Genomic DNA, 57,088 nt, shown 5'->3' on the forward strand with positions numbered 1-57,088 from the left:
TTTCGATTACGATTCATAGAGGATCCTCCTTATGATGGTTTTTGGTTTAGCAACTGCATCATATCGGAGGATCTTTTTTATGTCCAGAGGGGCCAGACGAACCTGACAGGAATGCTCCGAGGCGAGACAGGACGAGCAGAAGATCCATTTCTTCCGAGCATTGGGAGGAAGAAATTAGCTGAGGCCGGCCCGCCCGGAAAGCGTCCTGTGGAGGCGAAAGCGGGAAAATGTCTACGCCTGTATAAAAAATACTTTATAAACAGCCTGCAGCCCTGAACAAATATTTTGTTCAGGGCTCCGCTTATTGGATCTGTATGTGCCGGTTTTTCTGATTTGCCCTGCAGTAATCTTTTTACGGGGACCGTCGGCACCCTCATCATTATAAAAGGATTACTGCTTTTTTCAATAAACTGTTATGACTTTCTTTCCTTTTATTCAGAAGGTAAAATGGAAAAGAGATTGTAAAAGGAGGTTTTTTCTTTGTTTAAAGAATTACAGCAGAAGTTATCTGAACATTATGAAGAAATGGTGGAAATACGCCGTTACCTGCATGAACGGCCTGAGATATCGTTTCATGAGGAGGATACACCTTCTTATATTGCAGAATACCACCGTAAGCTTGGACACGAAGTGAAAGAGGGAGTTGGTGAACGGGGGGTCACAGCAGTGTTGAAAGGCGGAAAGCCAGGGCCAGTCGTCGCTCTGCGCGCTGACTTTGACGCGCTGCCAATCAAAGAAGAAACCGGCCTTCCTTTTGCGTCCAAAGTGGATGGGGCTATGCATGCGTGCGGGCATGACGGTCATACAGCCGAGCTCCTTGTACTTGCAAAAGTACTTCACACTATGAAAGATGAGCTTGCAGGCACTGTGGTATTCATCCATCAGCATGCTGAAGAACTCGCACCCGGAGGAGCACAGGCAATGATAGCAGACGGATGCCTGGACGGTGTCGACGTGATTTATGGCACCCACTTATGGGCTACTACACCGCTTGGAAGAATGGAGTATACGGAAGGGCCGATTATGGCAGCTGCCGATAAATTTTCCATTAATGTGCGTGGTACAGGCGGTCACGGGGCCCAGCCGCACATGACGAAAGATTCTATTCTTATTGGTTCCCAGATTGTCCAGAGCCTTCAGCATATTGTAAGCCGTGCCGTGGATCCTATGGAATCAGCTGTAGTAAGTGTCGGCCATTTTGAATCAGTAAACGCCTACAACGTAATAGCAGATCAGGCAAAGATTGTCGGGACTGCCCGAAGCTTCGATGAAGGTGTACGGGATCTGCTCGCAGAAAAAATCGTTTCAATTGCGGAAGGAACGGCGTCCAGCTACGGTGCAGAAGCAGAAGCCATTTATGAACGCGGCTACCCTGCAGTTATCAACCATAAAGAGGAAGCCCGCACGGCAGCAAAGGTCGCAGAAGCGGCAGAAGGTATTGAAGAAGTCGTTTTATCCAAGCCTCAGATGGGCGGAGAAGACTTTGCCTACTACCTTCAGCATGTTAAAGGGGCATTTTTCTTTACAGGGGCGATGAATCCGGAATGGGAAACCGCCTATCCACATCACCATCCGAAATTTGATATCGACGAACGCGCTATGCTGCATGCAGCCAATATACTAGGCGGACTCGTACTGGAAACTTTTGACCAGAGATAAAATCATATAAAAAACACCAGGCCGCCTCAAATAATTTGAGGCGGCCTGAAAAGTAAAAACATCTTCCATTACGCAGAAGAATCCGGACATATTTTCTTCAAAAAGCAAGCTTCTATCCGGTACTGTTTCTCTTCGGAATACGGTAGTAAATAACATACACATATACAGCCGCAGAAGCTGCCAGAACTGTAATACCGTCCAGAACGTTTCCGGAAGCAAAAGTAAAAATCGCTACCTGCACAATACCAAGTATTTTCAGCCAGTATATAAGACCCTTCTCCTCTGTTTTTTCCGGCAGAGGATAAAGTTCCGGCATCTGACTCGTACGGAAATGGTAGCGGAGCGTTTCCATCTGAAGAACAGTCATATAGCTGAAGAGTGCTCCCATAAGCCACCGTCCCCAGCTGAGATCAACAGCAAGAATAAATATGACACCTAAAAAAGTCAGTCTCATATAGACGCCGAAATAATCGCCGGATCGAAGAAAAGCTCTTGCGAATAAGTACTTGTACACATTCCGGCGGCTGTACGAAACAAAACGGTATATAAACGAAAGCCACTTCCGTTCACGAATGCTTTCTTTTAAATGCGGTACATCAGTAAAATTGTTGGCAATCCGGTAAAATAAGCGCACTGTATTATTCTCTATTTCAATCAGACGCTGCCATTGAAGCGTTCCATTAATTTTTTTGAAGTACAAATAATATATACATGCTGCTCCCAATGCGGAAATCGCGGCTCCCAGAAGCAGCCCGGAAAATAAAAGGAACAGAATGCCTGCATTTACAAAAAAACGCAGCCATTTATGCATGCGGAAAGTCGTTTCATCACCGATGCGCTGTTCCTCAAACGAAGCAGCAAGGTTCCATCCTTTTAATAAAGACAGGAGGAGCAGTACGAGAAGAAGCGGACCTGCTGCCTGGCCGATACGGTCTGAATAAAGCGGGGCAAGCACGAGAAACAGCAGGGTGATCCACCCCGTTTCCATCAGCCAGCTGTAACGAAGCGACGACCGGAAGTAAGGCTTCATCCTTTCTTCCATCGGCAGTAAAAACACAAGATCCGCCTGTTTTACAAATGTCCTCACCCTCCCCCTGGCAGTCATCCACGCAAAAACGAGCGTGAAAAATAAAACAGCAGGGAAGTTTTCCGGCAGCCACTCCAAAAAACGTCCATAATAATAACTCCCAAACAGGAACAAAATATAAATGGCAAATAAAAAGCCGCTGTTCCCTATAAGACGCAGATACTTAACTGCTGTGGACCAGTATTCCTGTTTTCTTGTCTGCCATAATGTCATGACATTATTCATGAGTATCTTCCTCAGTAACAGCTACATAAATATCGTCTAAATCTGCCCCTGGCATATCAGCCTGCTCCTGCAGTTCCTGAAGGGTACCCTGCATCAGTACTCTGCCCTGATCCAGAAAAACGAAGCGGTCACAGTATTTTTCAGCAGTGGACAGAATATGCGTGGACATGAGAATACCGCACCCCTGATCGCGCATTTCCTGCATTCTTTCAAGGAAGGATTTAATCCCGACCGGGTCCAGGCCTACGAACGGCTCGTCTGCAATGTAAAGTTTAGGCTCAAGAAGAAATGCACTCATTATCATTACTTTCTGCCGCATACCTTTCGAAAAATGGTCAGGAAACCAGTTTTTCATCTTTGTCATCCGGAACTCTTTCAGCAGTTCCTCCGCTCTATTATGAAAATCATTTTCGGAGATACTGTAAGCCATCGCCGTCACTTCCAGATGCTCCCATAACGTGAGCTCTTCATAAAGAAGCGGGGTTTCCGGAATGTAGGCGAGCTGCCTCCGGTAGGCATCCGGGGACCCGTCAATCGTGTGCCCATCGACTTTTATAGTCCCCCGGTGCGGTTCCATCAGCCCTAAAATATGTTTAATAGTCGTACTTTTACCGGCCCCGTTCAACCCGATCAGACCGACTATTTCATGGCGGTTTACATTAAAAGAAATATCATGCAGCACCGGCCGCGTACGCTGGTAACCGCCGTCCACATGTTTAAGTTCCAATAATCGTTCCATAACAAGTGACTCCTCCATTCTTTATCTCTTCAAACTATATCGAAATCCTGCCTTGATGAAAAGCCTTCCTGTTTTGCTTCTCGCAGATCGTGAAAATATATGATAAGATAAATTTTATTACATGAATATTCCAACAAATTATCGAGGTGATGCAAATGACAGATCAGGACTGTATTTTCTGTAAAATTATTGCGGGAGACATCCCTTCCGCCAAGGTGTATGAAGATGAGCATGTATATGCATTTCTTGACATAAGCCAGGTAACAAAAGGACATACGCTGATTATCCCAAAGGATCACGTAAAAGACATTTTCGAGCTCCCGGAGGAAACAGCGGCTAATCTTTACCGGGCTGTACCAGGGGTGGCTAAAGCACTGAATAAAGCTTTTGAACCGAACGGCCTGAATGTCCTTAACAACAACAAGAAGCCTGCCGGTCAGTCTGTTTTTCATTATCACCTTCATCTCCTTCCGCGCTATGGAAAAGAAGACGGCTTCCAGCCTACATGGGCAGATAACAGCGGTGATTATTCGAGTGAAAAACTTTCTTCACTTTCGGAAGAGATTGCGCGCCACCTTTCTTCTTAGTTTTCAACAGTTTCAATAAAACTTCAAAGTACACTACTATGTCAGCTGCTGAAAACAGCAGCTGATTCTTCAGGAGGAGTCTACATATGAACAGAGCTTACAACTTTAATGCCGGACCGGGCCCGATTCCCTCGCCGGTGCTTGAAAAAGCACAAAAAGAAATGTTCAACTTTGAACAATCCGGAGCTGCCGTGATGGAATTAAGCCACCGCAGCAGCCTGTATGAACAAATTCATTTTCAGGCTTTACAGCAGCTCCGCGACATTTTATCCGTTCCGGATGAATTTGACATTTTATTTCTTCAGGGTGGTGCGACACTCCAATTTTCCATGACCGCTCAAAATTTCTTATCTCCTGATAAAAAGGCTTCCTTTGTACTCACAGGCTCATGGTCTGAAAAAGCATTAAAAGAAGCCTCTGCTTTCGGCTCAACAGAAGTCCATGCCTCCTCTGCCGATAACAACTACCGCTCTATCCCGGATGTTCATTTAAAAGGACTGGGGGACGACACGGCCTATGTTCATTTAACTGCGAATAATACAATTTTCGGTACTCAGTGGCCCGAGCTTCCTGACCGGGGCAGCCAGCCGGTTATCATTGACATGTCCAGTGATATACTAAGCCGGTCGGTTCCATGGGATAAAGTAGATCTTGCCTACGCCGGTGCCCAAAAAAATGCCGGGATGGCCGGTGTAACGCTTGTTTTCATACGAAAGTCGATGATAGAAACAGGAAACAGCAGCCTTCCCCCTTCCATTTCCTATAAACAGCACGCTGCGAAAGATTCACTTTATCACACTCCTCCTACAGGGGCTATATACATTACAAAGCTGGTGACCGACTGGATCCTCGATCTCGGCGGCCTCCCTGCAATAGAAAAAAGAGCCGAAGAAAAAGCCGGCATTCTGTACCGTACAATTGATCAGTCCAACGGGTTTTACAAAGGTCATGCGGATAAAAATGCCCGTTCACTTATGAATGTCACCTTCCGTCTTCCGGACGAAAAGCTCGAAAAAATGTTTCTTGAGGAAGCTTCAGAAAAAGGATTTATGGGACTGAACGGTCATCGCAGTGTCGGCGGCTGCCGGGCTTCCATATATAACGCAGTTCCCGTGGAACACGTGCAGGCGCTGCAGGAGCTTATGGATAATTTCCAGAGAAAACATGGCTGACTCTTTTATTACAATAATTTTTTAGTGATTTGTATCCGAATGCTCCTGCGCAGCATTCGGATTTTTAATGCTCGAAAACCTTTTTATAAAAGTGTTCTAATAAAACCGAAATAAATTTTCAGAAAATACAGAAATGATATTGAGTATTTTAAAAAAGCTGTGTTATTATATGTATATCATTTTATTAGTAAAATAATGGTTTCGTATGTATATCCGCATCAGCGACAGGAGGTTAAATTATGGAACAGGATCCAATGCAGTCAATGAAGCAGTCTATTATGTTCAGTCATAAACTGGCCCAACTCAGCAAAGCTCTCTGGAAATCCATTGAAAAAGACTGGCAGGCATGGATAAAGCCCTTTGATTTAAACATTAACGAACACCATATTTTATGGATTGCCTATCATCTTGAGGGAGCATCCATTTCCGACATAGCAAAATTCGGCGTAATGCACGTTTCTACCGCGTTCAACTTTTCAAAAAAACTGGAAGAGCGGGAGCTCCTGACTTTTTCAAAACGGGATAACGATAAAAGGAATACGTATGTCTACTTAACGGAAAAAGGAGAAAATCTTCTTCTGGAAACTTTCAAATGCTACAATCCTGATACATACAGCGTATACGCCGGGTCCCTCCCTATTAAAGAATTATATGGTAAATTTCCGGAATTTTCTGAGTTGATAAGTATTGTAAAACATGTTTACGGCCCCGACTTCATGAATATATTCGACAAATCGATGCAAAAGTTTGAAGAAGATTTCACCGAAACAGATGGCGAACTTATCCCTGCGCCTAAAAATCGCAATCCTGCCCCTCCTGTGATACCTGAGTAAACTTCCGGAATTCAGCCTTTAAAATTCAATGTTACGACAAGTTTATAAAAACCGTCCTTTAATAAACTATATGCATTTCAACAGTACTCCGGTCTTCCGGAGTTTTTTATTTGCCTCTTTGAACCTTTGTCCGAAGCTTTAACAGAAACAAACATGTAAAGTTTTCCAATCCTCCTGAATGTAAATTTTCTTTTCTCCCGTTGGACGCTCCATTCTCTGCTTCCTCCCTGGATAGCAGAAAGTCACAGTTTTTTGCGGAAGCTGCAGAAGACATAAAAGAGCTCCGGAGCGGTGAATGCTGGAACCACTCCGACCGGCGAAAGGCGGGTGGAAGCCGGATTACGATAACAAAAGCACTCCTTTTTTCAAGACAGCTTAAAATTGAGAGGAATGAAAAGCCGCTCAAATGGGCACTTCTTTATCTTTTAAAAATTCTTATTCAGAAAGATGTTGATTTTTTCGCTCAGGGGGAGTACATTATCAAGGTATTACTTGTTTATATTTGTAGCTGAAGGAGGTTTTCCCGATGAACTGCTTAAAGACTGTTTCAGTTGCGAAAGAAATCGGAAAAACACGTATGTGGTTTTTATCATCCTTGATGATGCTTGCATACTTTTTAATATTTTTTACGATGTTTCAAACGTTCGGTGCTCAGACACCGCTGGTTGACTATGGATTCTTTATTGTAATAGGCGGGCTTACGGCCGTACTGCCAGCACACCTGCTGCTCCACTGCATTCCTATCTGGGCTGCAGGCAGAAAAGCTAAGTTTGGATTCAGAAGAAATCAGTGGCCGTATTTTTATTATTCGTCCCAGCACCCTGTTTCCAGAAAGCTGAGTATCATTTCTACTGTTTCACCAGCGGGAGTTATTACACTTGGTGCTGTCGTTCTGGCAGCTGTATATCCCGCCCATACGCATTATATTGCTATATTATCCGCTGTTAACTTCGGATTGAGCACTTATGACTATTTTGCATTCCGTCAAATGCTTTCTGCTCCAAAGGAATCGTTGATTGAAGAAAACAAAACCGGCTTCCACATTATCCGTCCAATGGTGGAACCGGAAGTGGAAGTGGAAAAAGAAAGCCCCGCTTCTTAATCTTTTTACACGTTTTTTTAATGGAGGGTAAGTACACGGAAAATAGCTTCTGCTGAAGGCAGTATACAGCTGCCCAACCGACAGCGTAATTGTCCCCGTAACAGAACTTAAACAATAGTAATAAAACGGTCACGACACAGCGTCGTGACCGTTTTATTATTCAGCTGCAATTATTCTAAACTGTATATCGTTTTCTTCAAGATCCAGAGTTTCTGCCTCAATGATGTAGTCCTCTGTATGCATTTCCCTCATATCAAGGTAAAGGGATGATTCTTCCGGCACCACACTGATCCATTCCGGAAGTTCCAGCCGGTCTCCAATCAGATTAAAAATTTGTTCCGCCGGAAGTTCCACAAACCCTACCTGAAATCCGTCCTCCCTCAGCCAGACGTTCCCATCTTCAGCGACTTCCGGGTTAAATCGGACCTCAACAGGAATATCAAACCCGAAAGCAGATATTTCCGACTGAAAATATACAGCATCATCAATAATTAAATCAAAATCGTCCATATTTTCTTCCTCTTCCAGTTCACGCTGAAGCCAGGCGTTTGCATCCTCTCTCGTCGACGACACTAAAAACTCCGGCTGCTCCGGTGCTGTCCTCTCATGATCCGGCGGTACGAAAGATTCTTCCTCTGTACTATCCAGCGACTGATTTACCCAGAGCCATCCGCCTGCGATAACAACCAGAATTAATCCCAGGAGACCAAAAAATGCAGTTTTCCATACGTTCATTCCGACACCTCTCTGATTCAGCTTCCAGACAATGTTTCATTTTCTTTCCGCAGAATATTTGATACACTTAGTATATCTTTAATTATTCCCTGTTCACGTTTAAATATAACGCTCCATCTGACGAATTTGAACCCGGGCACCTAAATCAGGAGGTTTATTATGTATATACCATATATTTTATTTGCTATGTTTTATTTATTCATTATTAACACAATGACAAATAACCTTGTTGTTTCCAAAGAGATCCCGGAGGAAAAGCATCAGAAAATTTTCCGGACAGTAAATATACTGATTACGATTCTTATTACTACGTCATTCGTCCGTATATATTTAACTTAGAAACCTGCCCTCTGCGGCAGGTTTTTTTGCCTCAGCTGCCTGATAGTATCTCCACAGCAGGGGCATAGTTTTTCCTCCACTTTAACAGCACGTTCGGCTCCCCTCCCCGCTGTAGAGCTTACAGCCTTCAACACCAGTTTCGTCCTGAAACGGAGTTTTTTCACCCATCACCTTCACACTTTATCTTAAAAATAAGAACCGCGATCGTCCTGAAAAATAAGCTGTCTCGAAAATTAATAATTCAGCCGTCTTCATCAGAAAGTGGTAATAAATCTCACTGTAAAATTTAACAAGGAAAACCGGACGAACAGTATTACATATGCTACTATAAGAGTAATTAAAGGAAGAGGAGGAACCGGCTTATGAGATATATTTTACTTGTGGTTCTGCTCCTGACAGCGTGCTCCAACGACGGCTCCCTTCCATCGGATTATAATAACAGCTCAGAAACTGAACAGGAGGAAATGGCTGCTGTAACCAATGCCGGGTCTGTTTCCGCCGAAGAGCTGCATGAAGCTCTCCGGGAACGCCACGGTGCAGAAGTGTTGAGTCAGCTGATTAATCGTAAAATATTTGAAGCAGAAGCAGAAAATCTTGGCATTACTGAAGAAGATGTAGAAAAAGAAATGCTGTCCCTGCGTGACACCCTTGGCCTTCAGGAAACGGATGATTTTTATCCACTGGCAGAAATGCAGGGGGTTTCCAGTCAGGAACAGCTTGAAGAGCGTATTTTAAAGCGGCTCGTTCTGGAGGAGCTGACCGGAAATGAAAAAGGGGTTGAAGAGGCAGACTTAATGCAGGAGTACGAAAGTGGAGAAGCCGTACACGTACGTCATATTTTAGTCGAAAGCAGAGAAAAAGCACAGGACATCAGCTCCCGGCTCGAGGAAGAGGAATTTTCAAAACTGGCAGAAACATATTCACTCGATCCCGGATCCAGCGGTTCCGGAGGCGATCTCGGTTTAATCCGCCGCGGTACAAGGTCTCCGCCTTTTGAAGAAGCAGCATTCACTTTGAAGGAAAGTGAAATCAGCGAACCGGTCGAGAGCCCGTTTGGTTTTCATATTATTGAAGTCACCGGGAGGGAACCTTTTACCGTGCCTTTTGATGAAGTAAGTGAACAGCTTTATACCTCGTTGAATGAACGTCATATGTACCGGATGCAGCGGAAGGAAGAAGAGCTGATTGAGGAGGCGGAAATCTCCATACTGGATGAAGATTTTGTAGATCTTTTTGAGTAGAAGAAGAAGGCTGAAATAAATAAAGACGGCTTTATGCCGGGGGCTCTTCCCAGCTTAAACACAAATGGGATATCCAGACACTCCCAGCCGATCCAGTTTAAAGGTTTGTAATATTCAAAAAAGGGAAAACCTCCAGTACTATACTTAAAACGGAGGTTTTCACATGGCACCAGTGAAACTAAACGATATGAGCTTCGGAGAATTTCAAAATTTTTTAGTTAAGACCGTAATGGATAAAATGGACAGCTCATTCGATCAGAGCCCGCTAGTGTATTTCCCTATCGTCCATGACAGGGTCGAATCTTTTCTGCTTGTACACTGGGAAGAGGCGTGGGAAAACTGCAGCACGATGACGACTGAGGAGTGGGAAGCTTCTTCCTGTTACGAAGTTTTCAAACAGGAAGTACTCGATGAATTCACTTCTTCCTTAAATGAAAAGGACCTGTATGAACCCCATCACTGATCAGTGGGACACCCCCGCAATATACTAAAAGCTTCCTCTTTTTAGAGGAAGTTTTTTCAGAGTGTTGATTAAGTCTTGGTTTTAGAATAATTATTCTTCTGAATGTACAGCTTTCTCCTGCACTCCCCGGCGGAAGCTTGCCGTGGGGCTCGCCGTCAGCTATTTTCCAGCCCTGCGGCCATGGAAAAGGATCTTCCGACTTCGCTCTATCCCACCGGCGTCCCCGCCGGACGTTCCGGAGGAAAAAGCATCTCCTTTATGAAAGAAAGGACGGAATCAACACGTTTTTAGAAGAGAAACCTTCTTTTTATTTTCCTGCTGGAGCTGCAGCAGGCGACTCCGAGGCGAGATAGGACGAGCGGAAGATCCATTTCTTCCGAGCATTGGGAGGAAGAAATTAGCTGAAGCCGACCCGCCCGGAAAGCGTCCTGCGGAGGCGAAAGCAGGGAAATGCATAGGCATGTATAAAAAACACTTTATAAACAGCCTGTAAAAGCTTCCTCTTTTTTAAAGGAAGCTTTTTTATATGGTAAAAGTAGGTTTATAGAAAGAACGCTGGTCCATTGCAAAGATTCTTTCTGTGAATTCCCCTGGTGCGGCCCGCTCAAGTGCCCTGTCCATCATATTCATTTTCGCATCGATGTTGTCGATCATATGAAGTATCTCAGCCTCCCGCACCATTGGAGGCTTTGGACTGCCCCACTCTCCTTTGGAATGGTGGGATAAAATTAAATGCTGGAGTACAAGCACTTCCTCTCCTTCGATTCCCAGTTCTTTTGCGGCTTCATCCACTTCTGAAGACATCATGGAAATGTGTCCTATAAGCTTTCCTTCCAGAGTGTACTGGGTTGCCATCGGCCCGGAAAGTTCTCTTACTTTTGCCATATCATGAAGGATCACTCCTGCATACAGCAGGTCTTTGTCGAGTGTCGGATAAAGGTCGGAAATACTTCTTGAGAGCTCAAGCATAGAAAGAACATGGTACAGAAGGCCGGATACAAATTCATGATGATTTTTCGTTGCTGCCGGAGAAACGGAAAAATCCTGCTGATGTTTTTTAAACAAATGGCGGGTAATGCGCTGTAATTTTGCATTGCTCATTTCGAACAAATACTGATTTACTTTTTCAAGCATTTCTTCTCTTCCCAGTGGTGCTGAAGGAAGAAAATCTTCCGTCCGAGACTGCTCCAGTCCTCCAGCCGGACGAATTGTTTTCAGCCGGAGCTGTCTCATCCCGCGGAAATCCTGAACATCCCCCTGGATATGAACAATGGTACCGGAACTGTATTTTGTCTCGTCTTCCGGGGTCACTCCCCACATTTTAGCTTCGATCTCACCGGATTTATCAGATACATGAAGCGTTAAAAAAGGTTTTCCATTACTTGCTATTCCTTTTTTCGCATTTTTTATAAGTAAATACTGATCGACGGATTCACCGATCTGATGGTGATCAATTCCTTTTTTCATTATGGCAGCCGCTCCTTCCAGAAAAAACATTATCCACATTATAACACGAAACGCACGTTCGTTCTAAGGGAAAGGGCCGGGGTTAATGCCGGTTTCTACCCTTTTCCAGCGATAAGGGACCGGACCGACATTCGGCAGATAAAGGACCTGTGTATACTTGTATAACAGTATTGTATTTCAGCAGAACTATGAATAACGCTATGTTCTTTGATACCTGAAGAAAAAAGGTTTCTGCTTTTCATGAGGGCTGTTCTTTAGTCGGTAAAACCGTTGCCCACGTGACTTTCAAAAACAATGAGGAATGAAAATGTCCTTTTTAGTTATGTAACCTCCTATCGAGCCGGGAAGTGCTAAGACGGCTGGTCTTTACTTATCTGCTTTAGTTTCAGGACGCCATGAATAAAGGCAGAATAACGTATAAACGTTACCCTGCCCAGTGAGACGATGAAGTTTTTTGTTGTAATTAATTATGCTGCCGCTGCAAAGCGTGATGCGGAGTCGGAAGTCTCCCTTCCGTCAGCTTTCGTGGCTTTGGTATTTGGGCAGATGCATCGTGAAAGTTACACCGTCATCCTTATTCCAGACTGACGGATAACCGTTGTGCAGCTCACAGATCCGCTTTACTATAGCGAGCCCCAGTCCAAACTGGCCTTTATTACCTTTTCTGAACGGCGTAAACAGATGGTCGACTTCATCCAGTGGAATATTCTCCCCATTATTCCAGACGTGTATAAGAGTATGATTTTCATCTTCTTCTGCAGAAAGTATAATTTGACTGTCTGCATACCGCAGTGCATTCTCAACGAGGTTTTCAAGCAGGATGCGGAACTGTTCCCGGTCCCCCCTGAGCATCGTCTCGTCGCCCTGAACCGTTATAGAGACGTCTTCCCTCGTCAATCGGAAGCGCTGCTCCACGTGATACGCAATAGACCCGAATGGAAACTCTGTAATATCCATCGGTGTTTCTCTAAGGGAATCCAGCTTCGTGTAATACAGCATATCTTTTACACGCTTTTCCATCCGGTTTGACTCTTCAATAATTACGTCCATTGTTTCATCCAGATTTTCTCTCGGCGTTACGCCGTCTTTTACAGACTGTGCATAACTTTTTACAATCATGATTGGTGTTTTCAGCTCATGGGAAGCATGCTGCATAAATGTTTTTTGAGCTGAATCATAGCGGATCAGATTCTGCCTCATTTTCTCAAACTGGTTGGACAGCTTTTCGAAATCCTTATCTCCATGCCAGTGAAAAGGTTCCTTCCAGTTTCTTTCGGCAATCTGCTCAAAGTGATTACCAAGACTCGTCAGTGGCTGACGCAGGTAATGTTTGAGCCAGAAAGCAGGCACGAGACTCATCAGTCCGGCAAAAAGCATAATATAGCTCAGTCTGCCCCAGAGGCGGTCAACCATCTCGTCACGATACGTATCCCACATATAGGATACGTGATAGGCTTCTCCGCTTGTTGTATAAACTTTATACACTACATAGAAAAGTGTTGCCCCATTGTAGGTCAGTTCATATCTTCCACGCCGGGTCATCTGTTCCTGTGCCCGTTCCCCCATCTCCTGCAGAACCTCATTCGGCACAGGATCTCCTTCTATCGTCGCCAGCTGATTCATTAGAAAAAAATGAAAGACAGAGCGTTCTGCCTCCCTGCGCTCGATAAAGTCAAGCTCCGACTGAGGAGGCACTACGTGCTCACCCTGAGGATTCGCCCAGCGCATCTGTTCTTCTTCAATGATCCGATAGGTTTCTTCTGTCAAAGCGCTTTTCAATGAAATTGGATAAATTACACCGATAAGCAGTGCTACAAGCAGCAGGATGGAGATAAACGAAAACCAGATCCGCTGCGTGAGGTTCAGACGGATCATGATGAGAGAACCCGGTACCCATATCCGTAAAGTGTTTCAAGGTGAATGCGCGGAAGTTTTTTTCTGACTCTCCGGACCACGTCATCCACTGCCCGTTCCGAACCGAAATAATCTGTCCCCCAGACGTATTCTATGATAGTTTCCCTGGAAAGTGCGTCTCCAATATGGGAAGTCAGCAGAATCACAAGATCCATTTCTTTCGTTGTCAGTTCTATGTGTTCTCCGCCATCATGTACTGTCCGGGAGGTCGGATCTATCTTATAGCCGTTCAGCTCAATCTCGTCTTTTTCCTGCTCATCCGGAGGGTACACCCGATTAAGCATCTTTTTCGCGCGGATCACGAGCTCTTCAGGCAGAAACGGTTTGGCCAGGTAATCATCACTTCCAAGCTCCAGACCGAGCACTCTGTCCAGATCTTTATCCCGTGCTGAAATAAATATTACGGGAGTATCCGCTTCGGATTTAATTGACTTCAGCAGCTGATAGCCATCCATCCCCGGGAGCATAATATCAAGTATCCATAAATGCGGAGGTTCCGGAATATGTTCAGAAGCTTCTTTCCCATCGGTAAAGTGCTTTACTTCCCAGCCTTCTTTTTCCATGTAGGCTTTAATAACTTTTCCAAGATTTTCCTCATCCTCTACTAAGTTCACGACAAATTTTGTCATTAAGACCCTCTCCTTACCAGCTTGAAATGGAGCCCTCCGGAAGCTGCTGGACGGCTTCCTTCTGTCAGCTCGGTGGTACTGCCGGTCTCCACGGCCGGCAGTCGCTATTTTATATACATTTTAATACATGCATGCACATAATGAAAACAGAATGTGTAATTTACATGATATTGTAGAAGTGCCGTTCCTTTTTTATATCAGCTGCCTTTAAAATAAGCTATGTTAAAGTGGACTGTTGATGACTGGAGAAAAAGCTCTGTTTTTCATAAACACTGCTCTTTATTTTGTAAAACCGATGCCCGGGCAGAAGGACAGCCGCAGGCGACTTTCAAAAAACCGGAATGCTTTAACAAAGACATTTATGCAAAATCATTGCACCATAACAGGTGAAAACAGTCTTCTCTATCGTTCGTTTTACGTCTCCTGCTTTTTCCTTCAAAAGATGATAGAATGCGGTCGTTTTATCGGAAGCTGTAGTGGACATAGAGGGATTCCAGAGCGATGAAGGCCGAGCCGATGATCCGTTCAGAAGGATGGAATCAGCTGAGTCCGGCCCGCCCGGAAAGCCTCTCGCGGACGTTCATTTTTCCAGGCAGTCTTATAATAATACACAGACAGGAGAGATGTCCGGCCTGGTTTCTATCAGCAGGTATTCAAAACAATTCATAGTTTTAAAAGCGCCCTGCTATTATTGGCGGGAAAATGAATCTGATACACTCGTCAATTTCACTGAAGGAGCAGCGATGAAATCTTCCCACTCTCTGGCAATATGTTCATGGCACGTAAAAAATATAATCTGATGGTTTTCGTTAACTTGTTTCAGCGTTCTCCAGAGATTGCGTCTTCTCGGTTCATCCATATTCACGAGCACGTCATCCATAAAAACTGGAAGCGCCTGCTGGACCTGGATCAGAGAAAGTCTTACAGCACAGTACAGAAGTTCCCGCGTTCCCGTGCTGAGCTGGGCAGGGGTAAATAGGGCTCCGTCCCTTCTTTCTGCCAGAAGTTTTTTCTCTTCCAGCGGAATATGAATATGGGGATACTTTCCTTCCGTCATGTCTGAAAACATCCGGGAGGCTTTCTGAAGTACATCCGGCTGTTTTTCTTTTTCGTATATTGTACGGACTTTTTCGGCTATCATGTCCTCTGCTGCAAAAACTGCCCATTGAGCTGCAAGTTCTTTTAACGAATCTTTTTGTTTATTATAATTCTGCTGCAGTTCTGTATATGTTCCTTTTTCCTCCATCTCGCGGACCGACTGTTCAAGATGAAGTTTCTTTTCATACAGTTCCTCTTTCCGTCTTTTAACCTCCTCTGCTTCCCGGGTGAGAGCCGTCATTTTGTTTTCTCCGCTTTCCAGACCCTCCAGCAGTTTTTTCTGGCGGTGGGCATCCGGAACCACAGCGTTCATCTGGTGAATACAGCTCACTGCTTCTTCTTTCTGCCTCCGCTTCTCTTCTTCTTCCACCATAAGCCTCGAAAACTGATTATCATTTCTGCAGGAAACTGATTCAAGGAGTTTCTGATGATTTTTTTGCAGCTGAAATTTTTCAGCTTCTAATTGTTTCAGCTTTTCCTCGATATACTCCTGCTCTTCCTTTTTTTTCTTCACACCCTGCTCTTCTTTCTGATAATCATCCGCCGTTTGTTTTAAGGCCTGAACATGCATGTGTAATGGTTCTTCTACAGCGAGACCAGCCGCACTGGAAGCTTCACTCCGGAACTGCTTCAGCCATGTTTCTGCCTCTTTTTTCTTATTATAAAAACTTGTCATTCTTTCTGAAAGCTCCTGAAACTGATCGGCTGTTTCCAGAGCATGACGGCATACAGCAGTATCAAGGCCATAAGGAATTTCCGCTTCCTCACACCATCTATCTTTCTCTTTATGAAAACTTTCCCAGTACTCCTGCAGAGTATCCATCTCTCCGGGAGAAGAATCTGTTGTTTTTGACCGTGTAAGACTGTACATATAAAGGACAGCTCCAAATAGAACGAGAAATATACCGGCAGCCCATTCTCCCAGAATAATTGCTCCCAAGGCACCGGCAAAGGCCGCAGTGGAAAACCATTTTCCCGGGTAGTTTTTTTCTGCTTTTGGAAGTTCTTCAGAAAGTTTTTTTCCCCGGAGCTGTTTTTCCTCAATTTTCAGCATTCTTTCTTCTTCTGTCAGCTCCTCAAGCTTTTTCCGAAGGGGAGGAGTTACCACTATGCTTTCCAAATGTATATCCGGTGGAAACTGACTTTGGAGCTGCTCCTGTTTTTTTTCTGTCTTCCGTATTTCCTCCGATGCCTCTGCATTCTGCTGCTCATAAAGCTCTGCTTTACCGGAGGATTCAAGGAGATGGTGAAGTTCCATTTTTTCTTTTGCAGTGAAGGAAAAAGGACGGACTGTTTTTCGATCCGCCTTTAACACTGCCTGCTTTTTTTCAATATCATGGAGTTCCGCTTTATTGCCTTCGTATGTTTCTATCATTTTTTTTGATAAAGCAGGCTCATAAAATTCCGCCCCTTTAACTGCTTCGTAGGATTTCAATACCGGAAGCAGTAAATCCTTTAATTCCTCTTCTTTCAAGCCGATCTGTATCTTCTTTTCCTCAACTTCCAACTTCTCCAGCGACTGTTCTGCTGCCAGCAGATCTTCCTTTAAAACTTTGTATTGATCAAGCTTTTTTTTCCAGCCCTCAACTTCCCGTTTTGTTTCGTTCATTTCAATAACGAGTTTGTTGACAGCAGTCGTTCTGCCACGGGGCTTAAAAAGCTCTGCAGCTTTTTTCCGGGCAGTGCGCTGTGCAGAGAAAAGCCCGGTAATACCTGTAAGGGAAGTATCGAACAGCTGCTGATTTAATTCGGCCGGATCTGTTTCTTCCATTCGGCGCAGCTGATCAAGATCCATCCGGTACAAATGCCGGAACGTCGAACGGTCAATACCCTGGAGCAGTCCGGAAACAGCTGCCGGGCGGCCATTTTTTAATACAGTTGTTTCTCCACGCTTCGACCTGCTCTGTCTGCGTTCTATGTACCACTTATCCTCTCCGGAGTTTATAAGAAGCGACCCGCTGCACCCTTCTTGTCCGGCCGTCTGAAAACCGAAAAGGACCCCTTCAATAAATTCAAGAATAGTGGATTTCCCACTTTCATTATGGCCGAAGAAGAGCAGAGAGCCGTCCACCTCCCACTCTTTATTTTTCCACAGGCTGTAGGAATCAATTTTAATATAATTCAGTTTCATCTGTTTTCCTCCTCCTGCACAGCGAGAAGAAGATTTGTTTCTGCCTGATTTAATATATCTTCCAGCTCCTCTTTTTGAAAACCGTTTAAGTGACGGCGGATAGAAGGGTGTTCCAGCAGGGACCGCAGGTACTCTGTAAGCTCCGAGGAATCTTCTTTCAGTTCTGCAGTGATTTTCTGAATATCTTCTGCAAGCTCTGAATGGCTTTCCACAAGAGGCTGCTTCGTTTTTAATTTCATAGACTCCACTATCAGCTCGTCCTGATCGAATTCCTCCCTCAAAAGCCCGTGCAGTTCCTTTTTGTTTCTATGCATCCAGTAATGAAGGTTTCCTCTTCCCTGAAATTCCATCGAACAGAAAACTGCCGTTTCCGTCACCGGCAGAAGCCGGCCGGCCTGCAGAATAAGATCATTAAAAGTTTCGGCTCGTTCGATCGGTACTTCAGCTCTTGTCCATATGACTTTAGACGACTGTATAAAATCCAGATCTGTTTCCTCCCGGGACATCGTTACCAGGCAGGCTCCCTTTTCACCGGTTTCTTTTCTATGGCCGCCCTGTATGCATCCTGGATAAACAATAGCCGGGTTTCTGCTGAGCACCTGATGTTCATGAATGTGCCCGAGTGCCCAGTAGTCCATGCCGGTATTTTTCAGCTCCTGTACTGTAAAAGGAGCGTACGGTTCATGAGTTTCCTGGGAAGATTCCTGTCCGTGAAGAATCGCGATGTGCAGTCCTTCCTCATTTCTTTTATTAAACATAGGTATCGGAGAAGCAGTATAAGCTTTCTCCGGATAGCTGAAGCCATATAAAAAAACTTTTTCTTCCGCCAGTTCGTGGATTATCACGTCACCTTCCGGAGGAAAAATGTGAACATTTTCAGGCAGCTGAACTGCTTCTTCATTCGTGAACGGATCATGGTTCCCATGCACGGCATAAACGTGGATACCTGCTTTCTCAAGTTTTTCCATCTGTTTTTTGAAAAACCACTGCGCATGAATGGACCGCTCTTCGTGGTGATAAAGGTCACCACTTATTATCATAAAATCCACGCTGCGGTTTACCGCTTCCGAACAAATAGTTGAAAATGCAGCATAAGCAGCCCGTGCCAGCTTGTTTTCCAGCTCCCGGGAAATATTGTCCGGAGCCTGAATACCACGGTCAAGATGCAGATCCGCACAATGAATAAAAACGGCCATTTAATCACCTCGTCATATTTAAAATGAATGATTATTCATTTTGTGGTACTATTTAGGCAGGAAGGGAGGAAGTATGTATGAAAACTTATTTTTTAACAGCATACAGCCCGGGCGGAGAACATCTGATCAATGAATCTCTTCAGGCAGATACAGACGACGAAGCTGTAAAAGCTGCTGTCAAAAGGCTTGAAGAAGAAGAATTGACCGATGTGCCGAGCCGTCTTGTCCGCTCTTCCGGCGGTATGCTTCATTTTCACCCTTAACCTGTACACTGCCGGACTTTACTCTTCCGGCAGTGTATAAAAAGTTCCGCTGATTTTACTAAGCAAAACGTTCTCATCGTTATGAATAGTACATTCCACATACTGTACACCGCGTCCCTTTTTTAAAAAGTAGGCCGCCGCATGAAGACTTCCGCTTTTTTCCGTACGGAGAAACTGGGTTTTCAGTTCAAGGGAGACGGATGGTTTTTCGTTAAATGCAGCGCAGAGATGACCCATCGCTGTGTCCGCCATATAAGTAATAATTCCTCCATGAATAAATCCGACCGGATTATACATTAATTCTGAAACAGGAGCCTCCAGCCTTACTTCTTCTTTCTCTTCATCATATTCGAATGAAAAATCAAATAAAGAATACAAAAAAACTTCCGGAGTTCCGTCTTTATGAGCTTTAAGTGCTTCTACCGCTTTTTCTTCCCATTGTTCTGCCAAAGTAGCTTCACCTCTTTCTAATGCTTATTTTAACATGAATACAAAAAAGGACGGCATAAAAAAGAATCCCGCAGCTGCGGGATTCTCTTAAATTAACCTTCCTGGTTCTCTTCCGTGCCGTATAGAGATTCCAGTGGCTCTGTAATGATTTTGTTAAGATCGCCGACAAGCTGGCTCATCTTCTGCTCTTCTTCCATCAGCTTCATAATCTGCTCATGCTGCTGGACAACTTCAAACTGCTTCTGCGCCTGCTGGACTTCTTCTTCAGAAATCTGCTCGCCCTGCATCTGCTTCTGCTGAAGTTCCATCTGCATTTGACGGAAATTATCGAGCATTTTCTTAGCTACTTCATCATTGTTGATTTCTTCGTGAAGCTGCTTAAGTTTTGTAAACTCTTCGCTTTCCTGAAGTTCTTTCGCTAGTTCGTGTGCCTTATCGAATGGATTGGCCATAAATATAATCCTCCTTGGTTTCTTTGCCCGCCCTTGAGGGCGTTTTTTTGGCAACTCCGTTAGACTGTAACATAAATGAACTTATTATGCATCCCATTACCATATGAAAAGAAGAAAAACTCCTTGTATCAATCCGACGACCGCTCCAATCAGTGCTCCGAGCACAGCAATCATTTTCAATTCACGGTTTGCTATTATAAGAAGCATTTCCTCCAGCCGTGCCAGTGGGAAAGTATTGACTTCTCTTGTTACGAGGTCCCGTATCCCAATATGCTTCATAATAGATTTAATATACTTTGAAAGAATCATGGAGGCAGTGGAAAGAATTGATGGAATAACTTTACTGTTCAAAAATTCTTCATAGCGGCCGCTCCACGCAGACAGCGGCCGGCTCCATTCACCTACAACCGGGGCCCTTCCTACAAGGGCTGATGTCAGCAGAGATATCTGCTCATTCAGTTTATCTTCCGATAAAAAATAGTCCGGAGATCTTGCAGTCGTTTCCCTCCATTCCTTCAGCAACAGCTCCTCCATCAATTTTTTAGTATCTGCATCTTTCAGGAACCGGACAAGCTCCCTCGCAATCGTGTCCGAAAGAGAAAAACGATGAGTCAGTCTTCCAACGAAAGAAGAAAAATTCCCTTTGGACTGAAGATACTGTGTAAGCATCGTGTCAATTTTTTCCCTGCCTTCAATTGAATCGACGTATTCTGCTCCTTTCCAGGAGATCTGTTCTACAATTACAGGAATTCTTTCCTCAACAGCGGTGTTCCATGATGGCGGCAGCCATTCCCTGACCGGCCGGTGCTTATACTGTTCAAACAGTTCATAAACTTTTGCCGTAAGGCCTTTTTCTATATTAATACGAAGATCGTGCAGCTGATCTTTTCTTCCTATATGGTGCTCCACCCATTCGTCCAGTGTCCGCTCTTCCTCCATCATTTCACGTACTGCCTGCTGCAGCCGCTTTTCCACTTCTTCCACGAGAAAACCTTCCGCAAGCTTTTCTTTCATACCTTCCGGTGTCACGAGATGGTCCTCCACGAGCATCCCGAGGTTATCTGCTATTTCCCCGCGCCTTTTTGGAATGAGTCCCGGAGTAAAGGGGACTTGTTTTTTTCCTATATACCACGCCCTGTATGGACGGAAAAGCATGCGGATGGCTACAATATTAGTGCCCCCGCCGATCACTCCTCCTATGAGAATGACCAGAAGGAGCATGCCGAAATCACCCATTTTCATCCTCCTAGCTGACTAAACGTAATTTGTATTTTACCCTATCATGAATCTTTTTTCCAAAATGAGCCTGCTTTTATCCTTTACCCTTTCATGATACGATTAAGACGAATTTTTAAGGAGGAGATCATTTTGATTCAGCATTTTCAATGGAAAGAACGCCCTCCCTTCGGATGGACCTTTACTTTTTATTACAAGCAGGCACGTCATAAAGGAACGTACCAGAAAGATGGAAAGATTCACTGGCAGTTGCCGGAAACGATTCCTCCGGACGATAAATCCTTTCTGGAAACGGCAGTACATGACCTGATGCTTTACCATGTATACGAAGACCACTAGAAAGCGGGGATCAGCGGTCATGAACGATAAACAGCCTATTATACTAAAACATGGCACGACAGAAATTAAGCTTATGGAAGAAGAGCTTTCCTATGAAGAGCAGCTCCTTCTGCAGAAACTGCTTTCCCCTCCCTCCTCAGATGTGCCAGCGGGACATATGGACCGGCTTCTGCATGAACTTCTTCTTATGAACGGAAAAGTATCTCCTGAAGAATGGAGCAGATACCTCACATTCCCGGTGCGGGCTGTGTATATTTTTCTCCCCCATCCCCTGGAGGACCGGGAAGAATTTTCTGAAGCCGTTCAGGCTTTTTTTTCGGGAAGCACAAAGCTTTTCTGGAAAAATTCACGGGAAGGACTGTTTTTTCAAAGAATGGACGATATTTCAGATATGGATGAAGATGCTTCCATTATCGACACGCTCGCGGCAGATTTTTTTATTCGTCCGGCTTTTTACATCGGCTCCATTATCCACCATCCCGAACAGCTGAATGCGCAGATCGAATGGGAAAGCTCTCTGTTTCGGGAAGTTACAGCTTCACTTCCGGAAAAACATTTCTTCAAGGAACAGGAGCTGACTTTATATTATCTTCTAAATCATCTTTCAAAAGAAAGGCTTCATACTGTATCGCAGATTCTTACTTCTGTTAAGGACGATCCAGCTCTGCTGCAGTCGGTCCACTGCTTTCTCGAATGCGGGATGAACATATCCTCGGCAGCCAAGCAGATGTATATGCACCGTAATACGATGCAGTACCGGGTCGATAAGTTCATTGAAAAAACCGGCATTGATATCCGCCGCTTTCCGAATGCAACTGCTGTGTATATGCTCCTACTCGCAGATCCGTCTGCTCATAATGACTGATATCGGCAGAATGCACAAAAACTGCAGCAGCTTTTTGTGCATTCTGCCAATAGTATTGAAAACCCTTTCACGATAAACTGAAGTCAGATCAAATTCAGACATCACTGGAAGGAGTTATTACTTATGGCAGATATAGCTTTCAAAAACCTTTATAAAATTTATGATGGGGACGTTCAGGCTGTAACAGATTTTAACCTGGATATTTCCGATAAAGAATTTATTGTATTCGTTGGGCCTTCGGGCTGTGGTAAATCGACAACACTTCGAATGGTTGCAGGACTTGAGGACATTTCCAAAGGAGATCTTTACATCGGCGAAGACCGGGTTAATGAAGTTGCTCCTAAAGACCGGGATATCGCTATGGTTTTCCAGAACTACGCGCTTTATCCACATATGAACGTATATGAAAATATGGCTTTTGGCCTGAAGCTGCGTAAGTTTCCTAAACAGGAAATCGATGAAAGAGTTAAAAATGCCGCGAAAATTCTTGGACTGACAGAAATGCTCGACCGCAAACCTAAAGCTATGTCCGGTGGGCAGCGCCAGCGGGTCGCACTTGGACGTGCGATTGTCCGTAATCCAAAAGTTTTCCTTATGGATGAGCCGCTTTCCAACCTTGATGCAAAACTGCGTGTGCAGATGCGTGCAGAAATTATTAAACTGCATCACCGCCTCCAGACAACTACTATTTACGTTACACACGATCAGACGGAAGCTATGACTATGGCATCCCGTATCGTCGTTATGAAAGACGGCCTTGTGCAGCAGGTGGGCGCTCCAAAGGAAATTTATGATTATCCGGAAAACGTCTTTGTCGGAGGATTCATCGGTTCCCCTGCTATGAACTTCCTGCACGGCAAGCTGAACGGAGATACGTTTGAAATGAACGGTCATAAAGTAAAGGTTCCTGCAGGGAAATTAAAACTGCTGAAGGATTACGATCAGAAAGAATTAATTCTCGGTATCCGTCCGGAAGAAATTCATGATGAACCGCTCGTTCTTGAGGCTTCCGAAAATTCCCGTTTCACAGCTACTATTGATGTAGCAGAACTGATGGGTGCAGAAACTTTCCTCTACTCCAAAGTTGCCGACCAGTCGTTTATTGCACGGGTCGACTCCCGGACAGATGTTGAAAGCGGAACTGAAATAGAGCTTGCTTTTGACATGAATAAAGTCCATTTCTTTGACCCTGATTCTGAACAGCGTATCCGCTGATCCAACAATAGGCTGACCCAATGTGTTGTTGGGTCAGCCTATTCAGGCTGTTTATAAAGTATTTTTTATACAGGCGTAGACATTTCCCTGCTTTCGCCTCCGCAGGACGCTTCCGGGCGGGCCGGCTTCAGCTGATTTCTTCCTCCCAAACGGATCTTCCGCTCGTCCTATCTCTCCGCCGGAGTCGCCTGCTGCAGCTCCAGCAGGAAAATAAAAAAGAAGGTTTCTCTTCTAAACAAAACGTGTTGATTCCGCCCTTTCTTCCATTCAGGAGAGGTTTTTCCCTCCGGAACGTCCGGCGGGGCGCCGGTGGGAATAAGCGAAGTCGGAAGATCCTTTTCCATAGAATAATTATTCCCTTCAATGGATAAACTCCTTATCCTGCCCGCGGAAGCTGCCGGTCTCCTCCCAGGCAGACCGGAGGGAAGCAGAGTTTTTTCTTTTTGTCGTCAACCACTAGCTTTAACATTTCTTTTCAAATGAAGCTTCCTCTGCTACTATATTAGGAAACATACGTTTGCAGGAGGTAGTAATAAAATGAATTTTACAGCGATAGATTTCGAAACCGCTTCAAATGAGCAGGGCAGTGCGTGTGCCATTGGACTGGTACACGTAAAAGACAGCGAAATTGTGGATGAAGTATATTCTTTAATAAAACCCTTCACTCCTTATTTTGATCCGAAATGCGTCCGTGTGCACGGCCTGACGTGGGAAGATGTGCGCATGGCTCCTGACTTTTCAGTACTCTGGCCTCGTGTGGAACCGATGATTGAAGGAAATCTTCTTCTCGCCCACAATGCCGCTTTCGATGTCCGTGTTCTTCGTTCCGCTCTTGACGTCCACAGGATTCCATACCCAAACGCTTCCTATAACTGCACCGTTCAGATTGCCAAAAAAACCTGGCCGGAGTTTTATAACTATAAACTTTCGACGATTGCCCACGAGCTTGACATCACCTTTGAACATCACCATGCCCTGGAAGATGCCCGCGCAGCAGCTGAGATCATGCTCCGCGCTGAAGAAATTCACAACGCTTTTGATGAAGAAACTTTTCTCCAGCGGCTTTCAATGGCCAATGGGCTGCTTGCTCCGGGACACTGTGTTACGCCCGGTACCAATAAGAAAAAAAGAAACCCGGCACTGTCAGGCCGGATTTCAAAGTAGGAAAACTTCCCATAAGATATGAAAACAGTCAGGCTGTCCCGGTGTAACCTTCCGGGACAGCCTGAGCTGTATCTTATTCTTTTATAAGCTCCGGCTCTGTAGCTTCCTGAATTTCTTCAAAAGAAGATCCATCAAGAATTTCTTTTAAAACCAGACCTTTATCTGTCACGTCAAGCACTGCCCGATCTGTAATAATCCGGTCGACTACTCCCTTCCCTGTGAGCGGGAGACTGCACTCTTTTACAATTTTGGGGGTCCCGTTGCGGCTGACATGATCCATGATAATAATGACTTTTTTAGCACCATGTACGAGATCCATTGCTCCTCCCATACCTTTGATCATCTTTCCTGGAATCATCCAGTTTGCCAGATCTCCGTTTTCGGCAACCTCCATTCCCCCAAGAATGGCTACATCGATATGTTCTCCACGTATCATCGCAAAAGATTCTGCGCTGCTGAAATAAGCAGCTCCCTTTGCTGCAGTAACGGTTTCCTTACCTGCATTAATAAGATCAGGATCCAGTTCCTCTTCTGAAGGATACGGCCCGATACCGAGAAGCCCGTTTTCAGACTGCAGCATAACCTGCTTGTCTTCTGAAAGATAATTCGCCACCATAGTCGGCATCCCAATTCCGAGGTTTACGTAATCCCCGCTCTGTATTTCTTTTTCTGCCCGCCTTGCGATTGTTTCCCTCATCGCTTTTCGGTCTACTGCCATGCTGTTCCCTCCTTTATGCTTCCTTTACCGTCCGTCTTTCCACACGGTTTTCCTGTTCCGCTTCAATCATCCGATTTACGTATATACCCGGAGTGTGAATGTGGTGGGGATCAAGTGTGCCGGCTTCGACGAGATGCTCCACTTCTGCGATAGTTGTTCTGCCTGCCGCAGCTATCATAGGATTGAAATTCTGGGCGGTTTTTCGATAAATCAGGTTGCCGTAAGTGTCTCCGGTATGTGCACGTACAATACTTACGTCTCCAGTGATAGCCTGTTCCAGAACGTATTCCCTGCCGTCGAATTTACGCACTTCTTTTCCTTCGGCAATTTTAGTCCCGACGCCTGCCGGTGTGTAAAAAGCCGGTATTCCGGCTCCGCCTGCACGGAGGCGTTCTGCAAGTGTTCCCTGAGGAACAAGTTCCACTTCCAGTTCGCCGTTGATCACCTGTCTTTCAAATTCCTTGTTTTCTCCTACGTAGGATGCGTAAATTTTGTCTATCTGTTTTTTTTCGAGAAGCAGGCCGAGACCCCAGTCATCGACTCCACAGTTATTGGACACGATTGTTAAATGCTTCGTTCCTTTTCGTACAAGAGCCTGAATTACATTTTCGGGAATGCCGCAAAGTCCGAAGCCCCCTACTAATATAGTCGCTCCATCTTCGATACCTTCAATAATTTCATCCGGTGAGGAAAAGATCTGTTTCATAATGTGTTCCACCTCCGATTAAACTGGATATACCGCGTGTTTTCTTTTCGAGAATATAACTTCTTTGTTTTCATATAGATCGTACCGGTCGACAAGAGCAGTCCTCAGCCTGTCTGCCGGGATTACATCATCCACAATCATTTCAGAAGCCAGCCGGTAAATGTCGATGTTCTCCTGGTACTCTTTTCTTTTTTCAGCAATAAAAGCCGGACGGTCAGCTTCCGGAAGCTCTGCAATTTTGTTAGCATAAACAGCGTTTACAGCCGCTTCGGGTCCCATAACGGCAATCTGTGCCGACGGAAGCGCAATACAGCTGTCCGGTTCGAACGCAGGTCCGCCCATTGCATAAAGGCCGGCTCCATAAGCTTTACGAACAATGACAGAGATTTTTGGCACAGTGGCTGACGACATTGCGGCTACCATTTTTGCTCCGTGGCGGATGATACCGGCCCGTTCCACCTTTGTGCCGATCATAAAGCCGGGTACGTCGACAAGGAACAATATAGGAATTTCAAATGCGTCGCAGAGCGTAATAAAACGTGCCGCTTTATCTGCTGAATCATGGAAAAGCACTCCGCCTTTTTGTTTCGGCTGATTAGCAATAATTCCGATATTACGGCCGTCCAGCCGGGCAAATCCGGTAATCAGCTCTTTTGCAAAAAGTTCTTTTATTTCGAAAAAGGATTCCTTATCAACGATCCCTTCGATAAATTTAAGCATATCAAAAGGCATGTTCTGATTTTCCGGAATCAGGTTTTCCAGGTCCACTTCAAGCGGCGGCATGGATTCCTGCTTCCGGTGCGCTGCTTCAAAATGATCAGGCATATACGTAAAGTAAGCTCTTGCTTTTTCAAGCGCCTCCGTTTCATCTTTTACAAGTACATCCCCGCACCCTGATACGGAGCAGTGCATACGGGCTCCTCCCATTTCTTCCAGGCTTACTTTTTCTCCAATTACCATTTCCGCCATTCGTGGAGAACCGAGGTACATCGAAGCATTTCCTTCCACCATAAATACAACATCACAAAAAGACGGTATATAGGCTCCACCGGCCGCTGATGGTCCGAAAAGGAGACAGACCTGCGGTACCATTCCCGAAAGCTTCACCTGATTATGAAAAATACGTCCTGCTCCGCGCCTTCCAGGGAACATTTCCACCTGATCCGTAATTCTTGCACCGGCACTGTCAACCAGGTAAAACATTGGTGCCTTCAGCTTTGCTGCGGTTTCCTGAATCCGGACGATTTTTTCCACCGTTTTTGCTCCCCAGGAGCCTGCCTTAACAGTCGAATCGTTAGCCATAACGCATACAGTTCTCCCATGAACTTTTCCAATAGCTGTAATTACCCCGTCGGCTGGAAGACCTGTTGATTCTGCATTGGCAAATTTACCGTCTTCCGTCCATTCACCGTTATCGAATAAAAGACGGAGCCTTTCCCGGACAAACATTTTTCCTTTCTGGGCGTTAGCTTCGTGATATTTTTTAAGCCCGCCGTGCTCGATTTCCTGTATTCGTTCTTCCCATGATTTATCCAGTTTCATCAATTTCTGAGCACCTGCCTTTTATTTCCCGCGGAATACGGGTTTTCTTTTTTCTTTAAATGCCTTCAGACCTTCCATTCGATCTTCAGTATAAATCGTTTTTTCATACTGCTTCTGTTCAATTTCCAGCCCTTTTTCCAGTGAACACTGAAGCCCTTCATTTATGGCTGCTTTGGCAAATTTATTGGCAAGAGGAGCCCTGGCCCCTGCTGTCTCTGCGAGTATCCTGCTTTCGGATTCAAGTTCGGCAGCAGGAACCGCTTTAAGGAGAAGTCCTGACTCCACAGCTTCCTGCGCTGTATATTTTTTCCCGGTCAGAATCATTTCCTTGGCTTTCTGCTCACCGATCAGCCTCGGAAGTCTCTGCGTTCCTCCTGCTCCGGGAATAATTCCGAGCCCGGTTTCCGTCAGGGCAAACGCAGCTTTATCCTGACCGATCCTGAAATCGCAGGCGAGTGCCAGCTCCAGCCCGCCCCCAAGAGCTGCTCCGTTCAGTGAGGCTATAACCGGCTGCGGCATCTGATAGATGGTTTCTACAAAAGAACGTATTCCCTGCACTGCCCGCCAGACTTCCTCCGGTTTCATTTCAGCCCGTTCTTTTAAGTCTGCTCCTGCACAAAAAACTTTTTCCCCACTTCCAGTCAAAATGACAGAACGGATTTCAGGGTTTTTCTTCCACTCATTAAGTATTTCTGCCGCTTCTTCGACGAGTTGACGTGACAGAGCATTGGCAGCTTCCGGCCGGTCCAGAGTCAGTACTGCTGTTCCTTCGCTTATATCGGTGCGTATCATGCTCCATCCCCCTCCTCATCTGTCAGGCGCAGCTGATAACTCGGGAGGTCTGTGCCGATGTGCGGCGCAATAAACTGTGCAGCCTCCACTAATTTTTTCAAATCCACGCCTGTTTCGATACCGAGAGACTGCATCAAATACTGCACGTCTTCGGTGGCCACGTTCCCTGTAGCCCCCTGCGCATACGGACAGCCCCCCAGTCCACCGGCTGCTCCATCAAAAATTTGTATGTTTTCTTCCAGTCCCGCAACGATATTGGCAAGCGCAAGTCCTCTCGTATTGTGAAGATGGAGAGCCATCCTCCCGGTAGGAATAGTAACTTTCAGCTGCCTGACAATTTGTTTTACCTGTTTAGGGTTGGCAACACCGATCGTATCCCCGAGAGATAATTCGTCTATACCCATCTCGAGGAGTTCATGACTGATTTTTTCTATCTGGCTGACGGGGACCCGCCCTTCATATGGACACCCGAACACTGTAGACAAATATCCTCTTGCCGTTTTTCCCTGTTCTTTGGCTGTCCTGACTACTTCTTTTAAAACAGGAAGTGTTTCTTCTATAGATTTATTGACGTTTCGGCGATTATGCGTGTCGCTCGCTGAAATGAAAATCCCCACTTCGTCCACGTCCGCTCTTAACGCTCTTTCCAGTCCACGGGCATTCGGAACGAGCGCCGCGTAAGTGACTCCCTGCTTCCTTTTTAAGTAGCGGAAAACATCGTCTGCGTCCGCAAGCGCCGGAATCCATTTCGGTGAAACAAACGATGTGACTTCAATATATTTCAGCCCTGCATCCACCAGTTTATCGATCCATGCAATCTTTTTTTCAGTTGAAACAATGGAAGATTCATTTTGAAGGCCGTCCCGTGGACCAACCTCCTTAAGTATGACGTTACTCGGCATACTCACAGCGCCCCCTCCTTAATCTTCAAGCTTCACGATTACTTCTTCCTCATTCACGAAGCTTCCTTCCTCGACGAGAATTTCAGCAACTTTTCCTTCTGTCTCCGCCGCAATTGGAATTTCCATCTTCATTGATTCAAGAATGACTACTTCATCTCCCGGAGTTACCTGATCTCCTACCTTCACATTAATTTTCCATACATTTCCTGCCATCGTCGTCATGATCTTTGCCATTGTAGTTCCTCCTTATTGAGTCTGCATTAAAAAGTGCGTTGTTACTTCTCCCTTTTGAAAACGCTGGTCTTTTAATATGTCGATCAGCATAGGGATGTTTGTTTTAATACCTTCTACTTCTGCCCGTTCAAGTACGTCTGCCAGCTTTGTGATTACGCTGTGGCGGTCTTCACCACTGCAGATAATTTTTCCAATCATCGGATCATAGTAGGGTGTCACTGTATCCCCTTCATCGAAGCCGACATCGTAACGGATTCCTTCTTCCTCCGGAAATTTCCACTTTGTAATTTTCCCCGGAGATGGGAAAAAAGTCTTCGGGTCCTCTGCATAAATACGTACCTCAAGTGAGTAGGCTGCCCTGTCTTTTTTTAATGGAAGCTCTTCAAGCCGTTCCCCCATGGCAATACGAATCTGCCATTCCACAAGATCTATTCCTGAAGTTTCTTCCGTAACCGGGTGCTCTACCTGAAGACGTGTATTCATCTCGAGAAAATAAACGCTTTCATCTTTATCCACAAGAAATTCAACGGTTCCTGCATTTGTGTAGTTAAGTGCTCCTGCTGCTGTTTCAGCGGCAGTGCGGAGTACTTTTTCTCCTTCTGCTGAGAAGTTTGGCGGTGGTGCTTCCTCAATTACTTTCTGGTGACGTCTCTGTATTGAACAGTCCCGCGTGCCGATTACATTGATACCGCCGGAATAATCTCCTGCCACCTGAGCTTCAATATGCCTTGCCCCTTCCACGTACTTTTCGAGAAATAAGGAGGCAGAACCAAAAAATGTTTCTGCTTTTTTAATAACGGAAGCTACGGCTTTATGGAGCTCTTCTTCATTCTCCACTTTCTGCATTCCGATTCCGCCGCCTCCCGCTGCAGCTTTCACCATAAGAGGATACCCAATTGATCTTCCTGCTTTTACTGCTTCGGTTTCATCAGCTGTAGCTAATACTGCTCCGGGTACGACGGGAACACCGGCTTTTTCCATTACCTGGCGGGCTTCTATCTTATCCCCCATTTTCTCGATAATATTTTCTTCGGGACCGATAAAGATAATTCCTTCTTCTTTCACTTTAGCAGCAAATTCTGCATTTTCAGAAAGGAGGCCGTAACCCGGATGAATGGCATCCACGCCGTAATCTTTCGCCGCCTGCAGCACATTGTCCATGTTTAAATAACTTTCTTTAACCCTGGAACCCCCGATAAAAACAGCCTCGTCTGCCATACGAACGTGCATGCTTTTTTCATCAGCTTCGGAGTATACAGCAGTACTTGTAATACCCATTTTTCTGCACGTGCGGATGATTCGGCAGGCAATTTCCCCACGGTTTGCGATTAACAGTTTTTTAATCATAGTATCCGCTCCTTTACTGTCTCGGACAGCCGATTTCTCTTGCAATAACAAGACGCTGAATTTCCGATGTACCTTCCCCGATTTCCATGAGCTTGGCATCCCTTAAATAACGTTCGATTTTATACTCTCTCATGTAGCCGTATCCGCCGTGAATCTGAAGGGACTGATTACAGGCTCTTGTTGCTGCTTCAGAGGCAAAAAGCTTAGCCATAGCTGCTTCTTTTTTAAACGGTTTTTTATTATCTTTCAGCCAGGCAGCTTTAGCTATCATGTTTCTTGCCAGTTCCAGCTCCATGGCAACATCCGCCAGCTTAAACTGTATAGCCTGGAAACTGCCGATATGCTGGCCAAACTGTTTTCTTTCATTACTGTACTTTAGCGCATCTTCATATGCTGCACGTCCGATACCGAGCGCAAGCGAGGCTATCGATATTCTTCCTCCATCCAGTGTGTAAAGAAACTGGTTGAATCCCTTTTCCGGATCTCCAAGAATATTTTCTTCCGGAACTTCCACGTCTTCCAGAACCAGCTCCGTCGTGTTGGATCCTTTAACGCCCATCTTCTCGTATTCTGCGCGGATCGTCAGTCCCTTTGCATCAGTCGGAACAATAAATGCAGATATTTTCTTTTTACCTCTGTCATCTTCACCGGTTACAGCTGTGACCGTTACCGTGCGTGCGTAGGAAGCATTCGTAATCCAGCACTTCTCCCCATTGATAACGTAGCGGTCTCCCCGCTTCTCTGCTTTCGTTCTTGTACCGCCGGCGTCAGACCCGGCATTAGGCTCTGTCAGCCCGAAAGAAGCAAGACTCTCCCCTGAAGCAAGCGGGACGAGATGTTCCTGACGCTGTTCTTCCGTGCCAAAGTGATAAATAGGAGAGGATCCAAGAGAAACAGCTGCCGCGTAGCTCAATCCGGTACTTCCGCATACTCTGCCTATCTCCTCCACCGCAAGAATATAGGAGAGCGTGTCTCCTCCGGAACCTCCGTATTCTTCCGGAAAAGGAATCCCCATAAGTCCAAGCTCTCCCATTTTCTTGAAAACTTCTTCCGGAAACCGCTCCTCTTTGTCAATATCGTCCGCCTTAGGTGCAATTTCTTTTTCAGCAAAATCACGCACCATCTCCTGGATCATACGCTGTTCTTTTGTTAATGAAAAATCCATTATACATCTTCTCCTCTCTTTTATGTAAGGGCTTACAAAACAAAGCAAGAAAAACGGCGGACTGACTGAGCAATCGTTCAGTTTACCGCTGTTAACATGATTATAAAAGAAACTTCTGGTAATGTAAATAAAGTTTTCCATTACCAGAAGATAAGTATGTCTATCAGTCCTGCTGCTATGAGGATGATTCCGGCAGCCTTCTGCACTATTTCCCCGGCTTTTCTGCTTTTTTTAACGGCACTGCCCCCCAGTTCCAAATACCAGATGACAAAAATAACAAAGAGAAGCGGCAGAGAAGTTCCGACGGCAAAAACTGACGGCATGATAAACCCGGACCCTGCACTGACAGCAGCCGGCATCAGAAGAACGAAGAATAAAAGAAACATGGTCGGACAAAAACCGAGCGAAAAACTGAATCCGAGCAGAAAAGCACCCCAGGCCCCCTTTTTTTCCGGAAGCCGTTTTCTCCAGAAAGGCACAAAAAATTTCAGGGAAAACAATCCGAGAAGATACAAGCCTATAAAGATAAGGAGCGGCCCAAGCAGCAATCTGAACGGCTCAAAAAAAATAGGCAGCTGCCGCTGGAATTCCCGCCCGAGCAGTACGACAAGAAGTCCAAGGGCGGAAAAAGCTGTAACTTTGCCAGTTATAAAAAAGAAAACTTCTTTCCAGGCAGCTTTTTTATTCAAAGAACTTGATCCATACAGCGTCATCGCGCTTACATTCCCAGACAGCTGACAAGGAGCAAGTGCCCCGACAGCTCCGAGAAGAAACGCAAACAAAAGAGGAAGTGACTCCATTTGATTTGCCGCATTCATAATAGGTTCTCTAATTACCTGCATCCAGGCGTCCACAGTTTCAAACATTGTATAACCTTCTTTTTGATTTTTGATTTTTCCATGCTACACTGATTTAATATCTGCCTTTTGCAGTGACCAGTGGCATTTCTGAAAGTACACAGGATTTTTCACACCGCATTAAGCGAGCTCTGCTTCTTATGAAGAAGCCAGGCTGTAGACAAAGTATTTTTGCGTATATAGATATACGCTGCCCTGCTTACGCCTTCCGGGACGATTTCCGGGCGGGCTGGGCAAGTGAAAGAGCTCATCCAAAGACTGAAATAACTATTCTGCACCGATCATTTAATCAACAAACCTGCTTCTTATAAAGGAACAAGTATGCTTTATTTACCATCCGGCTCCGTTTAATCTGCCGTTATAATATCATCTTACAGGAGGATTCTAAAAATGAAAATCACGATGTTTGGAGCTACAGGAAGAACGGGAAGCAGAGCTGCTGCTTGTTTACTGCAGGAAGGATACGAGATAACCGCTCTCGTACGCACTCCTGAAAAACTTCCCCCGTCACTAGCGGAACATCCCCACTTCCATGTGGTACAGGGAGAAGTCCGGAGTGAAAATGATCTCGCCAAGGTATTTGATGAACATACCTCCCTCGTTTACAGCGCACTCTCGACCGATAAATCAGATACATTAAGTGCAGCTGTTCCTCTTATTATCCATCAGATGAAGCATTATAATATCAGGCGCATTGTTACGATTGGAACGGCTGGAATTCTCCGGGCACGCTCGAACCCTGACATTTTTCGTTTTCAATCCGGAGAATCCAAAAGAAAAATGACCAGGGCAGCGGAAGAGCATGCATCAGTTTTTAAATCCCTGAAGGATTCCGGGCTCGATTGGACAATATTTTGTCCCACTTACCTGCCTGAAGGGGACGCCTCAGATAATATTCTTTGGGAAGTAGATTTTCTTCCTTCCGGAGGATCCCGCATTTCCACTGGAAGTACCGCTTTATTTACGTGCCGCCATCTGTGGGAAAAACAGTTTTTCGGGAAGAGAGTCGGACTCGCAGAATCCGATTGATAAAAATGCCAATACAACATGGTGGTGGCTCCACTTGTGCTATTCTGGCTGTTTCTATGCCCCTTTTGAGACAGCCTCTTTTTTATGAAAAAAAGTCCTTTATGGTAGGGGCAGGGTGTTTTTTTTATGTGATTTTTTTATCCTATGACGAACGTTCTTACATGAGGGAATTTTATGTATAACTTAGATTTTCACACCACTAACCTTTATTATTTAAAGCAGTTACATAATAATCACATCATTGAGGTGCCGTAGATGAATCGTTTTAACGCTTTTTTAATGAGAAAATTTTATTTAATTGTTTTATTGTTATTAACTATTCAGTCTTACCTAGGGTTCAACTTACTGTTTACTGGAATAAGCTATGTGAGAACAAAACAAAACTATGCCTTATCGGACGAGGTTGCCGCCCCAGCCTTTCCTTTTCCCAGCCTCATTCCCTTCTTGTTTTTAACAGCGTGCCTCTTTTATCTATTATTGATTCGCCGCTCCATGGATATTAAAGAGGGAAGGTACAAATTGTAGATTATACTACAAAGGTTAATTCTTATTATGTTATACATGAAAACCTTCCTTATTGAAGCCGTTTTTTCGATAGGCTCTGTTAAAGCTCCGGGATCTTAACCAAACTTGGTGAAAACGAGCTTTATATTCTAATACACCTAAATTAAAACAGCAGACTTTATCTATTAAAGCCCGTTTTATCGGCATTTTCAACATTTGTGCCTGCAGCTCTTTTTACCTGCTGCGCACGCGGCCTCCTTGACGGCCGGGAGGATCTTCCCGCTTTCTTTTATGTAGGAGTGCCCCCCTTATCTTGGACACTCCTACATAAAAGGAGGGGTTCTTATGGCAGTTGGACAGTTTACGTAACGGGAAAAAATAGCTGAAGGCCAGCCCCACCGCAAGTTTCCACCGGTAAGAGGAGGAGCTTATACCCTGACTGGAATAAATATTCTGAAAAGATAACTTTATAAACGGGCTCTTTTGCTTCCACCTACAAATATCCAAGCTCTCTCCCTTTTTTTATCCAGTCTTTGTTTGACTTTAAATGTAATTTTTTCGAAATGTTTCTCCGGTGGTTTTCTACTGTTTTCGATTTGATACCGAGAAAACGCGCAGAATCCCTGACAGAATAACCTTCCAGTTTCAGCTGAAAGACCTCTGTTTCCCGTGAAGACAATCCCCCGGCCATTTCCAGCTCTTCCTGAACTGCAGATCTTCGGATTCTTTCACCTTTCATAATTCTTGTCAGTGCACGCATCCAGCTGTCGATATCCATTGACTCCTGAACAACCGACACCCTCTGCTTCATTTCGTTAACGGAGCTTTCGGCAATAAATACTATATGGAGCTCTGGCTCTCCTTCCTGAACAATAGAAGAAAAGTTTAAGGCTCCCGGTATTGCTTCATGAATAAACAAGTAATCAAACGGATATTTTCTAAGAGCTTTTAATACCTCTTCCTTTGATTCAGCTGTTACAATATACTCAACTTCGTGAACATCTTTAATAAGCTGAATTAAACCGTATCTCATTAATGCGTGATTGACTCCTATTAAAACTCTCATTAACTGTCACGCCTCCGTTCACAGTTTTTTAAAACGTTGTTCATATTTTGCTCACAAATTCACAATGTTTGGGGGTTTACCCCTATCAACCTGCTTAATTATATTTATTATTATAAACTTACTGCTGTTTATCAGCCAGAACTTTAATTTTTACAGAGGGGGAGACACCATGATATTTGATAATGATCCGGTCCTCTTGAGCAGAATATTAACTTACCTGACACTCGGTTTTCACGCCATTTTCGCTACTATCGGCGTAGGAATCCCTTTAATGATTGCGATCGCTGAGTGGATGGGAATTAAGCGCAATGACCCTCATTATACGTTAATGGCAAGACGATGGGCACGAGGTTTTGTTGTCAGCGTGGCTGTAGGGGTAGTTACCGGAACGGCAATAGGACTGCAGCTCAGTCTGTTATGGCCGAACTTCATGCAGGCTGCCGGACATACGATCGGCCTGCCTATGTTCATGGAAGTATTCGCGTTCTTCTTCGAAGCTATATTCCTCGGTATTTACCTGTACACCTGGGACCGCTTCAAAACTAAAATGCGTCACTTCCTGCTGCTTATTCCTGTAGTTATCGGAGCGACCGCCAGTGCTTTCTTCATTACGACAGTTAACGCCTTCATGAATGTTCCACAGGGATTTGAGGTTGTGCAGGGCGTCATTACAAATGTTAATCCGCTGGAGGCGATGTTCAATCCGGCTACACCGACAAAAATTTCGCACGTTATTATCATTTGTTATCTGACTTCTGCCTTTATTCTCGGAATGATTGCTGCTGTTAAAATACTGCAGGGTAATAAATCTGTTTACCACAAAAAAGCACTGCACCTTACAATGGTTTCTGCTGCTGTATTTGCGGTAGCCACAGCTCTCATCGGTGACCTTTCCGGAAAGTATCTTCACGAATACCAGCCGGAAAAGCTTGCTGCTGCAGAGTGGCATTTTGAAACGGAAGAAGAAGCTCCGCTCATTCTCGGGGGTGTACTGACAGAGGATAACGAAGTAAAGTATGCACTGGAAATCCCTTACGCATTAAGCATTCTTGCAGGATTTTCACCGGATACGGAAGTTACCGGGCTGAACGATTTTGATGAAGACGTTCTGCCGCCGTTATTTGTCCACTATTTCTTTGATCTGATGGTCTTTATCGGTATGTATCTGGCATTTGTCAGCGTACTGTTTGCTGTAATAAACTGGAGCGGACGCTGGAATGCATTTAATAAACCACTGCTTATCATGATCGCAGCCGGAGGTCCTCTTTCCCTCATCGCGATGGAATCCGGCTGGATATTCACCGAGGTAGGAAGACAGCCATGGATATTGAACGGTTTCATGCGTACATCCGAAGCTGCCACTACATCCGATCATGTCGGCTTAATGCTTATCCTGTTTGCTATTCTTTACACCGTACTCGGCGTTACCTTTGTTTTTGTACTCCGTAAAATGTTTAAGCGGAACCCGGTCGAACGGGAAATGCGTAAAAGAGGAATTACAAATTATGAAGTATAATTTCAAAACGTGGTGGAGAGTTGAGGTGGAAAGATGACTTACGAAGTAGTCGGGATTACTGTACTGTGGCTGTTTTTGTACGGCTATTTAATTGTAGCATCGGTTGATTTTGGTGCCGGATTTTTCAGCTACTACTCTAAAAAAACGAAAAAAGATCATATTATTCATGGCGTCATTCAGCGTTACCTTTCCCCCGTCTGGGAGGTTACGAACGTATTCCTCGTATTTTTCTTTATAGGAATCGTCGGCTTCTTTCCGGATACAGCCTATTATTACGGGACAGCGCTGCTCATTCCGGGCAGCGTGGCTATTATCCTTCTTGCGATCCGGGGTTCGTATTACGCATTTGCTACCTACGGAGCAGAGGAAAGTGATTTTTTCAGCTTTTTATACGGGGCTACAGGGCTGCTGATCCCCGCTTCCCTTACAACGGTTCTCACCATTTCAGAAGGTGGATATATTACTGTTGAGAACGGCAGTGTCCAGCTTTTATATGGAGAGCTTTTCGGAAGCCTTTATTCCTGGGGTGTAGTCGTTCTGGCGATCGTCAGTGTGCTCTTTATTTCCGCGGCTTTTCTGACGTATTATGCTTCACGGGCAAAAGACTTTAACGCACTGGAACTGCTCCGCAAGTATGCTCTATTCTGGTCTTTCCCTTCAATAATTATGGGAATAGTTGTTTTCTTTCTGCTTGGCCAGAGGAACGAAGAACATTTTATGGGGATGGTGGATCTCTGGTGGATGTTTGCCATTTCGTTCATCGCATTTCTCGGCGCTGTATATTTAATATGGAAACGAAAAATGTACGGAACCGCCTTTATATTAGTTATGGTTCAGTATTTCGCTGCCTTTTTTGCCTATGGTGCTTCCCATCTGCCGTATCTTCTGTATCCTTATCTGACTATTTATGATGGATTCACGAATGAAACTATGGCAATTTCGCTTATTGCGGCGTTTGTCGGAGGGTTTTTGCTGCTGATTCCTTCCCTCTATCTGCTTATGCGCCTCTTTCTCTTTGACGCAGACTATGTGGAAGGAAAAAAATAACTGAGGAGGTGCATACGATGGATATGCAGGACTTTTTAATATTTGTTGCCCCTGTACTTGTTCTTGTGCTTAGTGTAGTCATCGTTTTTGTATGGGGAGCTGTTGGTAAAACACCTGCTTTTCTACAGCAGGCAGAAGAAGTAGCTCCTTCAGAAGATGACAACGGTGGTAAGGAAGACCGAATCACAAAAAACAGATAATATTACTTTAATGAAAAGCCTTCATGACTAAATGTTCATGAAGGCTTTTCCAGTTTCTGCACATTTTTTTATAAAGAAGGTTGTTTGTTTTCGCTTCTGTGGGAGCCTTTCCCTGCAGCAATCGTCCCTGCGGCTTCAACACGATAATAAAGAAGTTTCCCGTTCTAATAAACAGGCTTATCCTGTCGTTTCCTTCATACAAAAGAGGTTCTTTCCCCTGCTAGGCTGTCGGGCAAGCAGTATTTGACAAATGCCGGGGGCTGTAATACGTTTGAAGTGTATTAGTATACGTCATACACTGAAGGAGACACATATGCTTTTTCGAATTGATCCAAGAAGCAGTACTCCCTTATATGAACAAATTATTTATCAGGTCAAAAATATGTGTTCTGCAGGTATCCTGCAGCCGGGTGAAAAACTTCCCTCCATCAGAGAACTGTCATCACAGATGGTAGTCAATCCGAATACAGTAAGCAAAGCCTACCAGGAGATGGAAAAAATAGGCCTTCTTTTGACGATACAGGGAAAAGGAACATTCGTATCAACTTCTCCCCCTCCTTTTGCACCTCCTGAGAAGCAGAAAAAACTGCAGGATGAACTGAAACAGCTGATTGTGGACTGTCACTTTGCGGGAGTGAGCCGGGAGCGGTTTTTGGAATGGACCGAACAGTCGTACAGGGAAATGAGGGATACGCAGCAATGAGGGTTCAGCATATTTCCAAGCATATACACCATAAGCCGATTCTTGTCGATATTGACTTCTCGGTTGAACCCGGAAGTATTATAGGTATTGTAGGCAGGAACGGTTCTGGAAAAACGACGCTTCTCCGTTCACTCGCCGGTATACTGACCCCTACGAGAGGCAGTGTTTATATCGACGGGCTCGATATCTTTAAACACCCGGAAATTAAAAAACAGATTATTTTTGTTCCTGACTCGACAGAAGCTTTAAAAAATTACAGTACAAAAGAACTTATTTACTTATACAAAAATATTTATCCTGAGTTCGACACATCCTACCTTTTTTCATTAATGAAACGATTTAAGCTTTCACAGATTTCCAAAATAGGTAATTATTCTAAAGGACAAAAAGCTCTATTTACACTTATTACAGCTTTTGCTACAGGAGCTTCCTATATTTTACTGGATGAACCAACGGACGGACTGGACGTTATCGTCAAAAAGCAGGTACTTCAGCTTCTTGTCGAGGAAGTATCCGACCGCAGACTGGCTGTCCTTATCTCCTCTCACCGGCTTGATGAGCTGGAGTTTATGGTAAACGAAGTAATATTTATAAAAAAAGGAAAAGTGGACAGCCATTACGAACTCGACACGATGAAAAATCAATACAAAAAAATCCAGCTTGCTTTTGCAGGAAAAATGCCTGAAACTCTGGAAAACGAACTGGAAGTACTCGATAAAACAGGGAAAGTTTATACTGTTCTTATCCCGCGTGGCAGCAGGCCCCTTGAAGAAAAAATATCAGACAGCAGGCCGCTTTTTTACGAAGAGCTCCCCATGTCCCTGGAGGATTATTTTGTAGCAAAGCTTGGAGGTCCGGATGATGTTTAACAAAGCACTCTGGTTTCAAAATTACAAACAGTCAAAATTTCTTATCTGGATTCTGCTTGCTCTTTTTGTAGTTCAAATGCCGCTTCAGGCTATTTTATCTGTTGAATCCTGGCAGGAAAGGGCAGAAAGAACAACTTATTCGGAAGAGTATGTTTACGAAGTACAGGCATGGGATGTTATGCAGATCTTTTCGCAGGGAATGTTCACGATTTTCCTTGCGGCTGCCATAGTAATATTCGCTTCTCTTCTTATCGGCCTTGAGCGGAATACCCGCCGCAGTGACTTTACTTTTTCATTGCCTTACAGCAGGAGTTCTCTCTTTCTTGCGAAGTGGGCTCTCGGGACAGCTGCAATAAGTATATTCTTTATTATGAATTTTCTTCCTGCCTATCTTATTATTTACCAGTCCGAGTTCCGGGAAGCATTATCTCTTGTTTCTTCGATCGAAATTTTTTGGGCGCCTCTTCTCGGCTATATCTTTTTCTTCTCCTTTTCTCTGCTTGTCGGGTCTATTACTGGAGAGATGGTGTCGCAGATTGTTCTGACTTTTATTTTTGGCTTCCTTCCGATAATTATATTTACCCTTATCCAGGAGTTCATGCAGGTTCATGACTTCTTTTTGTTTCATATCGGGAGCCATCCGCAGTGGATAGAATACGCGACGCCCTTTTTTTATGCGGCAGGATCAATAGGCAGCCTTCCGGGTATTATATCTGCTGTGTTATTTACAGCTGTCTGCCTATGGAGCGGCACCGTTCTTTACACGAAAAACAACCTTGAATACAATGGTGAATTTCTTATGTTCAAAAAAATGAATCCTGTCCTTGTTGTTATTCTCACGGTGCTGATTTCTTTTTTTGGCGGAATGATCGTTTCCTCTCTAGCACCGTGGGGGGCTGCTGCTCTTCGTATTCTTTCTTACTGGATAGGCTTTACAACGTTTATGCTTTTTGCTCTGCTCATTATCCGGCGCCTGATTAAAATGAATATTATCTTCTCTGGAAGAGCTGTTTAAAACCGCTGTGGTCTGTACCGGCGGTTTTTTTCTGTCCTCATGTATTCGGATTACTCTTTCTTTATTCAGGGAAAGAAAAAAAGGATACTACTTCCATGAAAGGAGGAATTAAAACGGTTGCAAAACCTGTATATACAACTTATAATGAACTTTATAAGTTGTATATACAACCTGTCACTTTTCTTATAATGAAAACGGTTTAGGAGGGTACTGCAATGGCGAAATATGAAAAGCAGGTGCATGAGATACTGGAAGCACTGGGCGGCGAAGATAACATTGAAAAAGCCACTCACTGTGTTACCCGGCTCCGTCTTGCACTGAAGGATGAAGATCTGGTTGATACCGATAAACTTGAAGCAGTAGACATTGTTAAAGGATCTTTTTCTGCTAACAATCAATTCCAGGTCATTATAGGCCAGGGTACAGTGGATCAGGTCTACCGGGACATGATGGAGCTTACAAATATCGGTGAAGCATCCAAAGACGATGTTAAAGATGCATCTTCTAAAAAAATGAACCCGCTCCAGCGGGCTGTTAAGCTGCTTGCAGACATATTCATACCGATCCTTCCAGCGATAGTAACTGCTGGTCTGCTCCTCGGCCTGAACAACGTTCTCGCAGGTCCGGGTATTTTTGATGAAGAACTTTCACTTGTAGAAATGTACCCTCAGTGGGCCGGACTTGCCGATATGATAGAAATTATCGCAAGCGCCGCATTTGCCTTTCTGCCTGCATTAATCGGCTGGTCGGCCGTCCGGCGTTTTGGCGGAAGCGATCTGCTCGGTATTGTCCTTGGACTTATTCTTGTTCATCCTGATTTACTTAACGCGTGGGCCTATGCTGATGCTCAGGAAGCAGGCGAAGTGCCTGTATGGAATTTATTTGGTTTTGACGTGGAAGCAATCGGTTATCAGGGCCAGGTCCTTCCAGTCCTTTTTGCTTCTTTTGTGCTTGCCAAGCTGGAACTCTGGCTCCGTGAACGAATTCCGGACGCCATTCAGCTTCTGGTCGTTGCCCCAGTAGCACTTCTTGTAACAGGTCTTCTTACGTTTGTTATTATTGGCCCAATCACTTTCGCACTCGGTAACGGTATTACGGGTGTATTCACTTGGCTTTTCGATGTCCTTCCTGCACTTGGCGGCTTTGTTTACGGACTTCTCTACGCTCCACTTGTTGTTACTGGTATGCACCACGCCTTCCTTGCAGTTGACCTGCAGCTCACAGGTACAGGCGATGGAACGTTTTTATGGCCGATTCTTGCACTTTCCAACATCGCCCAGGGCTCAGCTGCGCTTGCAATGATGTTTGTCAGCCGTAATGACAACATTAAAGGGCTGTCAGGTACTTCTGCTTTATCTGCCTACCTCGGGGTAACGGAGCCTGCCATGTTCGGTGTTAATATCCGGTTTAAGTTTCCGTTTATCTGCGCCATTATAGGTGCCTCTATCGCAGGGATGTTTATCGCTATAAACGGGGTTCTTGCTGAATCCATCGGTGTCGGAGGAATTCCAGGGATATTATCCATTATTCCTCAATACTGGCTTGCCTTCTTTATCGGTATGCTTATTGCATTGATCGTACCATTCGTACTGACGCTGATATATGGAAAAACACTTGCTAAAAGGTCAATAATTAAAGAGGAACAATAATCACTTTTCGATACCAGAGAAAAAGCCGGTGCAGCACGCACCGGCTTTTTTTACTTGTTGATCGGTTTTTTTGATGAAATAATGATTCTATTGGCTGTTCGTTGTAAAAGGATCCATCTTCTTCATTGTTAAGGGAAACCTTGCCCTGCAGACTTCTACACGAAAAAGTACTTTTTCTCAGGAAATTACCCAAATCAAATTCTTTCTGTATAAATCAGTTCGTATTAGGGTAAAGAGTAAAAGGATAATCTGGCCGTCAGGAGGGATGGGATGAAAAATAATTCTTTTTACCGTATAGCAGTTATCGTTTACATGTTTGTTAAATTTGTTATCCAGCTTTACATCTTTAACAAACGCCATCCTGCATGGGACACGCAGACAGAAGAAAGCTGGGAAAGACTCGTACAGAAACAGGCCGGGGAATATAGAGAAAAAGCACTTAAACTTGAAGGCCTGATGATTAAAGTCGGTCAGTTTTTAAGTACCCGGGCAGATATTATGCCTGATGTTTTCATAAAAGAACTTTCCGATCTGATCGATAAGGTCCCTTCTCTCGATCCGAAAATATCCATGGGAATACTAGAAGAGGAGTGGGGAGAGCCGGTAAGCAGCAGACTCTCAGAGATCAGCAGCACTCCCGCAGCCTCCGCCTCCATTGGAGAAGTTTATAAAGGAAAGCTTCACAACGGTCAGGAAGTCGCCGTTAAAATACAGCGGGCTAAAATTGACCGCATTTTCAAAACAGATTTTAAAGCCTTGCGCATCGTTCTCTGGATCACAAAAACTTTCACTAAATTCGGCCGTGAAATTGATACGTCCGCTCTGTATAAAGAAGTTGTCCAAGTTATCGGAGATGAACTTGACTATTACAAAGAGATCAGAAATGCGCAGAACTTTCAGAGACGCTTTTCAGGCAGCGATTCTTACTATATCCCCCAATTCTACGAAGAGCACTCCACGAGGAGAGTTCTTGTTATGGAATGGGCGGAAGGAAGAAAAGTAACAGACCTTACCTTTCTACGGGAAAATGGTATCAGCAGAACAGCAACTGCTGAAAAACTATTTCAGTTTTTTGTGGATCAGCTTCTGGACCAGGGACGGTTCCATGCAGATCCACATCAGGGGAACATTCTTATTACAAAGGAAGGATTAATCGTCATTCTCGATTTTGGAATGGTCGGCTACATTACGAGGGAAGATTCCGCAAGCATCCGACGGATGATTCAGGGATTCGTCCTCGACGACTATCAGCTTGTCATTGATGAGCTTCAGCAGCTCGGCTTTCTGCTTCCCCACGCGAATAAATCAAAGCTTGAGTCTGTTCTCAGGAATTATGTTAATATGTATTTATCTTCTGATATTTCTGAACTCGATCAGGAAATTGTAGAACAAATTTTCGCTGATATGCAAAAAATCGTACGGGAGCAGCCTATTCAGCTTCCGGCAGAATTCGCATTTCTCGGGAGAGCAGCTTCCATTGGTCTCGGGGTATTAACTATTATTGACCCGGACATTGATTTTATCGAGCTTGGCAGGCCGGTAGTTTCAGAATGGCTGGAAGAAGCAGATGAGAAAAAAGGAAGTCTTCAGGCCGCTCTGCTGAAAGATTCCCTGAAACCTGCCCTCTCCATTCCCCGTAACTTTAATGAATGGCTGGAGGCTCCAAATTACCAGCGGCGTTCAGAGGAACGGAAACAGTTCCGCCAGTTCAGCCACCAGCGGTTTTTATGGCTGTATGCGGGTTTTGGAATGACCGTGTTCAGTTCTCTTCCGTTTCTTTTTATCGGAATCTGGATCGAACATATGATTCTTTTGTATTCTGCAGCTTCATTTGCAGGAGTCAGTATCATATCCGCTTTCACTGTTATTTACCGGCATAAAAGATGGGTAGCAAAATTCAAGGAAAATTCTTAACCTATGGAGGGATAAGCATGAATAACCTTATTAAATCCGGATTTCTTCTCGGGCTCGGAGCTGCAGTTTCAAGTAAGGAGAGAGTGGATAAGTATTTGGATGAACTGATGGCTAAAGGAAAGGTCACTCCTGCCGAAGCAGATGAACTTTATGAAAATCTGATCAAAAAAGGAGAAGAAACCGAAGAAGACTGGAACCGTCGTACGAGGGAACGGGTGCGGGAGTTTCTTGAAGGATTAAATGTCGTTTCACTGGAAGATCATGAAGCAGTAAAGTCCCGTGTAGTAGAGCTTGAAGAGCGGGTCAAAGCTTTGGAATCACTTCACAGCAGCGGATCTGACCGGACAGAATAAGTCCAGTATATCCCCCTCTGAATATATTCATTGTTAAATAGCAGGGATACTCGACCTGCCCTGAACAAAAAACACTTATTAAACTATCTTATAAGCAGTTAAACCAGCCGCCCTGTATCGGGACGGCTGGTTCTTTTAATATCGGCACTTTTTCTTTAGAGAAAGCCGGATCAGCTTTATTTGAAATCAAACTCCAGCGATCTCCCTATCCGGACAAAACCAAGTTTTTGATAAACATTTTTAGAAGCCTCGTTTTCGATATCTGTATTTACACTGCAGAATTCAAAACCTTCATCAAGCAGCCTTCCTGCCATAGCTCCGACACAGGCTGTAGCAAACCCCTGATTTTCATATTCCTCCGGAGTATATACGTAATTAACGACTACGCCGTTCGTCAGCTCCCGTGTTCTTTTAGCCATCGAAACCGGCACGTGATCTTCATCTCTCCATAAATATACTTCGTTTCGGCGGATCTGATCCAGTACCGTCTCCTCCAGTTTTTTCACGTCCTCTTCCCTGAGAGAACCCATCACGAAGTCTTCCGTCCATGCCATAACAAGGGCTGTATCATCTTCACTTGCATACGTCAGCTTTCCCGGGGGCTGTTCAAACTCATCAACTCTTTCCAGTTTGTATATAAACTGCTCTTTTACCAGAACAGCTTCTTTACCGGAAATTTCTGTCCACGCTTTTGCAAATGCCTCTGCTGCACTTTCACAACCTACAACGCCTGGGACTGTTTTGGATAGGAAGAAAAGCCATTCTGCTGCTTCCCTCATGGCCTCCGTCTTCCCACACACAATCATTTTTCTTGGCGGCGTCTGAATTAAAACAGCACACGGCTTATTATCTTTTCTCGCTTCAGCAATAAAAGCTGTAGACTGTTTCTTTTCTTTTTCTTCCCGGTGAAGCTGTTTCAGAACTCCCAGAGGAAGGTTATTCTCTACTTCTCTTTCCTCCAGATAAGAACCTATTTCAAGAAGGAGGTCGCCTGCCCGTTCATATTGTGTAAATTCCAACGCATTTCTCCCCTTTCTTAATTTCTCCTGTTTTATCTGTCAGCGTTAACTGAGAGTCCGGTTTTCTTCAGAGCCTGCGGCAGAGAATTAACTACTGTCATATGGTCAAATGAAATTCCCAGGTTAACGAGCGTCTGAGCCAGCTCCGGCCGCAGCCCGGAAAATATAACCTGTACCCCTATGAGCTGCAGAGCATCATTCAGCTGAAAAAGATTCTGTGCAACATACGTGTCGATTAAATGCACACCCGAAAGATCCAGAATAAGGGCGGACAATTTTAACTCCTGTCCTTTCAGGAGCGCCTGGTTTAAAAGCTCCTGCGACCTTTTTGAATCGATATGACCAATAATAGGAAGGATCGCTACTTCTTTTGTCAGCGGCACGACCGGAACTGATAAATTCAAAATTTCATCCTTGGCCTCCTGAATTTTTCGTTCGTTACGTTCGACGTACGATTGAGTGAAGGAATAGATAGCTTTATCAATCAGAGGATTTATAGTGTCAGCTACCTCGTAGTACTGATCGAAGGTGTGGCTGCCTTCTGCAAATTCTTCCCGAATGTATTTGTACACCACTTTACGAAGTATAGGCACTACTAAAATCGCCCTTTCCGGTGAAAGTTCCAGCCCTGAAGCCTCCTTGCCGAATTCTCTTCCCCAATTATGTACTTCCTGCAGTCTGGCAGCAGAACCTCCCTCGATAAAACCTTCAGCAAACATCGTAACGAGCTCTGCTATATGCCCATTCATTTTTTCTTTCGAGAGTTTTGTATATTCTATATTATATTTTTCTTTATACATCCCTGCGATTTCTTCTGCTATTTCCAGCTTGAGAGATTTTAATTTTTCACCAATATACTTCATACTATTAGGCATACTCACTGTCCTCTCCCCTTTGTAACATTCTATACTTCTTAATATATTACAATACAGGCCTGTTTTAAATCATTTTATTGAAGTTCAGAAGCTCAGGCATAATAAATAACACTCTGCATAACTTCTAAACACAGCCCAAATCCTTATGATTTTTAATCAAGGCTGCCTAGAAAATAAGGCAGATAAGTAAGGACCGGCCATTTCCGGCCGGCCTTTACCGCCTAGGAGCCCCCCATGTTCACTACAGCTCACAGAAAAAGGACAAAGCATAAAAAGGCTGTTCTTTCTGGTTGGATAAGAGGCTGACTCACTGAAAAAGAACCTTTTTATTTCTTTTATAATGGTGTCTCTGCTAAAGTTCCTGGCTGTTTTGGAAAGTCGCTGCGGCTCTTTACAGCTTTACAGACGCCGATAGAAAGCGAAGTTTTTCTCCAGGCGTCAGCAAACTTCAACATAGCTTCAATCAAAAAACAGGCGCTGCCTCTAAGCGATAACTATCGACTTTCAGAAGCAGCGCCGTGAAAAACCTTCAGCTGTTATTTAATAAGTATCTTTTTTTAAAATGGGAGCCAAAGATCAGCTCCCTGTAGTATAATTTATAGTTTTAGAAGATCTTCCCGATCCTGATCCGTTGTAATAATAGGCTCCCCTTTCTGAATAACCAGAGTATGTTCGTACTGAGAAGAGATCGAACCGTCCTTTGTTCTTGCTGTCCAGCCGTTACTGTCCATCTTGGACTGCCATTGTCCGGTGTTGATCATCGGCTCTATTGTAATTACCATCCCTTCCTTGAGGCGGGCTCCTTTGCCGGAAGTTCCATAATGAGGAATATTTGGTTCTTCATGAATCGTTGGACCGATCCCGTGGCCTGCAAAATCCCGGACGATCCCGTATCCGTAAGGTTCAATATAATCCTGGATAGCTGCCCCTATATCTCCAATTCTGCTTCCATGACGGGCCTTTTCAATTCCTTTGTAAAGAGCTTCCTTTGTGACACGATTTAACTGTTTGATTTCCTCGGAAACTTCCCCTACTTCGTAAGTCCAGGCTGAATCTGCCAGCCCGCCGTTTAAGTCTACAACGAAATCCACTGTTACAAGGTCCCCTTCTTCGAGTTTATCTCTTCTCGGGAACCCATGGCATATTTCATCATTAATCGAAGCACATGTAGCAAATTCGTACCCTTGATACCCTTTCTGGGCCGGAACCGCCCTGTGCTTCTTCAATGTTTTTTCAACAAAATCGTCTATTTCTTTTGTAGTAATGCCCGGCTCTATCATCTCCGCTATTTTCTTATGAATACTTGCTACGAGCCTGCCTGCTTCTTTCATGAGCTCGATCTCTCTCTTGGATTTTCTTTGAATCATTTACTGCACATCCTTTTTTGTATATAGCTTTTTCTAAAAAGCTTATTAATAAACATAAATTCCGCTTTCTATCATACCAACTGACGGGCCCTCCCTCAACTTTTTAATATCCTCACCTGCTTCTTTACAATTTGATAATGACCGGCACAATTAATTTATATAAAATACTGCCTGTGCTTACAGATACACAAATGTTAAACTTACTTTGAAGATCACCCGGAAGCTTTTAAAGTATTTACTCACTCATAACAAAGTGCAGCTTTTTGACAGGCGGTGCAGTCACCTTTCAGAACGAAGGGAATTCACTACCTGGTATAAACCTCCGTCCCGAAACCGCCGGAAATACAGCTGATAATGAAAGTGTTCTGCTGATAAGTTTTATAAAATGGACGAGGAATTAACCGATTTGCGTACTGAACATTTCAAGAAACAATTTACATAAACATACGATAAGGAAACTGCTAATGATTTATTTCAAAAAATTCACAACTGACGACATTCCCCAACTGATCAAATGGATTAACGCCGGGAGTGAGGAGGATATGTTCCTCTGGTCAGGCATAACTTTTACCTTCCCAATAGATGAAAAGCAGCTCCTGCATTATGCCGGGGAATCAGATGCTGAAATTTACAGTATATGGTCATCCGATCATAAGCCGTGCGGCCATGCTGCTCTTCGAAAAATAGATACTTACCACCGTTCAGCACGGATAGGTAAACTTTTTATCGCTCCTGAATATCGCGGCCTCGGAATAACGCCTATAATATTACAAAAACTTTTATACCATTCTTTTTCTGTAATGAATTTGAATCGCGTAGGTCTTGGAGTATTTGCGGATAACGAACGTGCCCTATCCATCTATAGGCGATTCGGCTTTCATATTGATGGAAGACTCCGGGATTACCGGCGGATAAACGACCGTTACATTGATTTAATTGAAATGTCTGTTCTCTACAGAGAGTTTACAAACAGATGTCGAAGTGTGTAAGAATCTCTTGTTTATGACAAACAGATTTCAAGCTGTGACAATATGATATCAGTATATTAAATAACATGAAATCCACTTGTACCTTTGTTGTGTGGCTGATAGTATTAGCCTCGTTGAGCAAAACGCAACAATCGTATAGGAGGGTTTTTAAACCATGAAAAAATATTCTTTCAAGTCTCTAGGCATTTCCACAGTAGCAGCAGGCGCAATTCTTTTTGCAGGCGGTAACGCAGCGAGTGCTGACGAGAGTGCCGAGCTTGGTGAACAACTACTATTTGAAGGTAAAGACCATTCACATGTTGCAGAACTAAATGAACTGCTCGCCGAGCAGGATTATCTAGATACAGATGTTGAGTCCACTTATACTTCTGAAACAACAGAAGCCGTGCGATCTTTCCAGGAAGATAACAACCTACTTGTAGACGGCCTTGCAGGCATCCAGACAATCGGTGCTGCTTCTGAGCTTTCTAAAGGTGATACAGGTTACCTCGTAGAAGAACTTCAGGAAAAGCTTGCTTCTCTTGGTTATTATGATTACAAAGTTGATGGTATTTTTGGTCCTATTACAGAAGACGCAGTTGCTTCTTTCCAGGATGAGTACGATATCGAGGCTGACAGCGGAGTTGCCGGACCTCAAATGTACGCCCAGCTTTACTATTCTGCTGAAGTTGCAGAAAACGGTTCTTCTGAAGGTGTAGAAGCTCCGGAAAATGTTGAAGAACCTGTAGAAGAAGAGACAGCTTCTGAAGATTCAGAAGAAGCTGCAGAAGAAGAAACAGCTGCTGAAGAAGAAACAGTTTCTGAAGAGGAAGAAGCTGCAGAACAGGCTGCCGCTGAAGAAGAAGCTGCTGCTGAAGCGGCTGCCGCTGAGGAAGAAGCTGAGCAGGCTGCTGCTGAAGAAGAAGCTGCCGCTGAAGCCGCTGCCGAGGAAGAAGCTGCCGAGCAGGCTGCCGCTGAAGAAGCTGCTGCTGCTGAAGAAGCCGCCGCTGAGGAAGAAGCTGAACAGGCTGCTGCTGAAGAAGAAGCTGCTGCCGAAGAGGCTGTTGAGGAAGAAGAAGACGTTCAGTCTACTTCCAGCGAGCCGGAAGGCGAAACTCTTAACGTAGAAGCTACTGCCTACACAGCTTTCTGTAATGGCTGCTCCGGTGTAACTGCTACAGGTATTGATCTTCGAAGCAATCCTAACCAGAAAGTTATCGCAGTAGACCCTAACGTCATTCCACTAGGTTCCACTGTACATGTTGAAGGATACGGTACAGCTGTAGCTGGTGACACAGGTGGCGCAATTAAAGGCAACAAGATTGACCTCTTTATGCCTGAAAGAAGCGATGCTGTAAACTTCGGACGACAGAACCTTGAAGTTACAATCGTAGACACTCCTTAATAGTTATAACTTTTAAAAAGACCGGCTCATTTTGAGCCGGTCTTTTTTGTGTACGGCACCCTGCTTTCGCCTTTCGGAACGCTTTCCGCCCGGTCCGGATTCAGCTAATTCCTTTTGTCTCCTCCGTTTCCCGCCTTGGCCTTTATCGCCCTGAAGTCATCCATCGGCTGAAGTAAGATGATTAAAAATTTCTTTCCAGCCCACCTCTTCCCTGCTGTACATACTGCTGCTTTTCCCACATTCAAGTTTGTGCTATAAAGAAAGAGAAAGGAGTGATTGGATGACAAAGTATTACCAGGAGACACTGGATTTTCAAAACACCGAGGAAATTAAAGCCGGGTACGAAAAACTTCTCGGTGAAAACATTTCCTCTGTTACACAGCTGGAGGACTGGCTTACAAGGGTCTCCCGTTTTCAAGAGGAAATAGAAGAAGGTTTGTCAGGTCACTACATTGATTTTCAATGCCTGAGTAACTCTCCGGAAATGAAAAAACAATTTGAATATGATCAGAAATATATTGAACCTCTTCGAAAAAAATATACAGCTCTGCTGGATGAAAAACTGTTAGCCTCTGCTTTTCTGAAGAAACTCCCGCAGGAATTTTACCATCAGCTTCTGAAACGCAAAAGAAATTCCCAGGAATTATTCCGTGAAGAAAATATTCAGCTTGAAATTGAGGAAGACCGGCTCACATCCGACTATTTCGAAATAACCGGAAATATGACCGTAGACTGGGAAGGAGAAGAAAAATCTTTAAGTGAACTTTCCCCCTTATTCGAAAGTACGGATCGTGAAATGAGAAAGAAAGCAATGACACTCTCTCAAGAAGCTTTTAAAGAAAAAGAATCAAACCTCCAGCAGATTATGACAGAGCTTATCCATATCCGGCATAAAAAAGCACTTAACGCCGGATTAACAGACTACAGGGATTATATGTTTAAAGAGTACGAGCGATTCGATTATACACCGGAAGACTGTCACCGGCTTGCTCAAGCTGTAAAAAAGCATATTACTCCCTTAAAAACTGCTTCGCAGAGGCGTCATCAAAAAGAGCTGCACCTTCATGAATATCGTCCATGGGATGCACGCGGTACAGGTCCTGACGAAATTCCCCTGAAACCATTTACAAATCCGGAAACACTCGTCGATAAAGCTGCACGTATATTCGGGCACCTCGACCCGCATTTTTCCAGTCTTCTTCGCACGATGGATAATAAAGAAATGCTTGATTTAACTGCCCGGAAAGGAAAAGCACCGGGGGGGTTCTGCACCCCTCTTCCTGTGACCGGTTATTCTTTTATATTTATGAATGCTGCCGGTACCCATGATGATGTTGTGACGATACTTCACGAAATGGGACATTGTATTCACAATGATTTGTCTAAACATTTCCATCTTGCAGACTACAAAGAAACACCGATGGAATCTGCCGAACTTGCCAGCATGTCCATGGAACTGCTTACAATGGATTACTGGGGTTATTATTATGAAGACAGCAGAGAGCTCCGCCAGGCAAAACGAAACCACTTCCGCGATATTTTGTCTTTTCTTCCTATGGGAGTAATCATTGATCAATTTCAACACTGGATGTATGAAAATCCTGCCCATACTGAAGAAGAACGCCTTAAAAAGTTCAGGGAGCTGCAGGAGGAATTTGATGCCCGGCATATTGAATGGGAAGGTTTTGAGCACTGGAGAGAGCGGTCCTGGATGCGTATTCTTCACATATTTGAAGTTCCATTTTACTTTATCGAATACGTCATTGCTCAGCTGGGAGCTCTGCAGATTTATAAAAACTACCGGGAAAACCCGGATAAAACGCTCACGAATTACAAAAAAGCCTTAAAAGCCGGTTCTTCCAAGTCATTACCTGAAATATATCAGGAAGCAGGTATTTCCTTCGATTTTTCCGAAAATGTCATTAAAGAGCTCGCAGACTTTCTTAAAACAGAGCTTGAAACGCTGGAAATTGACTAATCCAGGAATCGATTTGTTTCCCCTTATTAATAAAGCGAATCCAGTATTTTATCACGATGGCGTATTTATAAGTATAGAAACTGCCCCGGATCGATTAAGACGATCCGGGGCAGCTTCCAGTTAATCATATTTTTCGGCTTCCCGCGCAAGAATTCTTTTTTCCAGCTCCTTAAAAGCTTTAATAAATTCAGACGGATCTTCCTTAATCGTATAGGAGAATACCCCTCTGCTTGTATGGAGATAAAGAAGGGCTTCTCCATGTCTGATTTCCCTGTAGGAAATATCGAAAATCTGCTCCGCCGGAAATTCTCTCCGGTGAGTAACAAGCTTATCTTCATAAAGGTAGAGCATCCGTTCATATTCTATACTTTTCTGTTCAATAGGAGTAACTTCTCTTTCTACTTTATAATATGGGTGAACAGCGATCGGTTCCATGCTTATCCCCTCCTTCTGCTATTTTAACCTTCGTAAAACGTTATGAACAGCTTCATCCGGATATTATTATTTGTACTTCAATATATTTGGTACAATTATAAAAACTGACATAATTTCGGGTCCTCCCCTTGTGGAGAGTCTCACTGAATTTCATACATATATTTTCTATCCTCCCATTTTAATTAGCTTCGGATTTAAAATAAATTATTTTTAAGGAGTATTGGTTGTTTTGGCTCATTCAAAGGAAAAAGAATTTTTTTACGGATGGTATATAGTAGCCCTCGGTGCTCTCAGTCTTTTTTTCTCGGGACCCGGCCAGACCTATGCCAATTCTGTATTTATTGACTTTTATATTATGGACTTCAATTGGGAAAGGTCTCTCGTTTCCGGTATATACTCTGGAGCTACGCTTGCAGCGGGGTTCCTTCTGTTTTTTGTAGGTTCCACTATAGACAAATTCGGTCAGCGTCGTGTTTCTTTAACAGTCAGCGTGCTTCTCGCCGGTGCGTGTATTTGGAACAGCTTTGTAGTAAGTCCCTGGATGCTTTTTGTAGGTTTTTTTCTTATAAGGCTCCTCGGTCAAGGCTCGATGACCCTTCTTCCGAACACGCTCATACCGCAGTGGTTTATACAAAAAAGAGGACGGGCTTTCAGTTTTATGATGCTTGGTGGTTTTGCAAGTTCCACTCTTTTCCCACCTCTAAACGCCTGGCTTATTACATCATTTGGCTGGGAAACGACGTGGCGGATTCTCGGCTGTGCAATATTAATTATTTTTGTTCCACTCGTCTTCTTTTTTATGAAAAATAAGCCTGAAGATATCGGTCTCAAACCCGACAATGCCGGCAATACACCCGAAATTTCTGCCTCGGCAAGCAAGACCAAAGACATTTCATGGACTCTTCGGGAAGCAGCTCGAACAAGACAGTTCTGGCTCCTCCTGTTATGCGTTGGAATCCCGGCCATGATTAACACCGGTCTTACTTTTCATTTGGTTTCTATTATGACAACAAGTGGACTTGGTATTGGAACAGCCGCCTTTGTTCTCAGTCTTATGGCAGCGGTCGGTTTTCCAATCACGATGCTGGCAGGCTTTGTTCTGGAAAAAGTAAAAGTTCATTTTGTTTTTGCTTTCGTTTTTGCAGGACAATTTATTTTTATTATCGTTCTTATATTTACTGAGTCATTTACGATGGCGGTTATCTTCGGTTTAATCTGGGGGATGACAGGCGGCATTGAAAGAATATGTATCTCAATTGTTTTTCCTGACTATTTTGGCAGACGTCATATAGGTAAAATAAAAAGCATAGCTACTACTGTTATGGTCATCGGATCTGCCTTTGGGCCTCTCCCCTTCGGAATTGCCTATGATATATTTGGAAGCTATCAGGAAATACTTCTCCTGTCTCTTGTTTTCCCTGTTCTTGGAGCTGCTGCCTGCTTTCTTTCTCCGAAACCTGTCAAAACATCGTAACCTTTCTATTCGTCATAATCAGTTCAGGCTTGTTATACTTAAGTAGAAAACACTCAGACACTATAACTGCAGAAATTTTTGATTATCATACCAGAAAGGAGACTGAAAAATGCTTGATTTTCAATTTCCGGATCCTGGAGATCCGATGATGGGATATGCTTATTTGTTTATGGCAGTAATGTTTATGATTGCCTCCTTCACCGTTTATCGTTTCAAAAAGGCCAGCCGCAACCGCCAGATAGAAGAAAAGCCTGAAGTATACGAAATGTTTGAAACTCAGGAGGAACATGAACAAAAACAAGATGAAACTCCGAAAAAAACGAATCGTTAATTTCAATTTAAGAGAGAGGACTTTTACATCATGAATGAACCATTTATTTTACAAAATGATATTCTTCATCTTTACGAGTGGGAAGAAAAATTCCCGGAATTGACCGCCGCTTTTTCTTCTAGAAATGGAGGAACAAGCAGTTTTCCATACCATACGAATAATCTCGGTCTTCATGTAAATGACGATGAAAATAATGTTATTAAAAACCGGGAACTGACGGGTGAGAAATTGGGCTGGCACCTTTCAACATGGACTGCAGCTGAGCAAATACACGAAGACCAAATTGTTAAAGTCAGCTCTCCTCTCGCCGGCAGCGGCGCCCGCTCCTATGAAGACACTATCAAAAGAACTGACGCTCTATACACATCCGAAACTAATATTTTATTGACACTTGGATTTGCTGACTGTGTTCCTGTATACTTTCTTTCCAAGGAAAAAGGCTTAGTAGGAATAGCACATGCCGGATGGAAAGGTACAGTCAAAAATATTGCAGGAAAAATGGTGCGCCTTTGGCAGGAGATGGAAAACATTCATCCAGGAACTATTCATGTCGCAATCGGGCCCTCCATTTCCCACTGCTGCTACGAAGTGGATGACCATGTTATCAATTCCCTCGAGGAAACACTCCCTGACTGGAAGCCTTACGAAAAAATAGAAGAAGGACGGTACCGCCTTCAGCTTAAGGAAGCAAATTACCGGCTTTTGATCGAGGAAGGCGTACCGCCGGATCATATTTATGTTTCCTCCTACTGTACAAGCTGCAGTGAAGACTTGTTTTTCTCTCATCGCCGGGATCAGGGAAAAACTGGACGAATGATGGCAATTATAGGAAGAAATAAATAATAAAGGTTCTTCTCATTGAAACTCTCGAATACTAATTTGCTTCAACTGTCGAAAGGATTAATACCTTGAAACCTCCATAAAGATCCTCTTTTTACTTTTTAAGCTAATAACCTCTCTTCCCCAGCCTGGAATTTACAATTTCAGGCTTGGAAACTGACATTTATGAAAGCGCTTTAAAAATATTAACAAATAGTCTGAATATTCCACTATTACGGACATGACAGAATTGTAAGCGATTTCTTAATGTTTGACTGTTTTGAAATGTGAGAATTTTTCACAAATACTTGTTGACGGACTTGTCCCATCGGAGTAAGATAGGCTTCAACATCAACTTTTCGGCAAGCGCTGGGTTGAAATTTTCAAAGGAAGGAGCGAACGGTATGAGCAGTCAGTGGATTTATCTTGATAATGATTTCGTAAAAAAAGAAGAAGCTCTTGTCTCTGTATTTGATCACGGCTTCCTGTACGGCGATGGTGTTTTCGAAGGAATCCGCGCTTACAGCGGCAATATCTTCAAGCTCAGTGAGCATCTGGACCGGCTGTATCAGTCAGCACAGTCCATCATGCTGAATATTCCATACTCAAAGGAGGAAATGGAAGAAATTATTATCGGAACAGTCCGCAGAAATCAACTTGAGACCGCTTATATACGTGTAGTCGTCTCCCGCGGAACAGGAAATCTTGGGCTTGATCCCGTAAGCTGTTCCAAACCCAGCGTTATTGTAATCGCAGAATCATTATCTCTTTTCCCGGAGGAACTTTACGAACGAGGCCTTAAAATGGGATCGGTGGCGAGCCGCCGTAACCGGCCCGACGTATTGAGCCCTCAGGTCAAATCACTGAATTATTTAAATAACATTCTCGTAAAACTGGAAGCTAACCAGGCCGGTGTCGATGAAGCTTTAATGCTGAACGATCAAGGCTACGTCACAGAGGGCTCTGCTGATAATATTTTTATTGTAAAAAACAATAAAATTTTCACCCCTCCCGTTTATCTGGGTGCACTCGAAGGCATCACCCGTAATGCAATTATCGATATTGCCCCGGAAAACGGTTATCAGATCAGCGAACAGCCTTTTACAAGACATGATGTTTATACGGCCGATGAGGTCTTCCTCACCGGCACAGCAGTAGAAGTAATTGCAGTTATCGATGTTGACGGCAGAAAAATCGGAACCGGCAGACCGGGTGAAGTTACAAAGCATCTTCTTACTGCCTTTCGAAACGCAGTCATGAAAGACGGTGTCCAGTGCTATCCTGCAGAAAAAGCAGATGCTGTTTAAAACTTAAAATCATAAATCGATGATAGGAATAAAGGTCTGAGGGATCGCATTCCCAGAGATCCGGGGATGGTGGAAGCCCGGAAATGCAGCTCAGTCCGACATCATCCTTGAGTGCTTTACTGAACGCATCGTTGCCTAGGTAAAGTCAGGTGCCTGCACCTGTTATCAAAAAGAAGCCTTTTGAAAGGCTTCCTAAGGCAGTATCCGCGAGGATGCTGTAAAACCGGGTGGTACCGTGAAAACAAAGACTTTTCTCCCCGCTTAACAGCTGCGCACTCAGTGACAGCGTTAGTGGGAAGAAGGGTCTTTTTCTTTTGAAATTACTGAGGAGGGTTCAGGAAATGAAAACAGAAAAAACAGTAACACCAAAAAAGTCAGCCG

The 57,088-nt window shown here is 44.2% G+C and carries 59 protein-coding genes (1 of these 59 cut by a window edge); 32 read left to right on the forward strand and 27 right to left on the reverse strand.

What is annotated here, in order from left to right:
* A partial coding sequence (locus tag C6Y45_RS17845) for a hypothetical protein (protein WP_218017804.1) occupies positions 1–276 on the forward strand: 276 nt, incomplete at its 5' end.
* A gap of 204 nt (positions 277–480) precedes the next feature.
* Positions 481–1,659, forward strand: a complete 1,179-nt coding sequence (locus C6Y45_RS08145; protein ID WP_281260602.1) for a M20 metallopeptidase family protein — start codon at positions 481–483, stop codon at positions 1,657–1,659.
* 112 nt (positions 1,660–1,771) lie between these two features.
* Here C6Y45_RS08145 and C6Y45_RS08150 read toward each other — a convergent pair whose 3' ends face one another.
* Positions 1,772–2,971 (reverse strand): ABC transporter permease, encoded by a 1,200-nt coding sequence (locus tag C6Y45_RS08150; protein WP_107584742.1) that lies wholly within the window; start codon positions 2,969–2,971, stop codon positions 1,772–1,774.
* Positions 2,964–3,710, reverse strand: a complete 747-nt coding sequence (locus C6Y45_RS08155; RefSeq protein WP_107584743.1) for an ABC transporter ATP-binding protein — start codon at positions 3,708–3,710, stop codon at positions 2,964–2,966. The genes C6Y45_RS08150 and C6Y45_RS08155 overlap by 8 nt, the downstream gene beginning before the upstream one ends.
* 155 nt (positions 3,711–3,865) lie before the next feature.
* Between C6Y45_RS08155 and C6Y45_RS08160 the strand changes: the two genes are divergently transcribed.
* From C6Y45_RS08160 to C6Y45_RS08180, 4 genes are all read left to right on the forward strand, one after another.
* Positions 3,866–4,297: an HIT family protein gene (locus C6Y45_RS08160; protein WP_107584744.1), complete on the forward strand. Its 432-nt coding sequence runs from the start codon at positions 3,866–3,868 to the stop codon at positions 4,295–4,297.
* A gap of 86 nt (positions 4,298–4,383) precedes the next feature.
* Positions 4,384–5,469 (forward strand): 3-phosphoserine/phosphohydroxythreonine transaminase, encoded by a 1,086-nt coding sequence (serC, locus tag C6Y45_RS08165; protein ID WP_107584745.1) that lies wholly within the window; start codon positions 4,384–4,386, stop codon positions 5,467–5,469.
* A 239-nt stretch (positions 5,470–5,708) separates the two neighbouring features.
* Positions 5,709–6,302: an HTH-type transcriptional regulator Hpr gene (locus C6Y45_RS08170; protein ID WP_107584746.1), complete on the forward strand. Its 594-nt coding sequence runs from the start codon at positions 5,709–5,711 to the stop codon at positions 6,300–6,302.
* A 526-nt stretch (positions 6,303–6,828) separates the two neighbouring features.
* The gene (locus C6Y45_RS08180) at positions 6,829–7,404 is read left to right on the forward strand and encodes a DUF3267 domain-containing protein (RefSeq protein ID WP_107584748.1); all 576 of its coding nucleotides are present in this window, start codon (positions 6,829–6,831) and stop codon (positions 7,402–7,404) included.
* Between the two features lie 156 nt (positions 7,405–7,560).
* Here the strand turns inward: C6Y45_RS08180 and C6Y45_RS08185 are convergent, their stop codons facing one another.
* Positions 7,561–8,139: a YpmS family protein gene (locus C6Y45_RS08185; RefSeq protein WP_107584749.1), complete on the reverse strand. Its 579-nt coding sequence runs from the start codon at positions 8,137–8,139 to the stop codon at positions 7,561–7,563.
* Positions 8,140–8,298: 159 nt separating this feature from the next.
* Here C6Y45_RS08185 and C6Y45_RS08190 point away from each other — a divergent pair, with 159 nt between their 5' ends.
* The 3 genes from C6Y45_RS08190 (at position 8,299) to C6Y45_RS08200 (ending at position 10,182) form a co-directional block, all read left to right on the forward strand.
* Positions 8,299–8,478 (forward strand): hypothetical protein, encoded by a 180-nt coding sequence (locus C6Y45_RS08190; RefSeq protein ID WP_107584750.1) that lies wholly within the window; start codon positions 8,299–8,301, stop codon positions 8,476–8,478.
* Between the two features lie 362 nt (positions 8,479–8,840).
* A complete protein-coding gene (locus C6Y45_RS08195) occupies positions 8,841–9,719 on the forward strand; it encodes a peptidylprolyl isomerase (RefSeq protein WP_107584751.1) in 879 nt (292 codons plus the stop codon).
* A gap of 163 nt (positions 9,720–9,882) precedes the next feature.
* Positions 9,883–10,182 (forward strand): hypothetical protein, encoded by a 300-nt coding sequence (locus C6Y45_RS08200; protein ID WP_107584752.1) that lies wholly within the window; start codon positions 9,883–9,885, stop codon positions 10,180–10,182.
* Between the two features lie 276 nt (positions 10,183–10,458).
* Here the strand turns inward: C6Y45_RS08200 and C6Y45_RS17485 are convergent, their stop codons facing one another.
* From C6Y45_RS17485 to C6Y45_RS08230, 6 genes are all read right to left on the reverse strand, one after another.
* Complete coding sequence (locus C6Y45_RS17485; RefSeq protein ID WP_160058247.1) at positions 10,459–10,644, reverse strand: hypothetical protein; 186 nt, start codon at positions 10,642–10,644, stop codon at positions 10,459–10,461.
* A 60-nt stretch (positions 10,645–10,704) separates the two neighbouring features.
* Positions 10,705–11,649: a 3'-5' exoribonuclease YhaM gene (gene yhaM / locus C6Y45_RS08210; protein ID WP_107584754.1), complete on the reverse strand. Its 945-nt coding sequence runs from the start codon at positions 11,647–11,649 to the stop codon at positions 10,705–10,707.
* A 516-nt stretch (positions 11,650–12,165) separates the two neighbouring features.
* Entirely contained in the window at positions 12,166–13,524 is a 1,359-nt protein-coding gene (locus tag C6Y45_RS08215) for a sensor histidine kinase (protein ID WP_107584755.1), read from the reverse strand.
* Entirely contained in the window at positions 13,521–14,192 is a 672-nt protein-coding gene (locus C6Y45_RS08220; protein ID WP_107584756.1) for a response regulator transcription factor, read from the reverse strand. Before C6Y45_RS08220 ends, C6Y45_RS08215 begins: the two co-directional genes overlap by 4 nt.
* Positions 14,193–14,880: 688 nt before the next feature.
* Positions 14,881–17,421 carry an AAA family ATPase gene (locus C6Y45_RS08225; protein WP_107584757.1) on the reverse strand — a complete coding sequence of 847 codons (2,541 nt, stop codon included), beginning with the start codon at positions 17,419–17,421 and terminating at the stop codon, positions 14,881–14,883.
* Positions 17,418–18,617, reverse strand: a complete 1,200-nt coding sequence (locus C6Y45_RS08230) for a metallophosphoesterase family protein (protein ID WP_107584758.1) — start codon at positions 18,615–18,617, stop codon at positions 17,418–17,420. The genes C6Y45_RS08225 and C6Y45_RS08230 overlap by 4 nt, the downstream gene beginning before the upstream one ends.
* Positions 18,618–18,694: 77 nt before the next feature.
* On the opposite strand from C6Y45_RS08230, the gene C6Y45_RS08235 reads away from it, so the two are divergent.
* A complete protein-coding gene (locus C6Y45_RS08235; RefSeq protein ID WP_107584759.1) occupies positions 18,695–18,880 on the forward strand; it encodes a YhzD family protein in 186 nt (61 codons plus the stop codon).
* An 18-nt stretch (positions 18,881–18,898) separates the two neighbouring features.
* On the opposite strand, the gene C6Y45_RS08240 is transcribed toward C6Y45_RS08235, so the two are convergent.
* The 3 genes from C6Y45_RS08240 to C6Y45_RS08250 form a co-directional block, all read right to left on the reverse strand.
* Positions 18,899–19,330, reverse strand: coding sequence for a PaaI family thioesterase (locus C6Y45_RS08240; RefSeq protein ID WP_107584760.1), 432 nt, complete (start codon positions 19,328–19,330; stop codon positions 18,899–18,901).
* 92 nt (positions 19,331–19,422) lie between these two features.
* A complete protein-coding gene (locus C6Y45_RS08245; protein ID WP_107584761.1) occupies positions 19,423–19,782 on the reverse strand; it encodes a YlbF/YmcA family competence regulator in 360 nt (119 codons plus the stop codon).
* Positions 19,783–19,878: 96 nt separating this feature from the next.
* Positions 19,879–21,018: a DUF445 family protein gene (locus C6Y45_RS08250; protein ID WP_160058249.1), complete on the reverse strand. Its 1,140-nt coding sequence runs from the start codon at positions 21,016–21,018 to the stop codon at positions 19,879–19,881.
* Positions 21,019–21,150: 132 nt separating this feature from the next.
* Here C6Y45_RS08250 and C6Y45_RS08255 point away from each other — a divergent pair, with 132 nt between their 5' ends.
* The 4 genes from C6Y45_RS08255 (at position 21,151) to C6Y45_RS08270 (ending at position 24,601) form a co-directional block, all read left to right on the forward strand.
* Positions 21,151–21,357 carry a DUF5342 family protein gene (locus C6Y45_RS08255; protein ID WP_107584763.1) on the forward strand — a complete coding sequence of 69 codons (207 nt, stop codon included), beginning with the start codon at positions 21,151–21,153 and terminating at the stop codon, positions 21,355–21,357.
* Positions 21,358–21,376: 19 nt separating this feature from the next.
* Positions 21,377–22,222, forward strand: coding sequence for a PucR family transcriptional regulator (locus C6Y45_RS08260; protein WP_218017805.1), 846 nt, complete (start codon positions 21,377–21,379; stop codon positions 22,220–22,222).
* A 123-nt stretch (positions 22,223–22,345) separates the two neighbouring features.
* A complete protein-coding gene (locus C6Y45_RS08265; protein WP_107584765.1) occupies positions 22,346–23,437 on the forward strand; it encodes an ABC transporter ATP-binding protein in 1,092 nt (363 codons plus the stop codon).
* Between the two features lie 537 nt (positions 23,438–23,974).
* Positions 23,975–24,601 (forward strand): 3'-5' exonuclease, encoded by a 627-nt coding sequence (locus C6Y45_RS08270; protein WP_107584766.1) that lies wholly within the window; start codon positions 23,975–23,977, stop codon positions 24,599–24,601.
* Between the two features lie 73 nt (positions 24,602–24,674).
* On the opposite strand, the gene C6Y45_RS08275 is transcribed toward C6Y45_RS08270, so the two are convergent.
* The 9 genes from C6Y45_RS08275 to C6Y45_RS08315 all read right to left on the reverse strand — a co-directional run bounded on the left by C6Y45_RS08275 (position 24,675) and on the right by C6Y45_RS08315 (position 32,873).
* Positions 24,675–25,319, reverse strand: a complete 645-nt coding sequence (locus C6Y45_RS08275) for a CoA transferase subunit B (protein WP_107584767.1) — start codon at positions 25,317–25,319, stop codon at positions 24,675–24,677.
* Positions 25,320–25,332: 13 nt separating this feature from the next.
* The gene (locus C6Y45_RS08280) at positions 25,333–26,025 is read right to left on the reverse strand and encodes a CoA transferase subunit A (protein WP_107584768.1); all 693 of its coding nucleotides are present in this window, start codon (positions 26,023–26,025) and stop codon (positions 25,333–25,335) included.
* A gap of 18 nt (positions 26,026–26,043) precedes the next feature.
* The gene (locus C6Y45_RS08285; protein ID WP_107584769.1) at positions 26,044–27,567 is read right to left on the reverse strand and encodes an acyl-CoA carboxylase subunit beta; all 1,524 of its coding nucleotides are present in this window, start codon (positions 27,565–27,567) and stop codon (positions 26,044–26,046) included.
* A 21-nt stretch (positions 27,568–27,588) separates the two neighbouring features.
* Complete coding sequence (locus C6Y45_RS08290; RefSeq protein WP_107584770.1) at positions 27,589–28,359, reverse strand: enoyl-CoA hydratase-related protein; 771 nt, start codon at positions 28,357–28,359, stop codon at positions 27,589–27,591.
* Positions 28,356–29,261: a hydroxymethylglutaryl-CoA lyase gene (locus tag C6Y45_RS08295; protein ID WP_107584832.1), complete on the reverse strand. Its 906-nt coding sequence runs from the start codon at positions 29,259–29,261 to the stop codon at positions 28,356–28,358. The genes C6Y45_RS08290 and C6Y45_RS08295 overlap by 4 nt, the downstream gene beginning before the upstream one ends.
* 18 nt (positions 29,262–29,279) lie before the next feature.
* The gene (locus C6Y45_RS08300) at positions 29,280–29,495 is read right to left on the reverse strand and encodes an acetyl-CoA carboxylase biotin carboxyl carrier protein subunit (RefSeq protein WP_107584771.1); all 216 of its coding nucleotides are present in this window, start codon (positions 29,493–29,495) and stop codon (positions 29,280–29,282) included.
* Positions 29,496–29,507: 12 nt separating this feature from the next.
* Entirely contained in the window at positions 29,508–30,842 is a 1,335-nt protein-coding gene (locus tag C6Y45_RS08305; RefSeq protein WP_107584772.1) for an acetyl-CoA carboxylase biotin carboxylase subunit, read from the reverse strand.
* Positions 30,843–30,855: 13 nt separating this feature from the next.
* Positions 30,856–32,007, reverse strand: a complete 1,152-nt coding sequence (locus C6Y45_RS08310; protein ID WP_107584773.1) for an acyl-CoA dehydrogenase — start codon at positions 32,005–32,007, stop codon at positions 30,856–30,858.
* Positions 32,008–32,147: 140 nt separating this feature from the next.
* Positions 32,148–32,873 (reverse strand): urease accessory protein UreH domain-containing protein, encoded by a 726-nt coding sequence (locus C6Y45_RS08315; RefSeq protein ID WP_107584774.1) that lies wholly within the window; start codon positions 32,871–32,873, stop codon positions 32,148–32,150.
* A 381-nt stretch (positions 32,874–33,254) separates the two neighbouring features.
* On the opposite strand from C6Y45_RS08315, the gene C6Y45_RS08320 reads away from it, so the two are divergent.
* Complete coding sequence (locus tag C6Y45_RS08320) at positions 33,255–33,893, forward strand: NAD(P)-dependent oxidoreductase (protein ID WP_107584775.1); 639 nt, start codon at positions 33,255–33,257, stop codon at positions 33,891–33,893.
* 997 nt (positions 33,894–34,890) lie between these two features.
* Here the strand turns inward: C6Y45_RS08320 and C6Y45_RS08325 are convergent.
* Entirely contained in the window at positions 34,891–35,463 is a 573-nt protein-coding gene (locus tag C6Y45_RS08325; protein WP_107584776.1) for a response regulator transcription factor, read from the reverse strand.
* Between the two features lie 172 nt (positions 35,464–35,635).
* Between C6Y45_RS08325 and C6Y45_RS08330 the strand changes: the two genes are divergently transcribed.
* The 9 genes from C6Y45_RS08330 to C6Y45_RS08375 all read left to right on the forward strand — a co-directional run bounded on the left by C6Y45_RS08330 (position 35,636) and on the right by C6Y45_RS08375 (position 44,729).
* On the forward strand, positions 35,636–36,979 hold the full coding sequence (locus C6Y45_RS08330) for a cytochrome ubiquinol oxidase subunit I (protein ID WP_107584833.1): 1,344 nt from the start codon (positions 35,636–35,638) through the stop codon (positions 36,977–36,979).
* Between the two features lie 33 nt (positions 36,980–37,012).
* On the forward strand, positions 37,013–38,026 hold the full coding sequence (locus C6Y45_RS08335) for a cytochrome d ubiquinol oxidase subunit II (RefSeq protein ID WP_107584777.1): 1,014 nt from the start codon (positions 37,013–37,015) through the stop codon (positions 38,024–38,026).
* A gap of 17 nt (positions 38,027–38,043) precedes the next feature.
* Positions 38,044–38,226 carry a cytochrome bd oxidase small subunit CydS family protein gene (gene cydS, locus C6Y45_RS08340; RefSeq protein WP_107584778.1) on the forward strand — a complete coding sequence of 61 codons (183 nt, stop codon included), beginning with the start codon at positions 38,044–38,046 and terminating at the stop codon, positions 38,224–38,226.
* 313 nt (positions 38,227–38,539) lie between these two features.
* Positions 38,540–38,929, forward strand: coding sequence for a GntR family transcriptional regulator (locus C6Y45_RS08350; protein WP_107584780.1), 390 nt, complete (start codon positions 38,540–38,542; stop codon positions 38,927–38,929).
* On the forward strand, positions 38,884–39,798 hold the full coding sequence (locus C6Y45_RS08355; RefSeq protein ID WP_245922619.1) for an ATP-binding cassette domain-containing protein: 915 nt from the start codon (positions 38,884–38,886) through the stop codon (positions 39,796–39,798). The genes C6Y45_RS08350 and C6Y45_RS08355 overlap by 46 nt, the downstream gene beginning before the upstream one ends.
* On the forward strand, positions 39,791–40,813 hold the full coding sequence (locus C6Y45_RS08360; protein ID WP_160058251.1) for an ABC transporter permease subunit: 1,023 nt from the start codon (positions 39,791–39,793) through the stop codon (positions 40,811–40,813). The genes C6Y45_RS08355 and C6Y45_RS08360 overlap by 8 nt, the downstream gene beginning before the upstream one ends.
* Positions 40,814–41,028: 215 nt before the next feature.
* Positions 41,029–42,462, forward strand: coding sequence for a PTS system trehalose-specific EIIBC component (gene treP / locus C6Y45_RS08365; protein ID WP_107584783.1), 1,434 nt, complete (start codon positions 41,029–41,031; stop codon positions 42,460–42,462).
* Positions 42,463–42,732: 270 nt separating this feature from the next.
* Positions 42,733–44,376, forward strand: a complete 1,644-nt coding sequence (locus tag C6Y45_RS08370) for an ABC1 kinase family protein (RefSeq protein ID WP_107584784.1) — start codon at positions 42,733–42,735, stop codon at positions 44,374–44,376.
* A 17-nt stretch (positions 44,377–44,393) separates the two neighbouring features.
* Complete coding sequence (locus tag C6Y45_RS08375; protein WP_107584785.1) at positions 44,394–44,729, forward strand: phasin family protein; 336 nt, start codon at positions 44,394–44,396, stop codon at positions 44,727–44,729.
* Between the two features lie 176 nt (positions 44,730–44,905).
* Here the strand turns inward: C6Y45_RS08375 and C6Y45_RS08380 are convergent, their stop codons facing one another.
* The 4 genes from C6Y45_RS08380 to map form a co-directional block, all read right to left on the reverse strand.
* On the reverse strand, positions 44,906–45,748 hold the full coding sequence (locus C6Y45_RS08380; protein WP_107584786.1) for a GNAT family N-acetyltransferase: 843 nt from the start codon (positions 45,746–45,748) through the stop codon (positions 44,906–44,908).
* 32 nt (positions 45,749–45,780) lie between these two features.
* Complete coding sequence (locus C6Y45_RS08385) at positions 45,781–46,623, reverse strand: STAS domain-containing protein (RefSeq protein WP_107584787.1); 843 nt, start codon at positions 46,621–46,623, stop codon at positions 45,781–45,783.
* 335 nt (positions 46,624–46,958) lie between these two features.
* On the reverse strand, positions 46,959–47,090 hold the full coding sequence (locus tag C6Y45_RS18100; RefSeq protein WP_281260603.1) for a hypothetical protein: 132 nt from the start codon (positions 47,088–47,090) through the stop codon (positions 46,959–46,961).
* Between the two features lie 129 nt (positions 47,091–47,219).
* Positions 47,220–47,990, reverse strand: coding sequence for a type I methionyl aminopeptidase (gene map, locus C6Y45_RS08390; RefSeq protein ID WP_107584788.1), 771 nt, complete (start codon positions 47,988–47,990; stop codon positions 47,220–47,222).
* Positions 47,991–48,454: 464 nt separating this feature from the next.
* Here map and C6Y45_RS08395 point away from each other — a divergent pair, with 464 nt between their 5' ends.
* The 3 genes from C6Y45_RS08395 to C6Y45_RS08405 all read left to right on the forward strand — a co-directional run bounded on the left by C6Y45_RS08395 (position 48,455) and on the right by C6Y45_RS08405 (position 52,341).
* Positions 48,455–48,979: a GNAT family N-acetyltransferase gene (locus C6Y45_RS08395; protein WP_107584789.1), complete on the forward strand. Its 525-nt coding sequence runs from the start codon at positions 48,455–48,457 to the stop codon at positions 48,977–48,979.
* 154 nt (positions 48,980–49,133) lie between these two features.
* Positions 49,134–50,363 (forward strand): peptidoglycan-binding domain-containing protein, encoded by a 1,230-nt coding sequence (locus C6Y45_RS18105; RefSeq protein ID WP_107584790.1) that lies wholly within the window; start codon positions 49,134–49,136, stop codon positions 50,361–50,363.
* A 280-nt stretch (positions 50,364–50,643) separates the two neighbouring features.
* Positions 50,644–52,341 carry a M3 family oligoendopeptidase gene (locus C6Y45_RS08405; protein ID WP_107584791.1) on the forward strand — a complete coding sequence of 566 codons (1,698 nt, stop codon included), beginning with the start codon at positions 50,644–50,646 and terminating at the stop codon, positions 52,339–52,341.
* 120 nt (positions 52,342–52,461) lie between these two features.
* On the opposite strand, the gene C6Y45_RS08410 is transcribed toward C6Y45_RS08405, so the two are convergent.
* Positions 52,462–52,776 (reverse strand): hypothetical protein, encoded by a 315-nt coding sequence (locus C6Y45_RS08410; RefSeq protein ID WP_107584792.1) that lies wholly within the window; start codon positions 52,774–52,776, stop codon positions 52,462–52,464.
* A gap of 229 nt (positions 52,777–53,005) precedes the next feature.
* On the opposite strand from C6Y45_RS08410, the gene C6Y45_RS08415 reads away from it, so the two are divergent.
* The 5 genes from C6Y45_RS08415 to ilvB form a co-directional block, all read left to right on the forward strand.
* Positions 53,006–54,250, forward strand: coding sequence for an MFS transporter (locus tag C6Y45_RS08415; RefSeq protein ID WP_107584793.1), 1,245 nt, complete (start codon positions 53,006–53,008; stop codon positions 54,248–54,250).
* Between the two features lie 109 nt (positions 54,251–54,359).
* On the forward strand, positions 54,360–54,581 hold the full coding sequence (locus C6Y45_RS08420; RefSeq protein ID WP_107584794.1) for a hypothetical protein: 222 nt from the start codon (positions 54,360–54,362) through the stop codon (positions 54,579–54,581).
* Between the two features lie 30 nt (positions 54,582–54,611).
* The gene (gene pgeF / locus C6Y45_RS08425; protein WP_107584795.1) at positions 54,612–55,424 is read left to right on the forward strand and encodes a peptidoglycan editing factor PgeF; all 813 of its coding nucleotides are present in this window, start codon (positions 54,612–54,614) and stop codon (positions 55,422–55,424) included.
* Between the two features lie 380 nt (positions 55,425–55,804).
* Positions 55,805–56,707, forward strand: a complete 903-nt coding sequence (gene ilvE, locus C6Y45_RS08430) for a branched-chain-amino-acid transaminase (protein ID WP_107584796.1) — start codon at positions 55,805–55,807, stop codon at positions 56,705–56,707.
* 341 nt (positions 56,708–57,048) lie between these two features.
* Positions 57,049–57,088, forward strand: the beginning of a protein-coding gene (ilvB, locus tag C6Y45_RS08435) for a biosynthetic-type acetolactate synthase large subunit (RefSeq protein ID WP_107584797.1). It continues 1,691 nt past the right edge of the window; the window shows 40 of its 1,731 coding nt (coding positions 1–40); its start codon is at positions 57,049–57,051; its stop codon lies beyond the right edge, outside the window.

This window comes from Alkalicoccus saliphilus, from assembly GCF_003044065.1.
In the GTDB taxonomy this organism is placed as follows: Bacteria; Bacillota; Bacilli; order Bacillales; family Salisediminibacteriaceae; genus Alkalicoccus; species Alkalicoccus saliphilus.

Bases quoted from the DNA above. Each gene is read 5' to 3' on its own strand.
- C6Y45_RS08150 (WP_107584742.1), bottom strand. From the start codon at position 2,971: ATGAATAATGTCATGACATTATGGCAGACAAGAAAACAGGAATACTGG.
- C6Y45_RS08155 (WP_107584743.1), bottom strand. From the start codon at position 3,710: ATGGAACGATTATTGGAACTTAAACATGTGGACGGCGGTTACCAGCGT.
- C6Y45_RS08160 (WP_107584744.1), top strand. From the start codon at position 3,866: ATGACAGATCAGGACTGTATTTTCTGTAAAATTATTGCGGGAGACATC.
- serC (WP_107584745.1), top strand. From the start codon at position 4,384: ATGAACAGAGCTTACAACTTTAATGCCGGACCGGGCCCGATTCCCTCG.
- C6Y45_RS08170 (WP_107584746.1), top strand. From the start codon at position 5,709: ATGGAACAGGATCCAATGCAGTCAATGAAGCAGTCTATTATGTTCAGT.
- C6Y45_RS08180 (WP_107584748.1), top strand. From the start codon at position 6,829: ATGAACTGCTTAAAGACTGTTTCAGTTGCGAAAGAAATCGGAAAAACA.
- C6Y45_RS08185 (WP_107584749.1), bottom strand. From the start codon at position 8,139: ATGAACGTATGGAAAACTGCATTTTTTGGTCTCCTGGGATTAATTCTG.
- C6Y45_RS08190 (WP_107584750.1), top strand. From the start codon at position 8,299: ATGTATATACCATATATTTTATTTGCTATGTTTTATTTATTCATTATT.
- C6Y45_RS08195 (WP_107584751.1), top strand. From the start codon at position 8,841: ATGAGATATATTTTACTTGTGGTTCTGCTCCTGACAGCGTGCTCCAAC.
- C6Y45_RS08200 (WP_107584752.1), top strand. From the start codon at position 9,883: ATGGCACCAGTGAAACTAAACGATATGAGCTTCGGAGAATTTCAAAAT.
- C6Y45_RS17485 (WP_160058247.1), bottom strand. From the start codon at position 10,644: ATGCCTATGCATTTCCCTGCTTTCGCCTCCGCAGGACGCTTTCCGGGC.
- yhaM (WP_107584754.1), bottom strand. From the start codon at position 11,649: ATGAAAAAAGGAATTGATCACCATCAGATCGGTGAATCCGTCGATCAG.
- C6Y45_RS08215 (WP_107584755.1), bottom strand. From the start codon at position 13,524: ATGATCCGTCTGAACCTCACGCAGCGGATCTGGTTTTCGTTTATCTCC.
- C6Y45_RS08220 (WP_107584756.1), bottom strand. From the start codon at position 14,192: ATGACAAAATTTGTCGTGAACTTAGTAGAGGATGAGGAAAATCTTGGA.
- C6Y45_RS08225 (WP_107584757.1), bottom strand. From the start codon at position 17,421: ATGAAACTGAATTATATTAAAATTGATTCCTACAGCCTGTGGAAAAAT.
- C6Y45_RS08230 (WP_107584758.1), bottom strand. From the start codon at position 18,617: ATGGCCGTTTTTATTCATTGTGCGGATCTGCATCTTGACCGTGGTATT.
- C6Y45_RS08235 (WP_107584759.1), top strand. From the start codon at position 18,695: ATGAAAACTTATTTTTTAACAGCATACAGCCCGGGCGGAGAACATCTG.
- C6Y45_RS08245 (WP_107584761.1), bottom strand. From the start codon at position 19,782: ATGGCCAATCCATTCGATAAGGCACACGAACTAGCGAAAGAACTTCAG.
- C6Y45_RS08250 (WP_160058249.1), bottom strand. From the start codon at position 21,018: ATGGGTGATTTCGGCATGCTCCTTCTGGTCATTCTCATAGGAGGAGTG.
- C6Y45_RS08260 (WP_218017805.1), top strand. From the start codon at position 21,377: ATGAACGATAAACAGCCTATTATACTAAAACATGGCACGACAGAAATT.
- C6Y45_RS08265 (WP_107584765.1), top strand. From the start codon at position 22,346: ATGGCAGATATAGCTTTCAAAAACCTTTATAAAATTTATGATGGGGAC.
- C6Y45_RS08270 (WP_107584766.1), top strand. From the start codon at position 23,975: ATGAATTTTACAGCGATAGATTTCGAAACCGCTTCAAATGAGCAGGGC.
- C6Y45_RS08275 (WP_107584767.1), bottom strand. From the start codon at position 25,319: ATGGCAGTAGACCGAAAAGCGATGAGGGAAACAATCGCAAGGCGGGCA.
- C6Y45_RS08280 (WP_107584768.1), bottom strand. From the start codon at position 26,025: ATGAAACAGATCTTTTCCTCACCGGATGAAATTATTGAAGGTATCGAA.
- C6Y45_RS08285 (WP_107584769.1), bottom strand. From the start codon at position 27,567: ATGAAACTGGATAAATCATGGGAAGAACGAATACAGGAAATCGAGCAC.
- C6Y45_RS08290 (WP_107584770.1), bottom strand. From the start codon at position 28,359: ATGATACGCACCGATATAAGCGAAGGAACAGCAGTACTGACTCTGGAC.
- C6Y45_RS08295 (WP_107584832.1), bottom strand. From the start codon at position 29,261: ATGCCGAGTAACGTCATACTTAAGGAGGTTGGTCCACGGGACGGCCTT.
- C6Y45_RS08300 (WP_107584771.1), bottom strand. From the start codon at position 29,495: ATGGCAAAGATCATGACGACGATGGCAGGAAATGTATGGAAAATTAAT.
- C6Y45_RS08305 (WP_107584772.1), bottom strand. From the start codon at position 30,842: ATGATTAAAAAACTGTTAATCGCAAACCGTGGGGAAATTGCCTGCCGA.
- C6Y45_RS08310 (WP_107584773.1), bottom strand. From the start codon at position 32,007: ATGGATTTTTCATTAACAAAAGAACAGCGTATGATCCAGGAGATGGTG.
- C6Y45_RS08315 (WP_107584774.1), bottom strand. From the start codon at position 32,873: ATGTTTGAAACTGTGGACGCCTGGATGCAGGTAATTAGAGAACCTATT.
- C6Y45_RS08320 (WP_107584775.1), top strand. From the start codon at position 33,255: ATGAAAATCACGATGTTTGGAGCTACAGGAAGAACGGGAAGCAGAGCT.
- C6Y45_RS08325 (WP_107584776.1), bottom strand. From the start codon at position 35,463: ATGAGAGTTTTAATAGGAGTCAATCACGCATTAATGAGATACGGTTTA.
- C6Y45_RS08335 (WP_107584777.1), top strand. From the start codon at position 37,013: ATGACTTACGAAGTAGTCGGGATTACTGTACTGTGGCTGTTTTTGTAC.
- cydS (WP_107584778.1), top strand. From the start codon at position 38,044: ATGGATATGCAGGACTTTTTAATATTTGTTGCCCCTGTACTTGTTCTT.
- C6Y45_RS08350 (WP_107584780.1), top strand. From the start codon at position 38,540: ATGCTTTTTCGAATTGATCCAAGAAGCAGTACTCCCTTATATGAACAA.
- C6Y45_RS08355 (WP_245922619.1), top strand. From the start codon at position 38,884: ATGGACCGAACAGTCGTACAGGGAAATGAGGGATACGCAGCAATGAGG.
- C6Y45_RS08360 (WP_160058251.1), top strand. From the start codon at position 39,791: ATGTTTAACAAAGCACTCTGGTTTCAAAATTACAAACAGTCAAAATTT.
- treP (WP_107584783.1), top strand. From the start codon at position 41,029: ATGGCGAAATATGAAAAGCAGGTGCATGAGATACTGGAAGCACTGGGC.
- C6Y45_RS08370 (WP_107584784.1), top strand. From the start codon at position 42,733: ATGAAAAATAATTCTTTTTACCGTATAGCAGTTATCGTTTACATGTTT.
- C6Y45_RS08375 (WP_107584785.1), top strand. From the start codon at position 44,394: ATGAATAACCTTATTAAATCCGGATTTCTTCTCGGGCTCGGAGCTGCA.
- C6Y45_RS08385 (WP_107584787.1), bottom strand. From the start codon at position 46,623: ATGCCTAATAGTATGAAGTATATTGGTGAAAAATTAAAATCTCTCAAG.
- map (WP_107584788.1), bottom strand. From the start codon at position 47,990: ATGATTCAAAGAAAATCCAAGAGAGAGATCGAGCTCATGAAAGAAGCA.
- C6Y45_RS08395 (WP_107584789.1), top strand. From the start codon at position 48,455: ATGATTTATTTCAAAAAATTCACAACTGACGACATTCCCCAACTGATC.
- C6Y45_RS18105 (WP_107584790.1), top strand. From the start codon at position 49,134: ATGAAAAAATATTCTTTCAAGTCTCTAGGCATTTCCACAGTAGCAGCA.
- C6Y45_RS08405 (WP_107584791.1), top strand. From the start codon at position 50,644: ATGACAAAGTATTACCAGGAGACACTGGATTTTCAAAACACCGAGGAA.
- C6Y45_RS08410 (WP_107584792.1), bottom strand. From the start codon at position 52,776: ATGGAACCGATCGCTGTTCACCCATATTATAAAGTAGAAAGAGAAGTT.
- C6Y45_RS08420 (WP_107584794.1), top strand. From the start codon at position 54,360: ATGCTTGATTTTCAATTTCCGGATCCTGGAGATCCGATGATGGGATAT.
- pgeF (WP_107584795.1), top strand. From the start codon at position 54,612: ATGAATGAACCATTTATTTTACAAAATGATATTCTTCATCTTTACGAG.
- ilvE (WP_107584796.1), top strand. From the start codon at position 55,805: ATGAGCAGTCAGTGGATTTATCTTGATAATGATTTCGTAAAAAAAGAA.